Genomic DNA, 57,671 nt, shown 5'->3' with positions numbered 1-57,671 from the left:
CGGTGAACTGCGGCTCGTTAACAGAAACGTTTTTAATCGCTGTCAGCGTTTTGCCTTCTTCATAGTTTACAACCTTATCAACCATCAGAAACGGATAACGGTGTGGAAGAAGAGCCTGGATCTCGGTGATATTCAGCGTTTTGTTCTCGCTAGTCAAAACTGCATTCCTGTCTAAAAAGTGAACAAAGCACCGCGGCGATCTGAGAAATTGCGAAACGTCTGTCAACGTCGCCCCCGTCCCACGGCGCAGAAACATTCAAAAACGGTTACTTACCTTCTTCTTCGAGTTTTTTCTCTACAGATTTCAGGCGCTTATTCATATCTTCAATTTTCAGTACCCGTGCGGCTGTTTTACGCCACTCCCGGTTCGTCTGAAGCGGGATGCCGGAAGAATACACACCCGGTTCAGTAATTGGGCGCATGACCATCCCCATCCCGGTGACAGTCACCCCATCCGTGATTTCCATGTGGCCATTGAACACACTGGCCCCGCCGATGAAGCAGTGTTTACCGACTTTCAGGCTGCCAGCCATCACAGTCGCACCTGCAATAGCAGTGTTTTCGCCGATGGTGACGTTATGCGCGATCTGGCACTGATTATCAATAATAACACCATCAGCAATGATGGTATCTTCAAGGGCCCCCCGGTCGATTGTGGTACAAGCCCCGATCTCAACCCGGTCGCCCACGCGAACCGCGCCCAACTGCGGGATTTTCACCCAGCGGCCTTTATCATTGGCATAACCGAAACCATCTGCGCCAATCACGGTACCCGACTGAACCAGACAGTCATCGCCCAGAACCACGTTGTGGTAAATACTGACATTGGCCCACAGTTTGGTACGGTGACCAATCTGAGCATTTTTCCCGATGAAACACCCCGGACCAATCTGAACATTGTCGCCCAACACAACACCCGACTCAATCACGGCGTTGTGGCCCACAGCCACACCCTGGCCAACCACAGCATCAGAAGCAATGTAAGCAGAAGGGGCAATCTCTGTCGCGCTGGCCGGTGTGCTGTCCAGAATCTGTGCAACTTTGGCGTAAGACAGATAAGGGTCTTGAACAATCAAGGCATTACCACCGAAGAACTCAGCGTCTTCGGCTTTCAGCATGACCGCTGTCGCCTGACAATCTTTCAAATGCTGGCGATATTTACTGCTGGAAAGGAAAGTGATCTGACCGGGAGCTGCCTGTCCCAGTCCTGCGATTGCGGTGACTTCCGCGTCTGCGTCACCGCGCAGCTCCGCACCTAATTTCTCTGCTAATGCAGCAAGCGTCAATGCAGCCATTGTTTACCTTATTCTTTCGTTTTTATACGTCACTGCACCTTATTATCTGCGGTGGACGAGACAATGCAAAGTGTAAGCGCAGGAACGTTTATAATTTGAACAATGTTCACATAATACTGTCATTTTGGGTCCCGGCAGACCCTACCAGATGCGCCAGCGAGTTTTGGCCCGCTGGCGCAACGATTGAGTCTCACCTGTGACAGTGCGTAGACGGGATTACTTCACCGCAGACAGTACTTTTGTAGACAGATCATCTTTTGGATTGGCAAACAGGATTGCCTGACCATCAACGATCATGTCATATCCTTCGCGTTTTGCCACATCCTGAATCGCTGTACGCAGTTTTTGCGCCAGCTTCTGCTGTTCCTCAGCACCACGACGGGCCTGATCTTCCTGCAATGCCCGTGCTTTTTGTTTGAACTGGCCATCCAGCGTCTGCAGCTCGTTCTGCAGCTTGCCTCTGTCACTGGCGCTCATCAATTCACCGTCGCGCTTGAGTTTATCCAGCTTCGACTTGATGTTCGTTTCCAGTGTGCGCAGTTCAGTGATACGGCCCTGAAACTCGTTCCGCAGCTTGTCTTTCACATTGTAACGCTGAGCCAGTTGCGCCATCGCCTGTGCCGTTGCGACATAGCCAACTTTCTCTGCTGCCGCAGCAGTATGAGCGTACATGGAAGATGACATCACCATCAGGCCAAAGCCGGCTGCTTTAATCCACTGTTTCAAAAGCTCTCTCCTTCAAGGGTTAGAATGTGCGTCCGATGGTAAATGTGAAGAATTCCTCGTCATCGCCATCGTATTTCTTAAGTGGTTTCGCCACCGAGAAGACCAGCGGTCCCATCGGCGACATCCACTGCAGTGCAGCACCATAGGAAGCCCGGATCAGGAAAGGATCGGAGTAATCATACAAAAACTCACCGTCTTCACCGGTCAAATCGTATTCGGTGTCCCACACATTACCAGCATCAATAAACAAGCTGGTTCGAATCTGGTTTCTGGCTTCATCCGAAGCAAATGGGGTCGGTACGATCAGCTCCATACTCGCCAGAGCGACCGCATTACCCCCTGCTGCATCGTCCGATCCGGTCGCACAGCTATTATTACCGCCGATACTACTACCTGTGTCACACCCCCCGACGTACACCGCTTTCGGGCCGACGGTATTCGACCGGAAACCACGCAGGGTCGAAAAACCACCCGCATAGAAATTTTCATAGAACGGCAACAGCTGATCACTGCCGTTATCTGTTGTCCCGTAACCATTACCATAGCCCAGACGACCGCGGAGCAACAAAGTAAAGTCCTGATCCTCAGTCAGCGGGAAGTACTGACGTACGTCATACTGAGCTTTGAAGTATTGGGCATCAGAACCCGGAATCGTCATCCGGAATGTTGCCCGCTGATGATTACCGGCGGTCGGGAAGAAGCCCCGGTTCAGGTTGTTGCGCGTCCAGGAAACCGACCAGTCAAAATCATCCAGTTCGATGGAAGTATTGGCTTCGTCAAAGTCATGAATACGCTTGAATTTTTCAATCTGGTAATACTCTTCGGTATTCGAGATTTTATTGTGGTCGTAACCGACGCCGAATTCAAAGAAGTTCAGTTCGTCATAAGGGAAACCCCAGGTCAGACTGGCGCCGTAACTCTGGTTGGTATAGTCCGAAATGTTCGCGTCTGAAGCTTCGAATTCGTTGTAGTAAACCTTTCCGCCCAGGCTGATGCCATCCAGCGTGAAGTACGGGTCGCGGTATTCGACACTGACGTTCTTCTGGTAATCATTCATCATGGCGCTGATGCCGAACCGGTTCCCGGTCCCCAGGAAGTTATCCTGCTGGATCCCGGCCTGGAAAGACACACCGGATTCCGTACCATAGCCCACACCAAAGTTGATATTACCGGCGTTGGCTTCTTTTACCTTGTACTGAACATCTACCTGATCTTCAGTACCCGGCACACGAACAGTCTGCACATCGACCGTTTCAAAGAATCCGGTCCGGTTCAGACGTTCCTTGCCTCGCTCAATCGATTTCGAGTTCAGCCAGCTGCCTTCCATCTGCCGCATTTCACGACGCAGCACTTCATCTTTCGTCGAGGTATTCCCCGAGAACGAGATATTACGAACATAGATCCGCTTACCCGGTTCGACATTTACCAGCAGAGAAACTTGCTGATTCTCATCATCAAATTCCGGAATCGTGTTGACCTGCGGGTAGGCATAGCCCAGTTCACCCAGACGACGTTTGATCGACTCTTCCAGCGCAGTAACTTTGGCGCCATTGTAAATATCGCCGTCTTTAAAGGTCACCAAACCCGCCAGCTCGCCTTGCTCACCGACCAGATTTCCGCGGAATTTCACCCCTTTGACGGTGTATTGCTGACCTTCGTCAATATTCAACGTGATGTACACGCCTTTCTTGTCGGGTGAGATCGAGACATGCGTTGATTGCAGCTTGTATTTCAGGTAGCCATTATTAAGGTATTGGGAGCGAAGTGTTTCCAGATCCCCGGCCAGAACCTGCTTCTGATACTTCTCATCCGCCAGAAAGTTCCACCAAGGCACATCAGCCTGCAGGTTGAATTTGTCCCGCAGTTCTTCGTTACTGAACACGGTATTGCCAATGAAGTTGATCTGCTGAATTTTTGCAGAAACCCCTTCAGTGAAGACGAACTTCAGGTCAGCACGGTTTCGTGGTAACGGTGTGACGACCGCTTTCACACTGGCATTGTACTTTCCGACACTGTAATAAAAGTCTTCCAGACCTTTTTCAATCTTGCTCAGTGTCGTCCGGTCCAGCGCTTCACCCACACGAATTTTCGACGCGTTCAGGTTCTCCTGAAGCTGCTCGTCTTTAATGGCTTTATTGCCTGAAAACGTAATGCTGGCAATGGTCGGACGTTCAATCACTTTCACGACCAGTGCATTGTTGTCCCGGAAAACCTGAATATCTTCAAAGTTACCCGAAGCGAACAATGCCTGAATCATATCCGCAACATCTCGTTCATCGACAGTGTCGCCAACTCTGACCGGCGTTTTCAGCAACGCCGCACCTAACGCGACGCGCTGTAGTCCCTCAAAGCGGATATCGTCCACCACAAATTCTTCCGCATGTGCCACACTGCTGCCAAGCAAGAGGGATGCGACTAACAGTTTCTTCATCGCCATTACTGTTCTGATTATTCCTTGCTAAATACGCACTTATTAAAGGCGGGTAAAATCATTGAGAAGCGCGACAGCCATCAAAACGACCAAAATCGCAGAACCCAGACGATAGCCAATCTCCTGAATACGCTCCGAAACCGGACGACGGGTCACTGCTTCGATTGCGAAGAACAGCAGATGACCACCATCCAGTACCGGCAGCGGCAACAGGTTCACAATCCCCAGGTTGACGCTGATCAAGGCCAGAAACCCTAAAAAGTACACAATGCCATAGTCAGCCGTTGTACCTGCGCCTTTCGCGATAGAAATCGGCCCGCTCAGGTTTTTCAGTGCCACATCACCGGTCACCAGCTTGGTCACCATGTCGAAGGTCAGTGTCACCAGTTGCCAGGTTTTCTCCGTTGCCTGGCCAATTGCTTCAAAAGGTCCGTACTTCAGCTGAAAACGCTGATCAGCCGGCCAGGCTTCCACAACAGGTGCAAATCCGGCATAGCCCACCAGCTCTCCGCTGGACAGTTCTTTTGTTTTCGGTGTCAGCGACACCTCAATCTGCTCTCCTGCCCGATTGAGCTGAACCTTCAGCGCAACCTCAGGGTTGGAACGAATGATATCAACCACCTGCTCCCAGCTCACAATCGGTTGGTCATTGATGGATACAATCGTGTCACCCACAGCAAAACCAGCCTTCTGGGCTGCACCCTTATCCACCAGTTGGCCTATCTCCAAAGTGATCGGCGGTGAAAACGGCGTGATCCCCAAAGTTGTGAGTATACGCTCACTTTCCGGATCAAACGACCAGTCCCGTAAGTCCAACCGCAAGGTTTCTTCATAGGACTCATCCGGCGGAACAACGGTCAGGGTCATGACATCATCCCCGATATGACCAATCATCGCCATATTGACCGATTCCCAGTCCGGTGTTTTGATACCGGAAACCGACTTAAGTTCCATGCCGGATTCAATCCCTGCCTGTGCGGCGATGGACTGCGGTGCAACTTCGCCAATCATAGGTTTTACAGCAGGGACGCCAATCAGATACACAACCCAGTATGCAAAAATAGCGAACACAAAGTTGGCAATCGGTCCGGCAGCAACAATCGCACTGCGCTGCCAGAGTGCTTTATTATTAAATGCCTGATGACGACGTTCCTCAGGAACGGTATCCACCCGCTCGTCGAGCATTTTCACGTAGCCACCCAGCGGAATCATCGCCAGCGTAAATTCTGTACCCTGCTTATCGACTCGACGCCATAAGGCCTTGCCGAAACCGATGGAAAAACGTTCCACATACACGCCGCAACGGCGCGCAACCCAGAAATGTCCGAATTCATGTACCGCGATCAGAATGCCCAATGCAACCAGAAAGGCACCCAAATTCCACAAAATTCCCATCATTTCGCTACCTTCTGAATCACTTGCTGTGCCAGCTGGCGTGCTGCGGCATCTAATGCGAGCACACAATCCAGGCTATGCGGTTCTGTCATATCGGCCTGGGCCAAAACCTGCTCGTTTACACGGGCAATGTCGGTAAAACGGATTTCTCCTGCCAAAAACGCCGCCACAGCCATTTCGTTTGCGGCATTCAGTGTTGTTGTCGCAGCCTGGCCACTGTAACACGCATCAATCGCCAACTGCAGACATGGGTAACGCGACATATCCGGCTCGATGAATGTAAACTCACCCACCTTGGTAAAGTCAAGCGGCGAGACACGGGTACCCACGCGCTCAGGGTAAGCCATCGCATATGCGATTGGCGTCTGCATATCAGGTAATCCCATCTGAGCCAACACGGAACCATCTTTATACTGCACCATGGAATGAATCACAGACTGCGGGTGAATCAGTACCTCAAGCTGCGAACGAGAAGCATTGAACAACCAGCGCGCCTCAATATATTCCAGCCCCTTATTCATCATAGTGGCCGAATCCACAGAAATCTTCGGTCCCATGGACCAGTTTGGATGAGCAATGGCCATTTCCGGCGTCACCTCATCCAGTTCACGTACATCAGTGTAACGGAAAGGGCCACCTGAACCGGTTAACAAAATCTTACTGACACCGGCTTTCGTCAGATCACACCGGCCCGGTTTTTGCTGCACGTCTAAGGGTAGACACTGAAAAATCGCATTATGTTCACTATCAACCGGTAATATTTCCGCACCATATTTCTCAACGGCATCAATAAACAGCTGGCCCGACATCACCAGCGCTTCTTTATTCGCCAGCAAAATGCGTTTTCCGGCTTTCACTGCCGCCATGGTAGGTAACAGTCCGGCTGCGCCGACGATGGCAGCCATCACAGTATCCACTTCTTCCAATGCCGCAACATGGCACAGCCCGGCTTCACCAGAGAGGACCTGTGTTTTCACACCTTCAGCCGACAGTCGCTGGGTCAGGTCTTTGGCTGCCGACTCACAAGCCATTACTGCATACTTCGGCTGCCACTGGCAGCACAGGGCAAACATTTTCCGACTGTCGCTGCCAGCCGCCAGCGCCACAATGTCAAATTGTTCAGGATTTGTTGCCGCGACAGATAAGGTGCTGGAGCCAATCGACCCTGTCGCTCCCAGAATGGTTAACTTACGCATAGTTTCACTACTTCACGAAGACCGCTCAAATCAGCAGTCATCCAAATATTGCTTGTCTACTTGATGCGACGAATCTCAGACTCTCGAATCAAGTAAACTATCAAAATCAAAACGGGGGAAGTGGTTACCCGCTTCCCCCGAATCAGGCATCAAATCAGCCAGAGATAGAGCAATGCAAACACCGGCAATGCGGCCGTCAGGCTGTCTATTCGGTCAAGAATACCACCATGGCCCGGTAAGATCTGTCCGCTGTCTTTAATTCCTGAAACACGCTTGAACATACTTTCCACTAAATCGCCAAAGACAGAAGCAATCACAGTCAGGACGACGGTCGCCAGCAGCGCACCAGCACCATGGAAAGGAATGCCCAGCACTTCGGCAGCGCCCCAGGCAACAATCACGGCCAGCAACACCCCCCCCGCCAGACCTTCCAGCGTCTTATTCGGGCTGACTTTCGGCGCCATTTTACGACGGCCAAAGCGTTTCCCCGCAAAGTATGCGCCACTGTCAGCCGCCCAAACCATCAGGCACACCAGCATCACTAATTTAGCACCATAAAAAGGCGCTTCAGCATAGTTCACCGCACGCAGCATCAGGACACCCCAGAAGAATGGGATCAGGGTCAGCAGACCAAAACAGTATCGGAGTGGGGTTGAGCGCGTCCAGAAACCGGACTTTTCTGGATAGGTCACCACCAGAAGGCAAGCCAGCAGCCACCAGACGCCTCCCACGGTCAGCATGGTGTGATGGGATGTTGTCAAAGCCCCCAACGCCATGGCATCTGTGGGCAACACAAAACAGGAAGCCAGCAGGATCAATGCCGGTGGTACCATCGCCAACACGCGGGAGCGCGTATTCACAAACTGGGTCCACTCCCAGAAACCGGCCAGTGTAATCCCGGCTAGTGCCAGCATAAATCCCGAAAAAGGTAACAGGAAGATTCCGGCAATCACAATCGGAGCCAGAACCAATGCAGTCAAAATTCGTTGCTTAAGCAAGCTTGTTCCTCTCGTTATAATTTATCTTTGTCGCTTCTCAGCAATATCTTGCTTGGTCGCAATCCAACAAGCTACGAGCTTGTCATCAGAATGGCAGCGGGATTCCAGTTTCCGCCACCTGATTTCCGTTACTGGCGATTCAATAACAGTTTGATTTGTTCGCCTGTACAGCCAAAGCGGCGTTCCCGATCCATAAACCAGGCAATGGCTTCGGAAAATGTATCTTCATCGAAATCCGGCCAGAGCAGCGGGGTAAAGTACAATTCGGCGTAGGCAGTTTGCCACAGCATAAAGTTGCTGATGCGGCATTCACCACTGGTTCGAATGAGCAGGTCGACATCGGGCAGGCCATGGGTCGATAAGCGATCGGCCAGCATGTCTTCAGTGATAGCGTCAGGCGTCAGTCCCTGCTCCGCCACGTCACGGGCGAGCGACTGCGCAGCCTGAATAATGTCCCATTGTCCGCCATAATTGGCAGCCACGTTCAGGACCATTCCGGTATTGTTCGCGGTCAGCGATTCTGCAGCATGGATTTTATCTTGCAGACGCTGGCTAAAACGGCTGGTATCGCCAATGATTTTCAGGCGAATGTTATTCTTGTGCAGACGCTTAACTTCGCGGCCCAGTACCGTCAGAAAAAGCTCCATCAATAAAGAGACTTCATCTTCCGGACGACGCCAGTTTTCGCTACTGAATGCAAACAGGGTCACAACCTGAATGCCAAGACGACTTGCAGCAGAGACAGTTTTACGTACGGCTTCCACACCGGCTTTATGGCCAAACACCCGCGCCTTGCCCTTCGCTTTGGCCCAGCGTCCATTCCCATCCATGATGATGGCAACGTGCTTAGGCAGCTTCTGAGCATACCACTCAGTGTTGGTTGTAGGCTCTGCCATACATTTCCCTCAACAAAAAAGCGCCGTGCTGCACGCACAGCGCTTCAGAGCTTACTTGTTGTTCTGAAGTCAGGCGAACCTTAAACTTCCATCAACTCTTTTTCTTTCGCTTCCAGAATGGCATCGATTTTCTTCACCGCCGCATCCGTCAGCTTCTGGATGTCGTCTTGTGCACGACGGTCATCATCTTCTGAAATTTCTTTATCTTTCAGCAACGCTTTCACGTCTGCGTTCGCATCACGACGGATGTTACGGACAGCAACTCGGCCTTGCTCAGCTTCTGCACGAACAACCTTCACCAGATCTTTACGACGCTCTTCGGTCAGCGGTGGCAGTGGTACACGAATCACAGTACCCGCAGAAGATGGGTTCAGACCCAGGTCAGACATCATGATTGCTTTTTCAATTTTAGGCGTCAGCTCTTTGTCAAAGACAGTGATCGCCAGGGTACGTGCATCTTCAGCAATCACGTTCGCTACCTGACGCAGCGGCGTGTTCGAACCGTAGTATTCCACCTGAATACCGTCCAGCAAACTTGGATGTGCACGACCAGTACGCACTTTTGCCAGTTGAGTTTTCAGTGCTTCAACACTTTTTTCCATGCGCGTTTGCGCATCAGTTTTAATCTCGTTAATCACGTTTGTACCCTTGAATAGTCGGTCTTAGTGGAGAATGTGATTTTCCCCACCCTATCAATCTATTGCAGCCTTATTCGCTGTGTGCGATCAAGGTGCCTTCAACTTCACCCATGACAACTTTACGCAGTGCGCCCGGCTTGTTCATGTTAAAGACACGAATTGGCATGCCGTGGTCACGCGCCAGAGTGAATGCCGCAAGATCCATTACTTTCAGTTCTTTTTCCAGAACGTCTTGATAACTTAGCTTATCATAAAGAACTGCTTCTGGATTTTTTACTGGGTCTTCGCTGTAAACACCGTCGACTTTTGTGGCTTTCAGCACAACATCGGCTTCAATCTCAATGCCACGCAGACAGGCAGCAGAGTCAGTCGTGAAGAAAGGATTCCCGGTACCAGCCGAGAAAATCACAACACGACCCTGACGAAGCTGGCTGATCGCTTCAGCCCAGTTATAGCTGTCACAGACGCCATTCAATGGAATCGCTGACATCACTTTCGCGTTCACATAGGCACGGTGCAGCGAGTCACGCATGGCCAGGCCATTCATCACTGTTGCCAGCATACCCATGTGATCGCCCACAACTCGGTTCATACCCGCAGCAGCCAGACCTGCACCACGGAAAAGGTTACCACCACCGATAACCAGACCCACCTGTACGCCCAGTTCTACCAGTTCTTTGATTTCCTGAGCCATGCGATCCAGAACATGGGCATCAATACCAAAACCTTCGTCACCCTGCAGCGCTTCGCCACTCAGTTTCAGCAGGATCCGTTGATAAATCGGTTTAGGATTCGTGGTCATTTATTGTACCTTCCAGGCTTACGATAGAGAGATGGAGTTGTAAAAAGACCGCAGCCTTGGCCACGGTCTTCTATAAGCAATGTGCGAAAGATTAACCTTTCTGCGCCAGAGCAACTTCTTCAGCGAAGCTCAGGCCTTCTGCTTTCTCGATACCTTCACCAACTTCCAGGCGAATAAAGGTAGAAACAGAAGCACCGCTTTCTTTCAGGAAATCACCAACAGATTTCTTCGGTTCCATGATGAAAGGCTGACCAGTCAGAGACACTTCGCCAGTGAACTTCTTCATGCGGCCTTCAACCATCTTCTCAGCGATTTCTTGAGGCTTGCCTTCGTTCATCGCGATTTCAACCTGAACTTCACGCTCTTTTGCAACAACGTCAGCAGGTACATCTTCTGGGTTCACGTACTCTGGACGTGAAGCCGCAACGTGCATTGCGATGTGCTTCAGGGTTTCGTCTTCGCCGTTACCTGCAACAACAACACCGATGCGGTCGCCATGACGGTAAGAAGCTACTTTGTCGCCTTCGATGTAAGCAACACGACGGATAGAGATGTTCTCACCGATTTTCGCAACCAGTGCAACACGCTTCTCTTCGAACTGAGCTTGCAGCTCAGCGACATCTGCTTTGCTTGCCAGTGCAGCATCTGCAACTTCGTTTGCGAAAGCCAGGAAATTACCGTCTTTAGCAACGAAGTCAGTCTGGCAGTTTACTTCGACCAGAGCAGCGACGCCGTCAGTGTTCTTGATGATGATAGAACCTTCAGCAGCAATGTTACCTGCTTTTTTAGCCGCTTTCGCAGCACCGCTCTTACGCATGTTCTCGATGGCCAGCTCGATGTCTGCATTCGCTTCAACCAGAGCTTTTTTACATTCCATCATGCCTGCGCCAGTACGCTCACGCAGTTCTTTAACCAGGGCAGCTGTAACTGTTGCCATTGTTATATCCTCAGTTTTTAAATCTTGGTGTAAAAATCAGGGGCCTGTGAGCGGCCCCTGTTAACCATACTTAGTTTACACAAGGTAACTTAAGATGCTCAAAGGAGCGGACTGATTACTCAGCTTCTACGAAACCGTCTTGCTCAGCCTGGACAACGATGTCCTGGTTGCGAGCTTCAGTAACAGTCGTTGCAACAGCACCTGTGTACAGCTGGATTGCGCGGATTGCGTCATCGTTACCTGGGATAACGAAATCAACGCCGTCTGGGTTAGAGTTAGTATCTACGATAGAGAATACTGGGATACCCAGGTTGTTCGCTTCTTTGATTGCGATGTGCTCGTGATCAGCATCAATAACGAACATTGCGTCTGGCAGACCGCCCATGTTCTTGATACCGCCCAGAGATTTCTCCAGTTTTTCCATTTCACGAGTACGCATCAGCGCTTCTTTCTTAGTCAGCTTGTCAAAAGTACCGTCAGTAGACTGAGTTTCCAGGTCTTTCAGACGCTTGATTGACTGGCGAACAGTTTTCCAGTTAGTCAGCATACCGCCCAACCAACGGTTGTTCACGTAGTACTGATCACAGCTGATTGCAGCTTCTTTGATAGATTCGCTGGCTGCACGCTTCGTACCAACGAACAGGATTTTACCCTTGCGAGCAGCGATCTTGTTGATCTCAGCCAGCGCGTCGTTGAACATTGGTACAGTTTTCTCAAGGTTGATGATGTGCACACGGTTACGAGCACCGAAGATGAATGGCTTCATCTTAGGGTTCCAGTAACGGGTTTGGTGACCAAAGTGAACACCAGCCTTCAGCATGTCGCGCATTGATACAGTTGCCATTGAATATTCCTCAATTGGGGTTAGGCGTCCACATATCCCATGCTACCGACCCTGGACTGATAACAGTCGGCTTCATCAAAAGCCTTGGGCACCCCGGAGCACGTGTCGATATGTGTGAGTGATTAATAAAATAACGTTTTTTATGCAACCTGACAGACGGGTCGATTTTCATCAACGCACATTCTGGCAAATTACGGCGCGCTTTATACCATATTTTGGCTGTTAAAATCCAGCTTAAATCTCCCCGGAAGCCGAAGCCAGTTTCCATCCGGGGCGTGCGCTGATACCATAGAAAGCATAGAGACTGATAAGGTTGAGAAGTTTGCATGAGCATTAAAATCAAAACGGCTGAAGAAATCGAAAAAATGCGTGTGGCGGGCCGTCTGGCTGCCGAAGTGCTGGAAATGATTGAGCCACATGTCAAACCCGGGGTATCCACAGAAGAACTGGATCGGATTTGTCATCAGTACATTACCGACACTCAGGGCGCGATCCCGGCACCGCTGAACTATCACGGTTTCCCAAAATCCATCTGTACCTCCATTAACCATGTGGTCTGTCATGGCATTCCAAGTGAATCCGACATTCTGAAAGATGGCGATATCATCAATATTGACATCACAGTGATCAAAGATGGTTACCATGGTGATACTTCGAAGATGTTCGAAGTCGGTGAAGTCTCTCTGGAAGACAAACGCCTGTGTCGCGTGGCTCAAGAAAGCCTGTATCAAGCCATGAAGAAAGTGAAGCCAGGCGCTAAACTGGGTGACATCGGCACCACGATTCAGAAGTTCGTGAAGAATGGCAACAGTCGCTTCAGCATTGTCCGCGACTACTGCGGTCACGGCATTGGTGACGAGTTCCACGAAGAGCCGCAGGTTGTTCATTACAAGAACGCAGACCGCACCGTCCTGAAAGCCGGCATGTGCTTCACCATCGAGCCGATGATCAACGCGGGTAAATTCGGTTGTGAGCTGGATGAGAACGACGGCTGGACTGTCTATACCGTCGACGGCAAAAAATCAGCGCAGTGGGAACATACGCTGCTGGTGACTGAGGATGGCTGTGAAGTCCTGACTCTGCGTCAAGAAGAGTCTTTGCCGCGTGTGATGAAAAACGCCTGATTCGCCTCCGTCACTTTCAGCAATGATAAATACCTCAAAGCCAGCATTCTGCTGGCTTTTTTGTTCCTGTGTTTCAAGCTAGAGTAAAAGAAAATCCGACCGAGAGCATGGACTGCAATGACACACGCAAACCCAGAGACCGCCAGCGGCGAAAACATCAACCAACTGCGTTTATCCCTCAAACAAGAGCTGGAGCAGTTGAACGAGCAACAGCAACTGCTGTTCGCCCAGCATGTGCCCGTTACCGAACTGGTGGCCAGCCGTTCCGACTGCATGGACAGACTGTTACGTCATCTGTGGCCGGTGTTTGGTTTGGACCAGCGGGACGATCTGGCACTGGTTGCCGTCGGCGGCTATGGTCGCGGGGAACTGCATCCTTTGTCGGATGTCGACATTCTGCTGCTGAGTGCAACACCACTGGATACCCAGACCGGGAAACAGGTCAGCGAGTTCCTCACCCTGCTCTGGGATCTGAAGCTGGAAGTGGGTCACAGCGTCCGCACCATTGAAGAATGCATCAATATTGGTCTGGAAGATCTGACCGTCGCCACCAACTTGCAGGAAGCCCGCTGGCTGTGCGGCAGCGAAGACAGCTTTCAGCAACTGCAGGAGCAGGTCAACTCCGGCAAGTTCTGGCCCAGCGAAGTGTTTTACCGCGCTAAAGTGGAAGAGCAGCGCGTGCGTCATGCCCGCTATCATGACACCACCTACAATCTGGAGCCCGATATTAAATCCAGCCCGGGCGGATTACGCGATATTCATACGCTGAGCTGGGTGGCGCGCCGCCATTTCGGGGCAACCAACCTGCTGGAGATGAGCCGGTTCGGATTTCTGACCGATGCGGAATACCGGGAGCTCTATGAGTGTCAGGCGTCATTATGGCGGATTCGGTTTGCGCTGCACTGTGAACTGAAACGATACGATAACCGCCTGACCTTTGAACACCAGGCGTCCGTCGCTCAGAAGCTGGGCTATACCGGTGAAGGCAACAAACCGGTCGAAATGATGATGAAAGAGTTCTACCGGACCCTGCGCCGGGTTGCCGAACTCAACAAAATGCTGCTCCAGCTCTTCGATCAGGCCATTCTGAAAAACGGACAGGAACAAGCGACTGTCGATCTCGACGAGGATTTCCGGCTGGCGGGCCATCTGATTGAAGCCCGCAAACCGGCGCTGTTTCAGGCAAGGCCGGAGACCATTCTGGACATGTTCCTGCACATCGCCCGGAATTCAGAAATTGATGGGATTGCAGCCCCCACCCTGCGCCAGCTCCGGACGGCACGGCGTCGTTTGAATCGTTTCCTGGTCGATATCCCGGAAGCCAGAGAAAAATTCATGGAACTGGCCCGCCAGCCCAACGCCCTGAATAAAGCCTTCCGTCTGATGCACCGCCATGGCGTGCTGGCAGCCTATCTGCCGCAATGGAGCCAGATTGTCGGTCAGATGCAGTTCGATCTCTTCCACGTCTATACCGTCGATGAACACAGTGTGCGGCTGCTGAAACATCTGAATAAATTCAGCGATCCAGTCAACCGGGAAGTCCACCCAATCTGCTGCGAGGTCTACCCGAGAATTCAGAAAAAAGAGCTGCTGATCCTGGCGGCAATTTTCCATGATATCGCCAAAGGGCGTGGCGGGGATCATTCCGAACTGGGTGCGGATGACGCCTATCAGTTCTGTATCAATCACGGTTTATCCCGCCCGGAAGCGAATCTGGTGACCTGGCTGGTGAAAAATCACCTGCTGATGTCCGTGACCGCACAGCGTCGCGATATTTATGATCCGGATGTGATCACCGAATTTGCCAAAATTGTTCGGGATGAGGAACGGCTCGATTATCTGATCTGCCTGACCGTCGCAGACATCTGCGCCACCAATCAGGAACTGTGGAACAGCTGGAAACGGACTTTACTGGCAGAGCTTTACTATTCGACCCAAAAAGCACTGCGCCGCGGACTGGAGAATCCACCAGATGTTCGTGAACGCATCCGCCACAATCAGCAAATGGCCTCTGCTGTGTTACGAAGTCAGGGATTTACCCAACGTGAAGTCGAGGTCCTGTGGCAGCGGTTTAAGGCGGATTATTTCCTGCGCCACACCCACCAGCAGATCGCCTGGCATGCAGAAGCCTTGCTGCAACATCACGATCCGGACACCCCGCTGATCCTGATCAGCAAAAAGCCCACCCGCGGGGGAACCGAGGTGTTCGTCTACAGCAAGGATAAAGCCAGGCTGTTTGCGATTGTGGTTGCTGAGCTGGACAAGAAAAATCTCAGTGTGCATGACGCCCAGATCATGACCAGCAAAGACGGCTACACGCTGGACACCTTCATGGTGCTCGATCCCAATGGCGATCCACTGACAGAAAACCGTCATGCCATGGTCCGGGCGGATCTGATCCAGGCGCTGGAAACGATGTCTTCAGAACGACGCAATAAACGGCCTCCCCGTAAACTGCGGCATTTCCATGTCAAAACTCAAGTGGACTTCCTGCCCACCAAAACCGGGAAAAAGACCATGATGGAACTGGTCGCACTGGATATGCCAGGCCTGCTGGCCCGGATCGGATCCGTTTTTGCCGAACAGAATGTCAGTTTGCAGGCCGCCAAAATCACCACCATCGGCGAGCGGGCAGAAGACTTTTTCATTCTGGTGAATGAATTGGGTCAGCAACTGACTGAAGCACAGGAGCAAACCCTGAAATCGGCGCTGATTGAGCGGATTGACGACGCAGCCTGAATTGATAAATGCATCAGCCGTCATCAAAAGGTGACGGTTGTATCTTTTCATTGACGCAGATTCTGCGCTGGATTCAAGACTTCGGCCAGACGAATTGCTAGAGTAGCAAAGTATTGCCTCTATCAACGCGCGGTTGATCTGCCATTAGCCACATTTTGTTGTATCGAGTGCATCCGCTTATCAGACCACCATCTATGAGGCCGCCATGTATCCGAATTTGACCAGTCTGGGGATTGAGCACCCTGAGCGTATTGAGAGCTACAGCCTGCGCCAGGAAGCTGCGAACGATATTCTGAAAATTTACTTCGCCAAACAAAAGGGCGAGCTGTTTGCCAAAAGCATAAAACTGAAATTTCCCCGTCACAAAAAATCTGTGGTGGTGAACAGTGGCAACCGCGAAGCGAAAGAAATTTCCGAAATCAACCGGAATCTGACGTTTGTGACTGAAGAGCTGGATAAGATCACCCGGAAGCGGCATCAGGATGTGGATATCAAGAAAAAGATCCTGTCGGACTTAAGGCATCTGGAGCAAGTGGTCACACACAAGATCGCCGAAATTGAAGCGGATTTGGAAAAGCTGAAATAACCTTGATACAAAAATGCCACTGTTCATACAGCGGCATTTTTGTTAACTCACTTGCTTCATGAAGGTTTTGAGCCAGGGCAACGCTGCTTCAGTGGCATCGAAATTCACACAGGCATCGATGTCCAGTCGCGCAGTCACCGGCTTCGCCTGCAATTCCTGCAACAAGGCATCAAACTGACGGCCGCCCCCGCAATATCTGTCCTCCCCGTAGCTTGAGTCCCCCATTGCAATGACGCCATAGTTCAGCGCAGGCATCAGCGGAAACTGATCATTCAGCGCTGTAAACAGAGGCAGCAGGTTTTCCGGAATCTCACCCTGTCCAGTCGTTGAAGTGACCACCAGCGCAACATCATCCCGGTAAGCCAGAAAGTCATCGAGATTCGGCTCAACAAAGAGTTCAGCCTGATGACCATTGGCTTTGAGTTCGCTGACAATTTCCTCTGCGACTTCTTCTGCTCCGCCAAACACAGAGCCCACAAACACACCAATATTCGCCATCCCAGTCACACCTCACTCCTTGCTTGAGTTTCAATTATCTGCGTTTACTTTGGCGCGAGTCCGGCACAGATGCAAATCGGAAAAACAATTGCGGGATCGGGCTGTCAATTTTCTTCCGGCACTTGTGCAAGCAGTGACAACGGCCAGTCAAATGCGTCCATGACCCGCAGCCAGCTGTCATCAACACGAGCCCGGATCCTCAATGGCTGGCCAGAAACCGGGTGGTTAAATTCCAGTACAGAGGCATGTAACATCAGCCGGTGGCAGTCGTAATGCTCCCGGAACATCCGGTTGTGGCGCCCATCTCCGTGGTTCACATCACCAATGATATGATGGCTGAGGTGGTGCATATGCCGGCGCAACTGATGTTTCCGGCCGGTTTCAGGCTTCATTTCCACCAGCGAGTAACGGCTGGTTGTATAGCGCCCGACGGGGATCTGAGTTTCAACCGTGGCCAGCGGGCAATACGCAGTCACGGCCTCTTGCGGCGCTTTATCCTGATCCGTTCGTTTGTCATCCAGCTTATCCAGCTCTTCTTTCAACGGATAATCCAGCACAGCAGCTTCTTTCACCCAGCCTCGCACCACGGCATGATAGGTTTTCTTCACTTCCCGTCCGGCAAACTTCGGCATCATTTCTGCTGCCATCTCGCTGGAGAGCGCAAACAGCAGCACACCGGACGTGGGCCGATCAAGGCGATGTAAAGGGAAGACATGCTGTCCGCCTAGCTGATCTCTGAGCGTTTGCATGACAAAGCGAGTTTCATGGCGATCCAGCCAGGAGCGATGAACCAGCATGCCCGCCGGTTTGTTCACGGCAACCAGCACGTCATCCTGATACAAAATCTCTAACACAGGGGCTGTTTCTGTCATGCGTTCGCGCCTCCTAACCAATCGTCCAGCGCACTGATTGCCGGTAAAACAGCGTCCAGTCCCGGCTCCTGGCGCGCTGCTTCTTCCACATAAGGATAAATGCAGAATGCCGTCGGCAATGGCAGGCGTTCAGACAAAACATGATACATATTCGGCAGGAAGATCCATTGCAGCCACTCAGCACAAGTCAGCATATCGACCGCAAACGGCATGGTGCTCGACAGCGCTGCTTCACTGGGTGGTTCAGTCTGCCACAGTCCCTGTTCGTGCAGCTGCAGTTCAAGTGCTGCCAGTAAGCCGGCAGTTTTCTCATAAGGATCCAATGCAGTACTCCTGAATCTAGATGGGCGCAAAGCGTGGTCCGTGACCGGACACAGGCGGGCAAGGATACCATCTTCGGCCTCAACTCCCTATAATGCGCCCCAGATGCCGAAAAAATCGAGGAACCTGCTTCATGCCCAAGGATAAATTTCACACCCTGACCCAGTTACTGGATAACGCGGGCTGCCAGTACAGAATTTTTGATCTGGGCCGCCGGGTGTGCGAGATCGACCGCGATACCTTCAAGGCCGTTGAAGATAACCGCCAGCCTTATCCATGGCCGTTACAGCAGCATGCCCATTTATCGATCTCATTCTGGCAGGCGGGGAACCCGCCGTGGATCTGGTTTCTGAAACTACCGCTCGATGAGCGCGGGTTGCTGAAGCAGGCTGCTGTCGGTGATTTCATCAAGTATGTGATTGAAGCCATGGGTGCAACGCTGAATGCCGTCCCCACGGAAGAAGAGCAGCAGAAACTGGCGGCTAACCCGTACACCTTCAAACCCAAAGACGACAAGATGGCGATTTTCCACGCACATCTGCGTCATCAGCTGGCCTTACCTGCCAGCCAGTATTACGAGCATGCGCAGCTCTATCTGAGTGGTCAGTTAGCGTGGGATCAGTGGCAGGGCGTTGGCCTGCAGGGTCTGGCTGATGTCTGTGCCCGGATGAAACAGGAAAATAATGCGACGCTCTTACGCAAAGCCCTGAATCATCTGCCGGTGACCCCGCTCTATGCCCTGCTGGGCTGTCTGGAACACTGCACGCTGCCTGATACGCTGGCTGCTCGACTGGCTGAACGCATTGAGCAGGAGCTGGCCGCTGAAGCAAGTGATATTTTTCTGCTGACGGCTCTGGTTCGCGCTTTGTCCGGTGCTGATGCTGCCATCCTGAACCCGGTGATTCGTGTGATACTGAATCAACCGCAACTCTGCCACCCTGAAATGCTGATCGCCATTGCGGGCCGTTGCTGGACAGGACTGGCCAACACTGACGCAGCCAGCCTGTACCTGCTCCGTCTGGCGCAAACCCAGGATCAGACTCTGTTCAACCAGCTGTTTGCCGATCTGGTGATGCTGCCAGCACTGCGAGGTGTGATGCTGCAAGTCCTGCACAGCCCGGCGAACCCCGAGCTGACAGAAGCCATTACCCGCTTACAGCAGGCCGCACGCGGACAATAACCCGCCGACTCAAAAGGATGATTTCAAAGGATGAATAATTTACTCGGCATTCTGGCAATTGCCATTCTGGGCTGGCTGTTCTGGCAACAACGCCGTCAAAGTGAGATCGCGCAGCAGTACATCGGCCTGCGATGCAAGCAATTGGGTCTTCAGGTGCTGAGTGTGGCCCGGGGTTCACACCGATTCAAAGATGAACAAGGCCGCTGGCGCTGGCAAACGGTGTATCTGTTTGAGTTTTCGGCGAATGGTGCCGATGCTTATCAAGGGTATGCCACCTTTAAAGGAATGCGTCCGGTACAGTTTGACGTCCCACCCCATCACATGCCGGATTAGTCCGGCTTGTAGAGCGAGAACATTTCATCAAGGCAGAAAAAAGAACGGGCGCAACTTTCGTTGCGCCCTTAGGTCTTACTTGCAGCAATCCAGCTACTGAGTGGCTCCCTGCCTCATTCCGTTGATGTGCCGGAATCCGTCGGCGTTCATCCTTTTGGCGTTCTTCCTGAACGTGTCCGTGATCTCCTGATCCGTTACTTCATCCTGAAATAACTCTCTTCGACCTTCCTGGCGGTGTCCTTCCTTTCGTACTGAAAGTGTCCTTCACTCTTCCTGAGCAGCCCCATCCTGGTGACTGCAACCGGCAATCCTGCCTTGTCCTGAACCATCCTTAGCGCAAGAGCTTTCCTCGCTCTCACTATCGTCCCTAACCGACCCTGCTCCCTGGCCGTTATCCTGTTCCAAACTGTCAATTCCTTCGACACTTCTAAGACTACGACAAAAATGAGACGAACACAGCAGGGCAAAGCAACATCAAACGTCCCTCAAAATACCGCACACCCAAAACAAAACTTAACCAACTGTTTTATAGACGTTATTTTGTGTTCCATGCGTTGAAAGATGAATCGTGACACTCATTTTTCTCACGCATTTGTAAGCGATCTCGCACAAGCAGTCTGGTAAATTCCGAAGTTTTTTTATGATTGGTCAATTTACCGGTGGATATTGCCCATGCTCAACATTGAAATCATCTGCGCACACATGAGACAACCCGTGATGTTGCGTGACAAAAGTCACACCAGCTCACGCAGCGAATCAGTGCATTTATCGGGAACATCGAGAAGGAAGGAGATACAAAAAGAATGGGCGCAACTTGCGTTGCGCCCTTAGGTCTTACCTGCAACATCCTGCTGCGACGGTGCTCCCTGCATCATTCCTTTGTAAGCTGAATCCTTCAGCACTTCCCTTATTGAACTTCTTCCTGAAGTGTTCCTTGGTCTCCTGACCCGTGAATCCATCCTGAATTCACTCTCAACAGCCTTCCTGGCGGGGTCCCTGACTTCATCCTGAAGCATCATCCCTGGTCATCCTGACGGCAAACATCCGGTTTGCACTGATTGCTTCCCGCAATCTCCGAACCTTCCCTGAGTATTTTCATCCTGAAAATACAATCTCATCCTGAGACAGCCAACTCCATGGCTCCAGTTCCTGTTCCGTGTCAGCTCCCTGCGACAGAGTTAAGATTACGCGAAATCCTGTTCAGAACAAGCGATTGCCAGCGCCGAAATTTATTATTGCGAACAATGTCAGAAAAGAATAACAAACCTAACCATTTGAATTTCATTGATTTTAATAATGAACTTTCAGTTTCTTCTCTACAATGATTTCTGAATCTCCTACACATTTGTAAGCGATCTCTCACAAAGCCCTCAGACGAATTGACCAGAGTTCCCCACTATACTTAAGACATACACCAATCGGGGGATGCTCATATGGAAACGTTTAACCATGATTTACCAAGCCTTTTCAATCAATTAGGATTGAATTCATCCAAGGATTCAATTGAAGGTTTTATTCGGGAACATCACCTGCAGCAAAATGAAAACATTGCCCAGGCCGATTTCTGGGCGCCGGCACAGCGCCGTTTTCTGAAAGAATCGATCGCAGAAGATGCCGATTGGTGCGAAGTGATTGATCAATTGGATGCCTTGCTACGAAAATAACCCGTCCATTTACTTTAGGAAGAATGATGTCCTCTGCTATCACTGATGCGCTGGAGCGCGCCATCCAATCTCTGATCTCTGAAGGTAAGGAGCCCAGCGTTGCGCTGGTGAAAGCCCGCCTGCGAGAGCCGCTGCCCATACCTGTCATTATTCAGGCGCTAAAAAGCTGGAAACAGCATGCGCAGTTACCTGACATTCCTCAGGCCAAAGCCAAGCCACTCAACGACCAAGCGCGCATTGCTCAGCTGGAATCGCAGGTGGCTGAACTGACTGAGAGACTGGCAGCCTTAGAGCAACGGATAGCGAGCTAATCCGCCTGAGCTGCACGATGTCAAAACGCCTGCGGATGACCGCAGGCGTTTTTTATGAGGACTGATAATCCCAGGACAAATTGGACACCAGACGACAAGGGTCGCACTTAAAATGGAAGATGCCATGTAACGGTTCTTCCTGCCGCCAGGGCTGACCACATTTCGGACAAGGCCGGTGACTTTCTTCTGCCAGACTCGCGCCGCCTACCCGATACTGATAATAGTAAGTCGGGATTTGCGTCAGATACTCAATCCGGCCTCGCAAATCCCAGCCCCGACGGAATAAATCGCTGTCAGCATCCCGAATTTCCCGCAGAGCTGCATGTTCTGCCTGGCACCCTCCGGCCATCTGAATTTCATCGCAGGCCTGCCATTCGGTCTGCCATTTCACCACAGCCTTGTGATCCCCGTTAAAGGTGGCCGGGATTCGATATAAAGGGATCGGCAGCAAGGTCTCACCACTTCGCAGTGGCGAACAGGTATGAACATAAGTGGTATACAGCACCTGCCACGTCGGCGTTTCTGCCGCCGTGGCTTCCGAGTTGATATCCCGGCCAAGTACTTTGACTTTCGGAGCCAGCAGGCTGGCCTGTGTCAGACGACTCATACAACTTTTGACCTGCGGACTGTAAAACTGGCTGTGCAGGCTTTCTTTTTCCGGACACACCGCCCTCACCTTGAACACCGCCTCATCCATCACAATCGGAAATTCGCGCCCCAGTACCTGACCGTTGTAACGAAGCGCATCCATCAGTCCGTTGATGGCCTGTTCCACAGCTGAGATCGTGGTATTGTCAAAACATTCAAATTGCAACTCAATGACATACATGGTTTATCGGACCCTGACCACTGGCTCAAGCTGACGAATGAAACTGGCCACATCTTCCGCCAAGATCTGATGATTCGCCTTGCCCAGCGTTTCCAGCACGACATTCCCACTCAGGTTACAGATTGAAATCACCTGATCTTCTGCATCCATCACGCCGATAAACACCGTCGGCTTCAGCTTTAACCGCCGCTGCGTCACCAGATGCCCCAAAATATTTTCCTGCAGACGCTCCAGATCCGCGGCGCTGAATACCTGCAACAGGTCAAACTCCAGATCGGCAAAGCGGGCTGTCATATCGCCGCCATAAAAGCTGCCGTAAAACGCCGTAATGTCTGAATGCAGGCGAAGTTCAATGCCACTCTCAACCGCAGCCAGACTACCCATCGACTCCTGTGCGACAGGCTGCCAGTACACCGTGTTACCATTGTCGCTGTCCACACAGGGGGACGTCAGGCCGATTAAATCGCTGCTGCAGGGTAAACTGGCCCGCTCTTCAGACCAGGCATTCATAAAACGGGAGGAAAAATCGGCCAATGCGGCCGTAACAGGATGATTCATTCGCAACCTCAAGCAAGATTCAGTAAACTTTGCCTATTCTAATCCAAGTGTGTGTGTCCAGGACAATATGAGCAAATACAAAGACGCGAAAGAACTCACCGGTTTAACTCTTGGCCAAAAAAGTGAGTATAAGGATCAGTACGATCCATCCCTGCTGCAGGCGGTCCCCCGCCAGCTCAATCGCGATGATCTGGCCCTGGGTGATGACCTGCCGTTTACCGGATACGACATCTGGACCCTGTATGAGCTGTCCTGGCTCAACAGCAAAGGGCTGCCCCAGGTCGCGATCGGTGAAGTGCGCCTGCCCGCCAGCAGTCCGAACCTGATCGAATCCAAATCCTTCAAGCTCTATCTGAACAGTCTGAACAATACCCGGATTGACAGCTGGCAAGCCGTGGCGGACATGCTGCAAAAAGACCTGTCCGCCAGTGCAGGCGCCGATGTCGATGTGACCATTCAGCCCCTGAGCGATTTCACCGATCAGCCGATTGTTGATTTTGGCGGTGACTGTATTGATGATCAGGACATTGAGATCATGGATTTTGATTTCAATCCGAACCTGCTGGAAAACGCCGCAGAGGGCGCTGAAATTCACGAGATCCTGCACAGCCATTTGCTGAAATCCAACTGTCTGATCACCAACCAGCCAGACTGGGGCAGTGTGCGTATCGCCTATCAGGGCAAGCAGATGAACCGCGAGAAATTGCTGCGTTATCTGGTGTCTTTCCGTAACCATAACGAGTTCCATGAGCAATGTGTGGAGCGCATCTTCACCGACATCATGCGATTCTGTCAGCCGACACTGCTGACCGTTTATGCCCGGTATACCCGCCGCGGTGGTCTGGATATTAACCCGTACCGGACCAATCAGGGAAAAACGCCAAGCAATAACGATCGTCTGGCGCGTCAGTAATGACTCACAAGTCCGGCAAATCGCTTTAGTTTGCTGGACTTGAGCACCTGAGCCAGTAATATGAGGGCCGTGTTTCCTGATGGATAAGTGCTCTATGAACTGTCGTTACTGGCTCTTCAGCATTCTTCTCTGCATTCTGACAGCCCTGCCTGCTCAGGCAAAAATTTACGCAACACCACTCCTGGCGGATGCTGATCTGCTGCTGGAAACCAGCCCTGAAAAAGCACTGGAAATCACCAACCGTTATTTGACACAGCGCCGGATGAGCACGCCGGTAGATGCCTCACGCGTCCATGTCAGTGAAGAAACAGATCACTCCATTCGCACGCCCTTAAGCACAATCAACGCCCTGCAAATCAAAGCCAGAGCATTATCACTCCTGAACCGGCAGCCCGAATCCATTCAAACCATCCGGGAAGCCGAGTCATTAGCAATTGAGAATAAATTCAGTTACACCCTGCTGGAAACACAGTTTATTCAGGCCGATATCCTTTGGCAGGGCCTCAGGGATGCTGCCACAGCAACCAACCAGCTCAACAAGATTGATCAGATCCTCGCCGGAGACGAGAAACTGCAAAGCAGTGAACAGGTGAAAGTACTGCAATATCACCTGCTGATGCTGCGGGCGGATATGGAATCAGTCCAAGGCGACGAACGCAAAGCCGAAAAAATGTTTATCCGGGCTAAACGGGATTTATCAGAAATTGCCGATATTAAAACGGAAATCAATTTCCTGCTGAACCATGGCCGGCATTACTTGCGCCATCAACATTATGATCTCGCGCTGGACCGTCTCCTGAGCGCCTACTGGCTGGCTCAGGAGCAGGAAGATCACGGTAAAATGGCGCTGGCGAACCTTGAGCTGGCCACCTTGTACGAAGAACGCAAAGTCTTTGATAAAGCGTTGGAACATGCCACCCAGGCAGGCGAATTTTTTGAGCATTTTAACCGTACCTTACCCCTGGCCAGAACACTGGCCCTGATTGCCAGTATTTATGAGCAACAAGGGCGATATAATCTGGCATTGGTGCACTATTTCAACGCGCTGGATCAGGAAAACCTGCTCCGTATGCAGCCGCGTTCTTCCCGGTTACGCCTGAGCATCGCCAGAGTGTATCTCAAGCTGTATAACTATCCGAAAACCGAACAGTATCTGCATCACGCCCGCCAACTGGCGCAGGAAAATGATGATGAAGTCACCCTGATTCAGTCTCAATTGTTGCTGGGTCAGTTAGAACTCGCCGAAGAAAAAAACGAACAGGCCATTACCACCCTGCAGTCAGCATTACTGGCGGCCAGCCGCTTACCAAAACCACAACCTGTCTTGCAAATGCAGGGAGAAGCCAGCCTGTCGACGGCATTTGAAAAGCAAAAAGATTATTACAACGCCCTGCTCAGCCAACGTCGTTATGAACAGTTGCATGCTTCGATACAGGAATCTCAAGTCCAAAGTAATGCAGAGGTCTTCCGCCAGCAGCAGCGGATCATGGCACGCTCACTGAAACTGGAAGAACTGGAACGGCAACAGTTCACTCAGGAAAAAGCCCTGTATCAGCAAAAAAATATGACGACCGTCTTGCTGATCGGCCTGCTGATGGCGCTTTTTCTGCTCTGGTACCGAAACCGGGCGGCGCGCCAGTGGCGTGAACGTCTGACGTTGCTCCGTGATGAGTTCTATACCCATCCGCGCAGTGGCCTCCGCAATTTGCGCATGCTCAATGACAGGCTGTCGAGTTCACTGGAGCAAAGCAGTGCTCACTTTGAACAATGGCATCTAGGTGAAATCATCAATGAGCCGCTGAGCGACCGATTGCGCTTTGCCTTATTTGAAGTCCCCCTGCTGAAGCATGTCTACCTTCAGCATGGTTATCAGCAAGGGCTGGAACTGGAACGACAGTTCGGGGATTACCTGAAAGCACAAATTTGTGAGCCTGCCCGGCTGTACCATTTTTCAGATGCGATGTTCTTATATATTGAACCCAACTCGCGGCTGGAAAGTGCTCCCCGACAGTTGGCTGATTCCGTTCAGCAGTTGGTGGATAACTTTATGCGGGAAAAAAAGCTCGACAGCCGGGTGCGGATCGGGATGGCGGAATACCCCTTTTTACCTCGCGCCTATACTGCGATTAATGCGCAGGAGCTGATTGATATTCTGCTGATGGCGACTCAGGCTGCCCGGCAAATCAGCAAGCGTGAATCCGGCAGTCAGTGGGTGCACCTGAGTGCCATTGATGCCGCCCCGGCAGCCAGCTTCGCCGGCGATAATATTCGTCGGGCCTGCATTCAGGGGATGGACAAAGGTCTAGTCAAAGTTCAGACATCAAGCTGTCAGGAATATGACTGGAGCAAGCACCTCTGAGGAAAAAAACAGCGCTGTTGCTGTTGATTAGGTACACAAAGATCACGAAACTGTATAAAAAGACCTCGAGCATTTGTGCTTCAGAAAACAAGGCGTTAATAATGTTCAACCCGGCTGGAAAATTTTGCTAACATCCGGGATTGCTCGGCCTGTCAGGACTGAGCTGAAGGATGTTCAGATAAGGTAATCATTGGTCAACGTGGCAACGAATGTTGATGCAGCTTCTGAAATGAGTAGTTTGAAGCTGTGTTTGGATCAGGCTCAATTGTCATACCGCGACGCGTCTCTGAAGTCACGTCGTGAGATTGTGATTTTAAAACGCCTGATCATCAGAATGGCTGTCGCCTGTCGGGGACTGGATGCCGATCTGGATAAGCAGCTGGAAACCCTCCGTGCCGATCTGGAGCAAAACAAAGATATCAGCAAGATTGTGCCGCATCTTGCGCAGGTCGAACGACTGTTACTTCGGCAACCTCCGACAGATACCACGATGACACGTCTGTCCGATCTGATCCGACAGAGCTCAGAAAGTCTGAAACGCATTCCCGCCCTTCCGGTTCAGCTCAAACGTGATCTTCATGATTTGCTTGCCCAGTCTCCCGAGAGCCTCAATCAGAGTCATTATCAGATCACAGAACTGTTCAGTCTGTATGATCGCGCACTGAAATTACTGACGGTGCCTGTGAGTGTTGATCGCACATCCAGAGCCCGTAACGATGATCTGCTCCGCAAGCTCTGCAGCGAACTTCAGCAACTCATCACAGAGCTGGATGCTGAAGGAGAAGCCGGGGAGCAACTCATGGCCATCCGACATCAGTTACTTGAGGGGGTTGAACCCCTCGCGCTGGTTGAGCATGCTCTGGATATATTGCGGCTGGCAATGGATAATTTTGTTCATGAACGGCGTTATTCCCAGAAGTTTCTGGATGTCCTCAGCGGCGAGCTCGCAGCGCTGGAACAAACCACCCGGCAAGCAAGCGAGCAAGGACAAACTCTCAGTCAGCACCGCAGTGAATTAACGACTGAACTGAGCCAGTTGTCGGATCGCTTTCATTTCGGGCTGGCACAGCATGCCAATCTGGAACAGTGGCGTAGCGCTGCCCAGCACCTGGATATCTCTCTCAAACAGCTGGTTGAGCGACAGCGTGCACTGGAGAGCCGTGATTTAACGCTGGTCGAGCAACTTCAGTACCATCAGAGTCGGGCGGAGCAACTCTATGAGCAAACCCGGGATCAACAGCGTCAGATCGAAGATCTCCAGCGCCGGATTTTTCTCGACCCGCTCACCCGCGTCTATAACCGGGCCGCCTTTCAGGATCGGCTTGAGCATGAGTATCGCCGCTGGATCCGTTATCAGCATCCCTTGTGCCTTGCCGTCTTGAATTTGGACCATTTTGACGATCTCAATGAACGCTATGGCTTTGTCGCCGGGGATAAAGTCCTGAAAATTATTGCGCGAACACTGAGACAGCATCTGCGGGATACTGATTTTGTTGCACGAGTTCAAAATGATGAGTTCATGCTGATTTTGCCGGATGTGCATGAAACGGAGCGTCAGCGTCGCCTGACGGAAATCCGGGAAGCGATCAGCCAGCTCCCTTTCCGGTTCCGCGACAAAAATGTCACCGTCACAGCCTCTGTCGGCGCAACGCTGTTTGATGACAGTGACCATCCAGGCACGGTCATTGAACGCAGTCAGAAAGCTCTCAATAGCGCGAAGCATGCCGGACGCAACCATCTGATCTGGATCGCTTAGCAACTGATTCCACACTCAACACCGACCAAATCAAAAGTCTAACCCACTGCTACACAACTGCTTTTTTTTATCTCGTCTCTAGTCAAACCCCCATTGCCTGTGTATGTTGAATAATACGGGCAAGCAATAATGCCCGGCCTTTTCACCTGCCATCCCGGCCCTGAATGGGATTCGGGCAGAGGAAAAGCGCTGACATGCAGGTCATTGGTTACCTGCATTTATCTCCAGGGAGGTAAGCATGATTACACATATCAGTCCGGTTGGTGCCATGACTCTGCTGTCGCAACTGGAAGTCGACAGCCTGAAAGCCACAGCGGCCAGCGATCTGTACCGCTTATACCGCAATTGTTCTCTGGCCGTGCTGAACTCGGGCAGTAACAGTGATGATTCCAGCGCCCTGCTGGAAAAGAACAAAGCTTTTGATATTAATGTTCTGCGAAGAGAGCGGGGCATCAAACTCGAACTCAAAGATCCCCCCGAACATGCCTTCGTCGATGGAAAAATCATCCGCGGGATCCAGGAACACCTGTTTTCGGTCTTAAGGGATATTATCTACGTGAACGTCCACGTACAGCAGCGCAACGATCTCAATCTGACCAGTGCGCCGCACATCACGAATTTTATATTCAGTATTCTTCGTAACGCCCAGACCGTTCGCTCACGCGAAGACCCGAATATCGTGGTGTGCTGGGGCGGCCATTCCATTAATCCAGAAGAGTATCAGTACACCCGGGATGTCGGCCATCAACTGGGACTACGTGAAATGAACATCTGTACCGGATGTGGTCCGGGTGCGATGGAAGGCCCAATGAAAGGTGCAGCAATCGGCCACGCCCAGCAGCGCTATGGTAAAAGCCGGTTCATCGGGCTGACTGAACCCTCGATCATTGCGGCTGAGCCACCCAATCCAATTGTGAATGAGCTGGTGATCATGCCAGACATCGAAAAACGTCTGGAAGCTTTTGTTCGGGTCGGCCACGGGATCATTATTTTCCCCGGCGGCGCAGGGACTGCAGAAGAACTGCTCTATATCATCGGGATTCTGATGCATCCGGAAAATCAGGATCAGCCTTTACCTGTGGTCCTCACCGGGCCAAAAAGCAGTGAACCGTATTTCAGAACACTGGACAGTTTCATTCGCGATACGCTGGGTGAAGAAGCAACCAAACGGTATGAAATCATCATTGATGATCCGGCCAGAGTCGCGCGTATTATGAAAGCGGCGATGCCGAGCACCAAAGCATACCGGCAGGAAACCGGCGATGCCTATTGCTACAACTGGTCGCTGAAAATTCCGCCGGAGTTTCAGTTGCCCTTCGAGCCCACACATGATGCGATGAGCAGCCTGGACCTTCATTACAATCAGCGACCGGAGCAACTGGCAGCCAATCTGCGCCGGGCATTTTCGGGCATTGTCGCCGGGAATGTGAAAGAAGAAGGCATCCGGGAAATTGAACGCAAGGGCCCATTCCTGATCAACGGCGATCCGTCACTGATGAAGCGAATGGATAAGTTGCTGAAAAGTTTCGTCGCTCAGCAGCGTATGAAACTGCCGGGCAGCGAGTATATTCCCTGCTACCGTATCCTCGCCCACCCCGACATGGTGAAATAATTTGCAATGACACGTAGAATACAGGGCCAATTGGTCCTGTATTCTGCGTTGAAAGCTATGTCTATTCACCTTGTCGTCATCGATGCCCTCAATTTAATCCGCCGCGTGCATGCAGCCCAGCCGGATGAAACAGAGATTGCCAATACCAGTAAGGTCTGCTGTCAGGCACTAAGCAAAATCATTGCGATGAGCAAGCCCACACATATTGTTGCGGTATTTGACCATCAAGGCGAAGACCGGGGCTGGCGGGCTGAACTGCTGCCCAATTACAAAGAAGGCCGGAAACCCATGCCTGAAGCTTTGCAGGCCGGTATGGAACAAATTCAGGATGACTTCATGACTCTGGGTGTGGACTCTTTGCTCTCTGATGGCGACGAAGCCGATGATCTGATTGCCACACTGGCGCTCAAAGTCGCGGACCACGGAGGCCAGGTGACCATTGTTTCGACCGACAAAGGCTATTGCCAGCTGTTACGACCAACAGTGATGATCCGGGATTACTTCCAGCAACGCTGGCTGGACAGCCCCTTTATTGAAAAAGAATTTGGCGTGCGACCGGAGCAACTCCCGGATTACTGGGGATTGGCAGGAATCAGTTCCAGTAAGATTCCGGGCGTACCGGGTATAGGTCCGAAAGCGGCCTGTGAATTACTGAGTGTGTTTCCGGATCTGGAGCATATTTTGTCGGCAGAAGAACTGCCGGAGAAATGGCGGAAGAAAATCGAACCCGCGAAAGCCAGTGCCGTTGCCAGCAAAGCCGTTGCCCGACTGAAAACCAATCTGGAACTGGGATTTAATCTGCAGGACATCCGATATCAGGCAGCGGGATAAACCCCGCCACCTGTCTCCGGAATCATGACTGCGGGCTGCGGTTGTCCAGCGCTTGAATATGGACCGTAATTTCTTCACGGTCATGGTACAGATGCTTGGCCTGCAGACGGAATTTCAGACCATTCTGGATCAGAAAGACTTTCAGGTTTTCAATATCCTGCAGCACTTCATCATAACGGCCTTTCATCGGCAGCTTCAGGTTGAAAATCGTTTCCTTGGCCCAGCCTTTAATCAGCCACTGTCCCATCAGGTGTGCGACCCGCGCAGGTTTCTCGACCATATCGCAGATCAGCCAGGTCACATTTTTACGCGGCGGCTCAAACTTAAAGCCGTCAGCCATGTGGTGTTTCACCTGTCCGGTATCCATCAGGCTCTGCGCCATCTGGCCGTTATCCACGGCATGAACAAACATGGAACGTTTCACTAACTGATAGGTCCAGCCACCCGGGCAAGCGCCTAAATCCACACCCCACATGCCAGAGGCCAGTCGCACATCCCATTCTTCTCGCGGAATAAAGACATGAAAGGCTTCTTCCAGTTTCAGGGTTGAACGGCTTGGCGCATCCGCCGGGAACTTCAGACGCGGGATCCCCATAAAGAACTGCGAGTTATTGTTGCTGTAAGAATAACCCATCAAACAATGGCCCGGCGCCGTGAAGCACAAATGCAACACCGGCTTTTTCGGATTGTCTTTCTGATACAGGACACCGGTTTTACGCATCGCCTGACGCAGCGGCACAGTAAACTTACGGCAGAACTTCAGCAGCTCTTTCGCTTCATTGGTATCCGGTGTCTCGACCCGCAGATCACCGCAGCGCGGTAAATCTTCCGCCACGGCAAGAATCGGACTGATCCTGTCCTCTGCCGGCAAATCTTCCAGATGTGCCGTCACCGCCAGCATCTGACGTGCAAAAATCAGCTGTGAAAATGGTTGTAACTGAATAAATTTGTCCGCATCGCCCGGCTGGTAAAACTCAAACAGCACGTAACCAGTATTTTTTCTGGCGCGCGGAAAGCCGAACAGTTCCAGTGCATTGGCTTTATCCTGCACTTCACCGGCACATTCATTTTCAAAGCCCTGACGGCAGTACAACAAAACCTGATTCACCACGAGTCCTCATTGAGAGCGCCAGGCAGCCACTGCAAGTGACAGCCAGGCAAGAATAAAACACAGTCCCCCCAGTGGTGTTACGGGACCAAACCACTTAATGCCTGTTAACGCCAGTGCATAAAGGCTACCGCTGAACAGACAAATGCCCGCAGCAAATAACAGGGCCGCGTATGATAGCGCTTTTGCAGAAAAATTGCGTGCCCAAATCCCGCACCCGAACAGCGCGAGGCTGTGCCAGAGCTGATAGTCGACGCCGGTTTTAAAAACATCCAGTAAATTCGGAGTCAGTTGTCCTTTCAGGCCATGGGCCGCAAAAGCTCCCAGACCAACACCAATCGCACCGCTGACAGCGGCAAAAAGAATCATGCTGCGGCTTTGCATTCAACCTATCCTTTTGTTTTTAAACTGGTGAAACACATTGATTGATAAAATCTGCCAGTAACGCAACAGCCAGCTGTCGGTTCCCGGCTTCCGTATAACCGGATGCTTTACGCGGTTTGAAGCTGTGATCGCCATCCGGCACAAAGGCCAAACGCACGGTATCGGCATAGGTCCAGCCTTCCACCTCGCTGCGGGTACCAAAAGTGTCCCGTTCCCCCTGCAGAATCAGCGTCGGTACCGCAATCGTCTTCAGGTGATCCCCCCGGAAATTCTCCGGTTTACCCGGTGGATGAAACGGAAAGCCCAGACAGGCAACGCCTTGCACCCATGCCTGACAATTGCTGACCTCTGGTGCGCTTTCCGCCTCATCTGTGACCAGCAAACTCGCCATCCGCCCGCCCATCGATTTGCCGCCAATCACCAGCGGGCCTTCTTCTGCAAACCGCATCAGATGACGCTGGAAATCCAGCAGCAATTTTGGCTGACGATCCGGCGGACGCTTTTTACCGTCCTCCCGACGTTTAACCATATAAGGGAAATCGAAACGCACCACGCGGATCCCTTTCGCCGTTAACCCTTGGGCAATTGCCGACATAAATTCATGATCCATGCCGGCACCCGCACCATGTGCAAATAAGAAAGTAGCGTCAAACTGGCCATTTTCCGGTGTATCAATACGGTATTCCACGCGCTTTCTCAACCTGTTGTATTGCGAGAGACTGCGACAGGCAAGCCGCAGCTATCCCTGTCTAAGATTGGGCGATATCTTAACACTTTCGCGGAATGAACATCCAAAATTGCCCGCCAGCCCGGAAACTTATTACAGCAAAATGGTGAGAGAAAATTATCCGTGCGCTACAGCGAGGGTAACATCAGGATGTGTAAGCGACAGCGCACAGGTGGGAGTGGGCAAACGGAGGCCTCAGTGCCCGGAAAGACACTGAGACTCAGGCTTAGGTTTAAGCCATTTCTTCAACCGGCATCTCTGGCTGGCGCAGCGGGCCGTCTTCCTGTTCTTTGCGGGCTTTTTCCAGAACCCAGTCGCGGAAAATCTGAATACGGCCGGTTTCGGCCTGCTTTTCCTGGCACACCAGATAAAAAGCATTTTTGCTCATCAGCACTTCTTCAAACGGACTGACCAGGCGGCCGGCTTCCAGCTCAGGTTGTGCCAGCACATTATTTGCCAGCGCGATTCCCTGACTGTGGATCGCAGCCTGCAGCACCATGGTGGAATGGCTGAAAATCGGGCCCTGATTGACATTGGTGCCGGGAATCTCAAATTCACGGACGTAATTCTTCCACTCTTTCCGGGAACTGTCATGCAGCAGCGTGTGATACTGCAGATCATGCAGGCTGTCGAGGGGTTTCGGCCCGGTCAGCAGCATGGGGGAACAAACCGGGACAAGAAACTCCTGATACAACTTATCGCAACGTAATCCCGGCCAGTTGCCACGCCCGTAATAAATGGCCACATCCACATCATCCGTCAGTGAACCTTCGTCTAAATCAACCGCTTTAATTCTGACATCAACATCCGGATGTAACTGATTGAAATCGGACAACCGCGGAACCAGCCATTGGATCGCAAAACTCGGAGATAAACTAATGGTCAGTGCACCTTTTGAACCGCGTTCCAAAACTTTATCTGTCGCATCCGAAATCGCACTGAAGATATCTTTCAGATCAAGAAAATAGCTTTGCCCTTCTTCCGTCAGCAATAAAGAGCGGTTCCGGCGACGAAATAATTTCAAGCCCAGAAATTCCTCCAGCGCCTTGATTTGATGACTCACAGCAGCCTGAGTCACAAAGAGTTCTTCTGCAGCGCGGGTAAAGCTCAGGTGGCGGGCGGCGGCTTCGAATACTTTCAGCGAATTAAGGGGTGGAAGTCGTCTCGACATAATGTCCTGCCATACTGGTTGCATTAGTTTTTTTTATCTAGGTCATTATAATTTGTCGATTGTCCCAGTACCACAGAAACCCTAAGATTGGCGCCGCAATCTCAGGATAAACTGTGTAATTGAGGCCTAGGTCCTCCTTTCTGGTGTCTGTTCCAGAGATTGCATGTTGTGTTTGCATATTGCCCGGCCTCTGCTGGGCGGGTAGCCGAGTGCTACCAATTTACTTCCTGTTTTTTGACCTGTCTGTCAAAACTTTTTGATGGCACTGCGCCCCAACGCGGTGCCATTTTTTTAGAAATTCTCCCCTTCTGCGCTTGCCTCTGTGACGGATAATAAGGAAGATCCCCCCATCCACCAGAACATGAGCCCATGTATGACCACCCCATTTGATATTCAGTCGATTCGTTCGCAATTTCCGGCCTTGGTTGATGCAGCACACCCCATCACTTTTCTGGACAGCGCTGCCACCACACAAAAGCCACTGGCGATGATTCAGTCTCTTGACAGTATTTACCGTCAGCACAGTGCCAATGTTCACCGGGGCAGCCATCAGCTCACTGCCAACCTGACCCAACGATTCGAACAGGCACGCGACACGGTCAGAGATCTGCTGAATGCCCGGGATCGAAAAGAAATCATCTGGACACGCGGTGCAACAGAGGCCTTGAATCTGGTTGCCCAATCCTGGGCACGCAGTACCTTGCAACCCGGCGATGAGATTCTGGTCAGCGAACTGGAACACCACGCCAATATCGTGCCCTGGCAGATGGTCGCGGAGCAGACCGGCGCCATCGTAGTCAAAATTCCCATGACATCAGACTGTACGCTGGATATGGACGCCTTCCATCAGCGTCTGTCCGCAAAAACACGGATTGTCGCGGTTGCCCACATGACCAATGTCACCGGCACCCGGAACCCGATTGAAAGCATCATTGCTGCGGCGCATGCCCGTGGGGCGATCGCCGTCATTGATGGTGCGCAGGGAATCGTGCATGAAGCCGTGGATGTTCAGGCGCTGGATGCCGATTTCTATGTCTTTTCCGGCCACAAGCTCTTTGGCCCCTCAGGCATCGGAGTGCTCTATGGCAAACAGGCCCTGCTTGAAGCCATGCCCCCCTGGCACGGCGGCGGCAAAATGGTCGAAAAAGTTTCCTTTGAAGGCACCCTGTACACCGGATTACCGGGCAAGTTTGAGGCTGGCACACCGAATATCGCCAGCACCATCGCGCTGGCAGAAAGCATTCACTGGCTGAACGGCATCGACCGTCAGGGTGCCGAGCAACATATCCACGCACTCCGCCAGAAAGCACTGGATGGGATCAAAGACATCGACGGCCTGAGAGTCATCGGCCTGCAGCCAGAGGCCAGCCTGTTTTCCTTTGTGGTGGACGGCATTCATCATCATGATATCGCCACCCTGCTGGATGAGCAGGGCGTAACGCTGCGCGCCGGGAATCACTGTGCTCACCCGATGCTGGATGCGCTGGGACTGACTGGTACTTTGCGGGTCTCTCTGGCTCTCTATAATACCGAAGAAGATATTGAGCGCTTCGTGGCTGCGCTGCATAAAGCCTGTGATTTGTTGTAAAAAAGAGAAAGATCATGACCTCAGTTTCGTTCCCTTCTCACCCGTTTGGCAGCTCGATTTCTGCTGATGACATTCAGGAAAAAATGGCGCAGGCCAACAGTTGGGAAGACAAATACCGGCTGGTTATCCAGTGGGGTAAACAGTTACCGGCCTTGCCGGATGCACTCAAGCAGGATGAAGTGAAAGTCAGTGGCTGTGAAAGCCAGGTCTGGCTGGTACAGCGTTGTGATGCCGGGGTGTACCATTTTGCCGCGGATTCTGATGCCCGGATTGTCAAAGGCCTGATCTGTCTGGTGCTAGCCGCCTACGAAGGCAAAACGGCAGGACAGATTCAGCAATTCGACATGGAAGCTTACTTTGAACGCTTAGGGTTACTGGGACACCTGAGCCCGTCACGCAGTAACGGACTCAAGGCGATTATTGAAGCGATTCAAACCTTCGCCAGTCGATAGTTCCCGACCCGGCGAAGGGGATGATTACTGGCGGTGTTTTTCAATCAGTTTTTGCAGAATGCGGGAAGCGGCCACAAAACCAAAGGTGGCCGTCACCATGGTCGCAGCCCCGAATCCGGTCGCACAATCCATCCGTTTCGGCCCTTCTGCGGTCGCTTTCGCTTCGCAGACGCTGCCATCGGCCTGCGGATATTTGAGTTGTTCGGTTGAAAACACGCAGTCAATGCCAAACTTCCGGGCCGGATTTTTACTGAAGTTGTAAAAACGGCGCAGCATATTGCGGATTTTCGCCGCCAGCGGATCCTGAATCGTCTTCGCCAGATCAGCAATCTGGATCTGGGTCGGATCGACCTGCCCACCGGCTCCCCCCGTAGTCACCACTTTAATTTTATGGCGCTTACAGTAGGCCAGCAATGCGGCTTTCGGCTTCACGCTGTCGATAGCATCCAGCACGTAGTCAAACTGCGGACCGATATACTCAGGAATATTCTCCGGTGTGATGAAATCATCAATCAGATTGACGCGGCAGTCCGGGTTGATCAGCGCAATGCGTTCGGCCATGACCTCAATCTTGCTGCGCCCGACCGTACCGGACATGGCGTGGATCTGACGGTTGATGTTGGTGACACAAACATCGTCCATATCGATTAAAGTCAGTTCACCAACGCCGGAGCGGGCCAGCGCTTCAGCTGCCCAGGAACCCACGCCGCCGATGCCAATCACACAGACATGCGCAGCTCTCAGGATTTCCACTTCCTGATGACCATACAAGCGGCGGGTGCCGCCAAAACGTTGGTTATAGTGATCGGATGCCGGGGTATCGAGTTGTCGCATAGCGGTCTGTCTGTATTGAGAATGAGCGCGTTTTTATACGCGCTCTCCTGTCAGTTGTCCAGTCCCTGAGCCTGAGTCTCAGCCCCCTGGACGGGCGTCTCCCGGAAGCGCATCTCTCCCTGAACAGGCGTCGCAACCGTTGTGCTGGCAGCAGCCCGCGCTTCCGTCAGTGCTGCATCGGTCTGCGGCGTCAGCCCCAGCTTCCACACCCGGCCAAAATGCTTGTAGTGCCCGGCATCGATGCCTGCCTGTGCGCCCATGCCATGGTAAAGATCCAGATGATTTCGCTTCACGGCACCGCCGGTGTCCAGCGCCATCAGCAAGGTCAGCACATGCTTACCGTTCCAGTTGCCTTCCTCGTCCAGCTGCGGCACTTCGGCCAGCAACACACTGCCCATGGGCAGGAAGTCGCGATCCGCAGCAACCGAAGCCATCGGCAGTAATGGAATTCCGGCAGTGCCCAGCACATCCAGATCATCACGCGGACTGAAGAACACATAAGATGGGTTCTGCTCGAGCAATTCACGAACTGTGGCATCATCCTGCTGCGCCACCCATTCCGCGATTGCTTTCAGCGACATCTTTTCCCGAGGCACTTCCCCGCGCTCAATCAGAATCCGGCCAATACTCACATAAGGATGGCCGTTCTTGCCACCGTAAGCAAAGTACTGCAGCTGGTCGTTGTCTTCGAAATGCACAAATCCACTGCCCTGGACTTCCATCATGAAGACATCCAGTTTAGAAGCGGAGTAACCCAGCTCCAATCCTTGGCCGGCCAAAGCACCACCGTAGATCTCGGCCCGTGTCGGACATTGCTTTCCACACTCCGGCATCGCATACACAGGATATTGAAAGATTTCATCTCTTTCGTGGCGCAGCTCGATGACTGGTGAGAAATAGCCGGTAAACATGACGTTGCCGGAACTGTCTCCGCCGCCCATCTGTGCAGTCGTCAGCCCGAACTGCGGCAACAGCGTCGGATCCCCGCCAGCTTCAGCCCAGTTTGTTACCTGCTGATACAAATTTTGATAGCGCAGCATCATCGAAGGAGACCGGCTCAGTACTTTTTCAGCCTGCGCCTCAAACCGGGTGTAATCCCTGGGTTTATCCGATACCACTGTTTCAACGGGGTTCAGGACTTGGTCAAACTCGCCATCCAGATATTGCTGGCCCCGGTCCACAGGTCGGGCACAAGCCACCAGCCCCAGTACACAGGAGGCGAGCGTCAGTTTTTGAATCAGGGAAAATTGTTGAAACACAGATCAGCCTTCATGATATTGACAAAAAAATAAAAGATTATCCTGCGATAAACCAGAACATTTCCGGACACAGGAAAAAGTCATCTTCATACCAATCAAAGTATGTCAATGATCAGAAATAGCGCAGGAAAAATGGTTGAGAACAAGGCAGATTTTTTCGATCAGTCGTGATTCTACAATCAAAAAATCTAACGCCATTATCTAGCATTTGAACAAGCGAGGATGACCAGTGATTAACTGCGATTGGTAAAGCCCAAGATACGCGAGCCGACTTCAACGCACAATCTTAGGGCTTTTTATCATAACCAATGTCAAAGTCTTGTTTTGATTGTCACGAAAGTTTAATAATAAGCACTGATTGTCATATAACTGTCACAGTCTGTCGGTTTAATAAAAACGTCACACAAACGACATCATTCAGTTTGGTAACCTATACTTTCGGGTTACGGACAACCATTTCGATCAGCAATGCGAGCACCTTTTACAGTGATTTTCTCAGGATGAGACACAGACTGGCTGCAAAATAATCATGGAATCGGCAGTCAATCGTACGAGTGAATCGCTTTGGAACGTGACGTCTCAGGAAGGACTGGCATGAACAAGCAATTTAAAATTGGAAAAGAAACCTTACTCAATCCAAACGCTGTTGAATATCAGTGGATACGAAATCTGGACAGCGACGGTAATTCAACACAGCAAATCAACACCGTGATTCAGCGCTGTCTGGGCGGCAGTCCCCAGACAGCGGATACATTCAGAAAAGTGGCACTGAACAAAATCCCTGTTCATCAGCTGTTTGCCCGGCTAAAGGAAGAAGAGTAACCGGGAAAGGCGCATGATTCAGGACCCTTGTTTCAATGGCTGACCAAGGGTCTGTGTGGCATTTTGTTTGAGCTCAGGATTCACTCTGGCCGCCTGACGGGCAAACGTTGACACATAATGGGCGGGCTTCTGACGAATAAACTGCCCTTCCTCAAACGTATACTGATACGTTTCGCCGCCCATCTGATAACTCAGACGGCTGCCGTCCCAACCATAAGTCGTGCTGATCAGACGTCCGGAAACATAGACGCCATTCTGACGCACTTCGAACTTGTCCGCGGCATAAGGCGCAACATCCTGTTCCACCCAGATGCCAAAAATACTGGGCTCAGGCGAGGCTGTAAACAGTTCACCTTTTGCCGCACCCACCGCAAGAAAACCACTCAGTGCCAGACCCGTCCCAAGAATGGTCAGCATGGTGGCGGTTTGCCATTTCGTGTATTTATTAAATGCCATGAGCAGCATCACTAACTATCCCCACGTCCTACAACTATACGCTTATCGGGCGTCCACAGAATCTGCCGACTAAGTGCAGAATGTCAGAACGGGATCTCGACTCAATAAATGAAAATCTGCCAGACTCACTCGAATGCGCTTCATACTTGCCGTGTAGTGTATAAACAGGCAATATGCTGACATATTTACTCATCAGGGTTGATGAACCCATATCACGGAAAATAGAGTGAAATTCAGAAGTACAGCCTTGGTCAAAGGCTTTCGCCAATCCGCACCTTATGTGAATGCGCACCGGGGAAAAACACTGGTGATTATGCTCGGTGGCGAAGCCATTGCGGATCAAAATTTTCGAAGTATTGTGAATGATATCGCCCTGCTGAATTGCCTGGGGTTGCGCATCGTTCTGGTGTATGGTGCCCGCCCGCAAATCTCTCAGTTACTGGAACTCCACGGCTATGGGACGCCATATCATAAAGGCGTTCGTATTACCGATGAGCGAGCCCTGGAAATTGCCAAGCAAGCCGCTGGACAACTGCATCTGGACATTACGGCCCGGTTTTCCATGGGCCTGAACAATACTCCCATGGCCGGTTCGCAAATCAATGTGGTCAGCGGCAACTTTGTGGTCGCACAACCGCTGGGCGTTGACGACGGGATTGATTACTGCCACAGCGGCCGGATCCGCAGAATTGATGTGGAAGGCATCCGGCGCCAGCTGGATCAGCACAGTGTCGTGTTGCTGGGCCCCATTGCCAGTTCAGTGACCGGTGAGTGTTTCAACCTGACTTCCGAAGAAGTCGCCACTCAGGTCGCCATTCGGCTGGAAGCCGATAAGCTGATTGGTTTTTGCTCGCATCAAGGGGTGCGGAATGAAGACAATGAGATTGTGTCTGAGATGCTGCCCGTTGAGGCAGAAGCCGTTCTGCAGCGCCTGACAGCACAGAAGAAGTCCGATTCCGGTACTGCCCGTTTCCTGCGGGGAGCCATCACCGCCTGCCGCGCGGGTGTGCCCCGGAGTCACCTGATCAGCTATAAAGATGATGGCGCGCTGATTCAGGAGCTCTTTTCTTTTGATGGCATCGGCACGCAAGTTGTCATGGCGAGTGCTGAGAAAGTTCGCGGTGCCCACATTGACGATATCGGCGGCATTCTGGCCCTGATCCGTCCGCTGGAACAGGAAGGAATTCTGGTTCGGCGTTCCCGTGAACAACTGGAGCAAGAGATCAAACTCTTCACCGTGATCGAGCGGGACGGCCTGATCATCGGGTGCGCCGCCATGTATCCCTTCCCGGAAGAACACATGGGGGAAATGGCCTGCGTCGCGGTTCATCCGGATTACCGGGATGGCGATCGGGGAGCGATGCTGCTGAACCGGATCCGGCATCAGGCGCGTTCTCAGGGGCTCAGACAACTCTTTGTCCTGACCACACGCAGCCTGCACTGGTTTCGGGAGCATGGTTTTATGGAGATTGATGTGTCTGAATTACCGATGGCAAAACAGGCACTCTATAACCTGCAACGCCGTTCGAAAATTCTGACCCTGACGCTATAAAGGTTGTCGGTCCGGTCATACTCCCTGCAACCGCGCAACGCCAGCCCGCTTCGGCTGGCGTTTGTTTACGCCTGACTTATACCAACCAAAGTAAGTCAGTGATCAGAAATAGCGTAGGAAAAATGTTTGAGAACAAGGCGGATTTTTTAGATAAGTAGTTATTCTACAATCAAAAAATCTAACGCAGTGATCGAGCATTTGAACAAGCTAGGATGACCAATGATTGACTGCGATTGGTATTAACCCGGCTTCCAGACCACTGGCCCGCTGTATGCAGCGCTGAATACCACGTTGGATAATATCGGGCTGCGCATAGAGATAAAGCCGGGATTTCGCCCGCGTCACACCGGTATAGATCAGCTCCCGGGTGAGAATCGGACTGAAATCCGGCGGCAGAATCATCAGGGTTTCCGCGAACTCAGAACCCTGAGATTTGTGAATCGTCATCGCGTACACCAATTCATGCTCGGGCAAACGGCTGGGCAGAAAACTCCGGATACTGCCATCTGGCATATCGAAATAGACCCGTAACGCCGGTCGTCCCCGTACATCCTTCCCTCCGGCCGGGTCCGGCATCGCAATCCCGATATCCCCGTTATACAGGCCAAGACCATGATCGTTTCGGGTGATCATCACCGGACGTCCGACGTACCAGGTTTCTTCTCCCGGCGCGATCAGGCCATCTCTGACCAACTGACGCTCAATACGCTGATTCAGCCCTTTCACGCCAAAGTCCCCTTCCCGTAAGGCACACAGCAGCCGCACATTTGCGAACGCCTGCAGGACCTCCGCTGGCGGCTGCCCCTCATCAATCGCTTCCAGATACGCGCGATAAAACACCGACATCTGTTTGATCAGACGCTGATAATGCTCCGCACTCAGCGGATACTGATGGATATCGGTAAAGCCCTGCTGCCAGACCGCAGCCAGGCGGTCAGGTTGTCCGCTGTTGATTGCCTTCGCCAGTTGTCCGATCCCGGAGAGCGCATGAAAACGGTAACTCTTTTGCAGCACACACAAACAGTCAGCCACCGGGCTGGGCGCAGTCGCCTGTCCGGCTGGAAGTGCGTACCCTGTCATCTCGCTCAGTTGCCGGGCCTGTGCCAGACTGTATCCCTGCCGGGCAAACGCACAGATATCTCCCAGCACCGCGCCAGCTTCCACCGAGGCCAGCTGATCTTTATCTCCCAGCAGGATCAGCTTGGTCTGCGGAGGCAGCGCTTCCAGCAATCGTGCCATCATCGGCAGATCCACCATGGAGGCTTCATCCACCACCAGCACATCAGCGTGCAGCGGGTTCCCGGCATGATGACGAAAAGCCGCGCGGCCCGGAATCGCGCCCAGCAGACGGTGTAAGGTACTGGCCTGTGTCGGGATCTCAGCCTGAACCGCCGGAGACACTGGCAGCGACTGAACCGCTTTACCAATGGATTCTGTCAGCCGGGCAGCTGCTTTTCCGGTCGGCGCCACCAGAACGATATGCGGCACCAGCGCTGGATCGATATGCTCGGCATCAGGCTGATGCTGCAACACCAGTGCAGCCAGCAGTTTGGCAACTGTGGTGGTTTTACCGGTTCCGGGTCCGCCGGAAATCACCGCAAACTGACGGCTCAGTGCAGTGGCAGCTGCGACTTTCTGCCAGTTCAGACAAACCGCATCCGGAATCAGTCCCGCCAGCGGCGCCAGCTCAGAAAATCGCTGGGCGCTGCTCAGCACCTGGTCAATCTCAGCCCAGTCGAGCGCATCCGGGGCAACGATATCCAGCTGATCACACACCAGTGTTCGCCGCTGCGACGGCGTATCAGCCGCCGTTTTTCTCAGCGCAACCAAAGCCTGAAACAAGGCCGCATCATTGCGGCAGAAAAGTTCGTTGAGGATCCCTATCTGCTGCACCGCTTCCGAAGCGGACACCCCCTGACCGGCAGACGCCAGCAAACGCATCGCAACCGTCTGTTCATCCTGCCAGTACCGATGCAGATAAAGCCGATCTTCCCGGAGCACCAGCGGCGTCGGCTCCGAGCCATCAGACACAGCCACCGAACGGATCAGCGCCTCTGGCCAGAGTTCAGGCTGATGCCAGACTTCCGGCAACAGAGACAGCAATGGCGCAGCATTCGCCTGAGACAGCCCGAGCAAGGGGCCTTTCTGCGCCGATAAGGGCAGACAGACATGGCCGCGTCCCAGCTCCTGGCTGACCCAAACGGCAGCCAGTGCCAGTAAGGGCATCGTGTCCTGTGTTTCCTGTCCGTCCACAGAGTCACAAATAAACTTGGCAAACTGAACATCCAGCGCGCGGAGCACTCCCCGTTGCACCAGCCCATCGAGTGCGCTCAGCATGCCGGCAGATTCAGTGAGCGGATTTGTCATCAGCAGGGTCATCAGGCGGTTTCTCCCGTCTTCATTTTTCCGTCGATCAGCATTTCCAGTTCCGTCAGCAGCGCCAGACTCGGGCGGGCGTGAAAAATACCGCTGTTCTCTTCACTGCGCACCCCGCGCAGAAACAGGTAATACACGCCGCCAAAATGCTGTTCATAATCATAATTTGCCTGACGGCTTTTCAGGAAGCGGTGCAGCGCGAGCGCATACAACTGATACTGAAGATCGTATCTGTGCTCACGCATCGCCGTGGTCAGTGCTTCACCGCGGTAGTCATCGTGGCTGTCGCCCAGCCAGTTCGATTTCCAGTCCAGCACGTAGTATTTTCCCTGATGCTCAAACACCAGATCGATAAAGCCTTTCAGCATGCCACTGACCGTCGCAAAGCCCAGTTCCCCGGCTTTGGCCGACAGGGTGTCGTGCCGGGCCAGTGTTTTATTCAGTAATGCAGACGACAGCAACTGAATCGGCAGCATGAATTCCATTTCAACCAGACGCTGTGCCGGTGTCAGCGCAGACAAGCGAAGGTGTTCGCCATCCAGCGCACAGTTCAGCACCTGAGCCAGCAGATCCTGTAAAACCGGCAACCAGTCGGCGTCGTAGTTTTCCTGTCGCAGCAGTTCGAGAATCACCGCTTGAGTGGCCTCGCTGTCCGGGGCTTCGGTAAATTCAATCTGCTCGAACAGGGTATGCAGGAAAGTGCCGGGACGCGCCCCTTTCGGAAAGGTAAAAATGCTGCGCGCCGGTTCGCTATGCGCTGGCTCGCCTTCATCCTCCCGCTGACTGTCCTGCGCTGAATCCGTATCAAAGCCTGGCAGTTCGCTGGTGGCATCCAGCGCCGTATGCCCCTGTTTCACCAGAGATGAATAGCTGGTGATCCACCAGCGATGTTCGACCGGATGTTCAAAAACAGATGCCACCGGGTCGGGCTGTTCGTCCGCCACCGGCTCCCAGAGATGCTCTGGCCGTGTCGGGGGTTCAGCGACACAGATATCCTCACTTTCCGCCAGCTGATTGAGTGCAGTGGCCAGTTCTGCCAGTCCGCCCTGCTGCCCGTTCTGAACCAGATGCCCGATGGCAGACAGATGCAGACCAGTCGGCTCTTTGGTGCTGCGACCATTGCGCAGCGGTGCCATGCCGACATAACAGCCATAAACCGCACGGGTTAGTGCCACATAAATCAAACGTAAATCTTCTGCCAGCCGCTCCTGTTCCGCCAGTGCCAGACTGGCTTCCGCACCGCTGACATCCAGCACAGCCTGCTGTGATTCCGCATCATGAAACAGGGCTGTTTCGGTACTGCGGTAACTGCAGACAAAAGGCAGGAACACCAGATCGTATTCCAGCCCTTTGGATTTATGGATGGTGACGATTTGCACCAGATTGCTGTCGGATTCCAATCGAAGCTGCTGTTCATCACTGTTGCCATTGGGCGTTTCAATATGTTCTGCCAGCCAGCGGATCAGCGCCTGATCACTGTCCAGGGTCTGGCTGGCCTGTTGCAGCAGTTCGCCGAGGTGCAGCACATCGGTCAGCCTGCGCTCGCCGCCGTTTTCTCCCAGCAGCCGCTCGGCAATCTGACGCCGGGTCAGGACATGACGCAGCATCGGCAGCACCCCTCGCCGCAGCCACAGGGTCCGGTAATCCCGGAATTCTGCAATCCAGCGTTCCCACTCATCTTCTTCATTGTTCAGCCGATCCAGTTGCCGGGCACTGAGCGCAAACAAAGGCGTCGCTACCGCAGCACGCAATGTGCTTTCCTGCTCCGGGTGCTGCACGGCGATCAGCAGACGAAACAGATCGGTCGCTTCCTGGCTGGCAAACACACTGTCACGATTCGACAGATAAACACTCGGGATGCCTTGCGAGGCCAGTGCCTCGCGCACCCGCGCTGCTTCTGCGCTGGTCCGGACCAGTACGGCAATATCTCCGGCAGCGACCGGATGAGCCGTTTTGCCGCTCACCAGCATTGCATCGCCTTGCGCGGCCTGTGTCAGAATTGTCTGGATCTGCGCTGCGGTTGCCTCTGCCATCACAGACAGATAATCGCCCTTGCTGACGGGTGCATCCGCTGACTGATGCCAGAAACAGAGCGCGGGTTGCCGCTCGCCATGCAGCAGCCAGTGACGCCCGGCGGCTTTAGGACTGGGCTGAACCGGTAAAAATGCAATGTCGCTGTCGTACACAAAGGGGCTGTCGGGCAGCTCAAACACCCGGTTGGCTGCCGAAACCATGCCTGCGGTCGAGCGCCAGTTGGTTCCCAGTGTGTAATGTGCGCTGACCTGCCGCCGAGCGCGGATATAAGTGAAAATATCCGCCCCCCGGAAGGCATAAATCGCCTGTTTGGGATCCCCGATCATAAAGAGCCCGGAACAGGATGCCGCCGGAGCCTCAGGTTCAGCCGGTGGCATATAGACCGTGCTGAAAATCTGATACTGCAAGGGATCCGTATCCTGAAACTCATCAATCATGGCAACCGGGTACAAATGTCGAATCCGGGCTGCCAGCGCTCCCTGACCGGATTCTGCATCGGTTTGCAGCGCTGCGGCAAGCTGGGTCAGCAGATCATCAAACGACAACCAGCCTTTGCGTTTTTTCGCCTCGGTCAGCAATTCCCGGCAAGCCTGAATCGCATGGGCCAGCACGGGTTCCCGCACACTGGGCGGTGATGCCAGCAGCTCGTGAATCGCGGTAAAAACCGGATGCTCAGGCACCCCGCCTTTGGGCGTTTTCTCAGCCAGTACCGCCTGATCAAACTTTTCAAGCGCTTTGGGCAGGCTGTAGTCCATCGTCGGCTGCTCCGCCCACTGCCCGACCTCATCCAGCGCTTTCGGAAGGCTGGTTTTGGTATAACTGCGCTTGTTCACCCCTGAGTTCTGGATCAGAGCAAGAAAATCTGCGGCATGGGTCTGCCAGCCTTGCTTCACGGCTTCAATCCGTTGCAGGTTCTGCTGATGCAGCTGTGCCAGATCGCCCGACAAAGGGGGCGCCTTTAATGTGATTGGAGCGCCGGATAAAAAGGGATTGATTTCTTTCAGCAACGCATCAGGCGCCGGCCAGCAACGGCGGATTTCATTGGCCAGTTCACGGGTTAACGGGTAAAAATTTCGCCGCCAGTAGTCCGCTGCGACCTGTGCCCGCAACTGGCTTTCTTCCGTGATGAATTCGTTGGTGAACAGACTGCCGGACTCAAATGCATTCTGAGTCAGCATCCGCTGACAAAAGCCATGAATGGTGAATATTGCCGCTTCATCCATCTGACGTTCGGCCTGTAATAAAATCGCCGCTGATCGGGCATGATCCGGCAGATCAGCGAGTAAGTGCTTCAGAACAGGATCATCACTCGCGCCCCGGCTGAATGCTAGACGAGCCTCGTGGATCCGGCGGCGGATCCGATCCCGTAACTCCGCGGTGGCCGCTTCGGTAAACGTCACCACCAGAATCTGATCCACGGTGAGCGGGTGCGGAAAAGCGGCGTCATGCTGGCCATGCCCCAGCAGTAAACGCAGATACAGACTGGCGATGGTAAATGTTTTTCCTGTACCCGCAGAGGCTTCAATTAAGCGTGTCCCGTGCAGCGGAAAATGCATCGGCTCCAGCGGCTGAGGTACGATAACCGGATTTTCTGTATTTGGGGTCGCTGTCATTTCATCAACCTGTCTCTGAACTTGCCCGCTACGCTCGTCTAATGGACTTCGTTGTAAAGCCATACAATGTCGACCTGACCAGCATAAATGTTGGAATTAATGTATTTATTACCGATGATTTTGTGATCACGAACCGGTTCATCTTCGGATCGCCACATTTACTTCTGACTCATCTATCACTATGGGAGGTGTTTCACATTTTCAGCCAAGCGCTTTCTGTAGTATCGCTGCCAAGAAATTTGGTCTACCTCTGGACCTTGTGGCCGACCGGTGAACACCCTACACCTCATAATGATTTTGCCGGCGGCCACCTCGCTCTCTGACCCTTTCAGCTCCGGCTAATCCACTTTTTCCAGTCGCTGTAACACTGGTTGCAAAACACGCTGTGCCCAGTGCATCGATTCCTCCGCCAGACTTTCAGACCACACCGGCCAGACCCGGGCGATATAGGCGTTACTGCCTTCACCACTGAACAGATAGCTATCCTGAAATGCTGCGGCCATCTTGGTGTACGCTTTTGCCTGACTGTCTTCATCGGTCAGCCAGTTGCCCTGCTTGTCCTGAAGGGCCTCCAGCCCAGCCAGTGCTGTTCTTGGAAAATACGGGAACGGATAAGACTGTCCGGCCAGATAACCATCCGTCAGAACCGACAGATGCTCCCGGGCTTCCGCCGGAGAAACCGGCCTGATCCGATAGTGGGTGTCGATGCCCAGCAGATGCGTCGGGGCTTCACTGCGCTGTGCCGCCAAAGCCAGATGTTCAATCCAGGCTTGCAGCAGATCCTGTGCCCGGATTTTCCCCGGCCTGAAGTGAACCAGACCGTCCTGTGTCAGGTGGCGCAGCCATCCCTGCAACTGCACCGGTCCGGAGGCAAGGGTCAGCGAGAGATCAATTTCCGCATCCTCAAGCGGATTGGCCAGCAGCGCCGATACCTGTTCTGCCAGCGGCAGGATCTGCTGTTTTTCCTCTTCCAGCGTCAGTTCTCCGAAAGCCGCAATCGGAAGTGCACCCGCAGCATGCTGCCAGGCCTGAAAACGGGCCAGAGCATCCGGCTGGCGGTGCTGCGACAACAAAGTCGTCAGTAAATTTTCACGCAACTGATACCGTTGCAGTCCGTCCAGCGCAAACGGCTCTTCATCGGTCATCGCCCCTTCCGATGCTTCAAAATAGACTTTCAGCCGGCGATTGAAAAAGTACTGCGCCGGTAAACGCCAGAAACGCTGTAACTCAGCCAGCTCCATCACAGGCAATTGGCTGGAGGACCCTTCAGAAGCCTCAAGGGAAAAAGCTGCCAGCGGCTCAGTCAGGAAGGTTTCCTGCCGGATCGGTTCGCGCCGGGCGGCAGGCAACCATTCCGAAGCATAGCTGGCCTGCGCCCCCAAAAACGCCTGCGGACTGAATGGTGTCAGCGGGTGATGGCGAGTCAGCCACTGCACCAGCCGTTGCCCGGATTCATCCGGCGATAACGCTTCATCACCGGCCACACAGAATCCCTGCTGACAATAATCCAGTAACTCACTGAGCAGCACGGATGGCATTTTCTCACTGTTGTCCTGAATCGAGCGTCCCACATAACTGATGTAAAGCTGCTGCTGTGCAGACAGAATCGCTTCCAGAAACAGATATCTGTCGTCATCCCGGCGAGATCGGTCTCCGGCGCGCTGACGACCCATCATGAGATCAAACCCTTCCGGGGCGATGGTGCGCGGATACACGCCGTCATTCATCCCCAGCAGACACACTACCTGAAAAGGAATCGAACGCATGGGCATCAGCGTACAGAAGTTAATCTGACCCGCGAGGAAGCGCTGACTGACCCGCTCACCACTGAGTTTTTCATTCAGATAGTCGCGCATGATGGCAGGCGTCAGCGGCTCGCCGTATCCGGCATCCCCCAGCTGTAGCTCCAGCTGTTGCAACTTTTCCCGGATCAGACGCAGCACCAGTTCCCCTTCGGTATCAACCTCGAAAAAGTCATCCAGCAGCTGATTCAGAACGGCAAACCAATCGCGGGCGGCATGTGACTGATTCAACACCCGACGGTAACGGATCAACTGGTCCACAAACACGCTGAGTTGCCCGGCCAACTCAGCCTCCATCCCCTGAACTTCATCGTACGCCAGCATGCCCTGATAGAGTCCGGCCTGCTGTGGCATAGCATAGCCCAGCAGCATCCGCTGCAAGCCAAACAGCCAGGTATTCTGCTGTTGTGACGGCAACGCAAACTCAGGCGCGGTATTGCTGTCCAGCCCCCAGCGAATCCCGGCTTCCTCAATCCAGCGTTTGACCTGGACAAAGCGGGTACTGTCCAGTCCGAACCGGCGCATGATGGCCGGGACTTCCAGCATTTCAGTCAGCTCAGAGGCCTGACAACGGCTGTTGGGCAGATCCAGCAAACGCAGGAACGCCAGCAGAACCGGGTTTTCCTGATCCGCACTGCGATCCGAGATCGAGAAAGGCAGGTAACGATCCGGCGGGGCATTGCCGAACACGGCCTGAATATAAGGGCTGTACGCATTGATGTCCGGCACCATGACCACCATATCCCGAGGCGACAACGCCGGATTGGCATCCAGCATCGCCAGCAGGTTGTCATGCAGCACTTCCACCTCCCGCATGGGTGAATGGCAAACCTGCACCGAAAGCGAACGATCCGCCGGACTCAGCGCCATCTTGTGCTGACTGTCCGCCAGCAGCTGATCCTTCACCCGGTCATCCAGATTGAGAATATCGGACTGAATGGCATGCAGCAGGCTGTCCGGCGTCACATCAACAAAGGCGTCGACTTCAAACGCTTCCAGTTCAGAAAGCAGAAACAGGTTATCCCGGCCAAGTTTGCCCAGAGACGCCAGCAAGGTATTCCCCACGGCGGCGTCCTGCAGGGTCTCGTCGGTGACATTGTCTTCCAGCGTGCCTTTCAGCACCCCCACTTCACCGGCTACCTCACTGTGTTCCTGCTGCCAGATCACCTGCTGACGCTGCCGTGCCGCCAGACGCGCAAGATACTTTCGATCTCGCACATCGCCCCAGTAATGGCGGCAGGGATTGGTAAACATCAGATGGACGTCAATGTGTTTGCCAAGCGCCGCCAAGGCATCCATATACCGGGGCGGTAAGGCAGAGATTCCGAAGACGAATAAGCGTTTGGGCAGTGAATCCGGCAAGGAAGTACCTGAACGGGCGTAGCCTGCCAGCGTCTCTATGAATTGTTCATAAAGGTTTGCCCGGTGATACGGTGACTGTCCCTGCCCCAGAATATGGTCATACAGCGCCTGCCAGAGGATCGGCTGCCAGGGATGTTCTGCCGTCAGTTCCGGATCCACTACCCCGGATTCCCAGGCCTGAATCCACTCCGGGCGGTACACCAGATACTGGTCAAAAATATCGGCAATTTTGGCCGACAGCTGATAGCGGCGCTGCTGATCATCATCCGATTCCAGATAGCGTTTTAAGGGCAGGAATTCAGGTTTGTCCAACTGGCCGGGCAACACGCTCATCAGGGCCCAGGTCATGGCTTCTTTGTTGAAGGCGCTTCGCGCAGGCACATCCGGCAAGACTTTGGTGAACATATCCCAGATAAAGGTAGCCGGCAGCGGGAATGCAATATTGGCAGCCACGCCCAGTGACTGTGCCAGCTCCAGTTTCAGCCATTGCGACATGCCCGGACTCTGGACCAGTATCTGTTCCGGTATGAAAGGGTTCGACAAAGGATCACGACGAACCAGCTCAACAAGCAGCGATTTCAGCAGGTCCAGCTGATTGGAATGGTAGACAGTAAACACGCATCAGGCTCGCTTTCAGACAAGAATGACACGATTGTCTATCAAGGATGGCAGGGTGTAAACAGCGGCGCCTGTGACGGACGCCGCCCTTTAGGTTCAGCCCGTTACATGCGGACGCCAAAGCCCGGTCAGCGCTGAACAATAAAACGTCAGATACCGCACAATCACATATCCGACCACCACAGTGGCGATAAAGAGCTCAGCCAGCGCGAGTGTTTCGATCTGCCCTGCATAGTCCGATAAAACCGGCTGAGTGCTCATCCATTGCGCGGTTTTATACAAGGCAGTTGCCCCGATCACCATCGGAAACGTAAAAGCGGCATAGGCGGGCGTGAAGGGCAGCCGCAGCAAGCGGACAAAAGCCAGATAGATAACCATTGTCATCAGCAGACCGATACTTGCCAGCAAAGCAACCATAAGGACAGACGGTTGTGCAGTCACCGTCAGATACCCCGCCAGCGACAGACTCGCAGGCGCGGCCAGAATCGCAATGGTTGGTTTTGCCGCATCCGGCACCTCGTGACAGAAAATCAGACGATAGAGCATCACGGGCAGCATCAGGGCATAAGCACTCAGCCCGAACACCAGCAGCCCATGTGCCAGCGGCGACATGATGCCCCCAGGAAAGGCCACATCCGCCACAATGATCCCGACAGGCGGCACGAACCAGCTCGGCACCATGTGATGAAGCGAAAACCCGGACAAGCGATGATAAATAAAACAAACCAGAAAAATCAGATGCATGACCACAGCACCCAGCCAGATGATCTGACCGGTCAACGGCATGAACGGCCCCATCGCATGAGAAATCACCATCAGGGCCATCGAGAAGGTCGGCACAACACTTCCGACGACCGGGTGCTTAAGATCCTGCCATAGCAGGTTCGGATGCAGCACAAACTTCACGGCCAGTCCCAGCAAGAGGACCGCCGCAATCATGGCACCACCAAGTTGTGCGAGCCCGTGAAAGGGCAACGCGTTTTCCCAGCACCAGCCCAGACTGGCAATCGCCAGTGCCAGACCAGCCATCGGCGTCGGTACTGCTGCAATCTTTTGTTTCCAAACCTGACCCATGGCTTCACTCCTCATGTCAGAGCACTATTAATTTTTCTGTTGATAAAGCCAGTGTACTGAAGCAGGATGGTTTAGAATAATTGAATAAATTGAAACTCAGGTTAAATTTTACTGAACACATGTCGAGGTCTGATGAATATTGCCCTGAAGCAGCTCAGAGTGTTTGTTGCTGTCGCACAGGAAAAGACGGTCACCGCTGCGGCGGAGCGGCTTTTCCTCACCAAGCCTGCAGTCAGCATGGCGCTTGCCGAACTGGAAAAACAACTCGGCCAGCCGTTGTTTGATCGCCATCACAACCGGCTCACGCTTAACAGTGAAGGCCGGCGTCTGTTGCCGCTCGCCGATGAACTGCTGCATCGCACGCAGAGTATTGCGCAACTGTTTCAGCGCCGCGGTCCGCTGACCGGGCACCTTGCCATCGGATCCAGCGATACCGTCGGCAATCAGCTCACCCCTTTCCTGCTCAGGGATTTCAGAACGCAAACTGCGCATACCGATCAGTCACTGCTGATCGGCAATACGGCAGGGATCGTCGAAAAGTTATGTGATTTTGAGCTGGATATCGGACTGGTCGAAGGGCGGATTTCTGAAAAACACCTGATCAGCCAGCCCTGGCTTCAGGATGAGATGGTGATCATCTGCCATCCCGAACATCCTTTACTGAACCAGCCTGCGCTGACTTTTTCTGATCTGTCCGGCACGGACTGGGTGCTGCGGGAAAGCGGCTCGGGTACGCGGGACTACTTTCTGAATCATCTTGCGCCCGAACTGCAAAGCTGGCAACTGGCTTTCGAACTCAATACCACCGAATCGATTCTCAACAGTGTCGCCGCCGGTCTGGGCATGACCTGCCTGTCCCGCCGCGCCACGGCCCACGCAGTCAGGGACTGTCGCGTGGCGGAGCTTCCCCTGCACCTGCCCAAACCGCGCCAATACTGGCTTGCATATCACAAAGACAAATACAGCAGCCCGTTGCTGGCCGCCTTCATTGATTTCTGTCTGCGCTGGCGGCCGGGTTCAGACCCGATTGTCCCCGCCACTGAACGCAATGATCTGACTGATCTGACATAAAGGCCGGCCGGACTCCTGCTGCCAATCGTTAAACGCAGCCTGTGCTGCCGCCAGCGACCGTTGTGTGTTCCGGCCTCCCTCCATCATGCCTGTGCTGCGCAGGTAAGCTTCAACATCCTGACTGAGAATAAAAGTATCTTTGCCCATCACTCGCAATGTATAGGGTCCGGTATTGCCGCCCAAGCGCTTTCCTTTGGTTTTCAGATATTTCCACAGACCAATGATATCTTCCGATGGCCAGTCTGCCACCATGACGGCAAACGATCCGAATTCCCTGGCCGCACGGTGAATCATGTAAGTATTTTCGGGAATCGTCATGACCTTGCCAAGATGACGAATAATGGCCGGGTCCGTCGCTTTTCGCTCCCACATTTCGTTCGGCACCAGCAGCAGTTTTTCAATATCAAACCCAAAAAATACGGATTCAAAACCCGCCCATTTCTGACGCACCACTTTCCAGCTCATACCCGACTGAAACACCTTCTGCGTAAAAGCGGCCAGCCAGCGATCATCCGGAATAGCACTCAGGTCTGTCGGGGATAAGGGGTGATTTAACAAACTTTCCAAAGCAACTTCACCGCCTTTGCGATCGGCAGCACGGGCATAAATTTGATCAAATTTTTCTCTCATGCTCACAAGAACTCCTATTCTCCGGAAACAGCACTGGACTCTGCACCTATCCTACTGTATAAAAAACCAGTTAATCAATATTCGGAGAGGGTGACCATGGCAGTTATCGTCAAATACGTAGTTGAGCGCAACGGAGAAGAGAAGATGACTTTTACCTCTAAATCTGAAGCTGATGCCTACGATAAAATGTTGGATATGGCAGACGAGCTGTTTACTGTGCTCAGTGAAAGCAAGCTGCTTGAAGACGAAGCCAAACAGGAAGAACTGGCACTTTTCCTGGCTCAGGAACGTGAAAAAGTACTGGTTGCGCTGGGCGCCAAAAAAGCCAAGCCGGCAACCAAGAAAAAGCCGGCGAAGCCTGAAGCCGTTCAGGATGAAGCAGACAGCGAAGCTGCCTGACAGATTCCCAGCTGACGTGCATTGAAGAAACCTCCTGTGGGAGGTTTTTTTGCGCTATATTTTTATGCAAAAATACTGAGTTTCTATAGGGATAAAGCGCTATTTTCACCATTTCTCAGTCAATTTCCGGTGAATGACAGATTTCCCCTTCAATATCCGGTTCAGTCTCTTTATGATGGGATATCAGAATTTTTGAATCATCAAACAGACTGTTGAAGATCCGCAGTCGTTTTCCCTTTTGATATGGAGACCATTTCACCATGGCCACATTTTCTTTAGCCTTGGGTACCGCGACCAAAAACCGCGACGGCAAAATCATTGAATCTTTTTTCCCTACGCCATTACTGAACCCGGCGCAAGCGCTGGTTGACGCGATAGCAACCCTCGTTGAATACAAAGGCGGAAATCAGGCGATTGAGATCACGGCATCTCAGGCTGCTGATCTGGCCCGCGCTTTTGCGTCCCATGATGAGCAAGCCAGTGCCCGTTTTGCGGAAAAGGCAGCACAATCTTCACAGCCGCTGGTTCTGGTGATTCTGGCAACCGATGACGCGCCTGCTTCTGTGGCTGAAGGTTTCCTGAAGCTTCAGCTGATCTCTCACCGTCTGGTTCAGCCGCACGGACTGGTTCTGGATGGCATTTTCGGTCTGCTGCACAATATCGCATGGACCAGTCAGGGCCCGATCGATCTGCCTGAGCTGGCGGAGCGTCAAATGGAAGCCCGCCTGAATGGTGAAGTGCTGAGCGTCGACTGTGTCGATAAATTCCCGAAAATGGTGGATTACATTGTGCCTGCGGGTGTCCGCATCGCCGATACATCGCGCGTGCGTCTGGGCGCTCATGTGGGTGAAGGCACCACAGTCATGCACGAAGGTTTCATCAACTTCAACGCAGGTACCACGGGTGTGAGCATGGTCGAAGGCCGTATCTCGGCTGGTGTTGTGGTTGGGAACGGTTCTGATATCGGTGGTGGCGCCTCCATTATGGGTACCCTGAGTGGCGGTGGTAAAGTCGTGATTTCTATCGGTGAAAACAGCCTGCTGGGTGCTAACGCCGGTCTGGGCTTCCCGCTGGGTGACCGTTGTACCATTGAGTCCGGTTTGTATGTGACAGCAGGCACCAAAGTGACCATGCTGGATGCAGACGGTAATGTGGTTGAAACCGTGAAAGCGCGTGATCTGGCCGGTAAAGCGGACCTGCTGTTCCGTCGTAACTCAGTGAGTGGTGCGATTGAGTGTCTGACCAACAAAACAGCCGTGGAACTGAACAGCGAGCTGCACAGCAATAACTAATTGCGGATTCACTGTCTGTCATTCAAAAGGCTGCTTCAAGCAGCCTTTTTGTTTCACACTCATTTCACTAAAACCCGCGCTCAGCCAGCCCTAACTGACTGGGATCCTGACGGCATTCATCGGGGTAAGCCGGGTTAATCGCTGTCGTAACTGTTTTTTTGCCACTGCAGTATTCATATCGCCCCTGCAGATAACCCGCCCGGTATTTTTCATAGTCAGATTCAGACATCACTCCCAGCCGGTCCAGCCGCTTTTTATTCCATTCCTGATAGCCATATTCGCCATGATAGGCCCCAAGTTCCTGCCACTCTCCTTGCTGGGATAACTGCGCTTCATACTGGCTAACACAAGCGGCTACCATCAGGACAGCCGTCATACAGAAAAGCTGACGCATACGACCTCCTCAGCCAACGTAATCTGTGTCTTAAGTATGGAAGATTCTCTGATTCCTGAGAGAGTTTCGCATTCAAGGGAATTGTTCTGGTCCCTAATTCAGTTCCAGCGCGGCCTGCCGGCCCGATTCACTCCGAACCCCCAGATGAACGAACACCATGCCCAACACAGAAGCCCCCAGTAAAACGCCTCCCAGATGCCAGGGCTGATGAATCCCAAACTGCAGCAGGAAATGGCTGACCAGTGACGCGACAACCATCTGGCAGGCACCGGATAACGCTGACACCGTGCCGGCCTTGTCACTGTATGGGATCAGTAACATCGACTGCGCACAAGGAAAAGCAATGCCGTTGGTCACCGCCAGCATAAAATGCGCGACCGACATCCAAACCGGATCAACTGGCGCCAGCACGTATAACGCCGCTGAGATCAACTGCATGCATGGTGCCAATTGCAGCATTCTTGCCGTCCCGAGTTTTGGCCTGAGCCGTTGGCACAATAAGCCGCCAAAGAGCAGGCCACATGCAGGTATCATCGCCCAGAGTGCATACTGATCCGAACTCAGCCCTATCTGAACCTGCATGATGTAAGGCATCAGAGAGATCGCCAGAATCACCATGGCAAAATTAATCCAGCCAATCCCGGCAAAGGTCATGAAATGACGTTCGCGAAATAAAGACAGATAGTTTCCGGCGAGCTTTTTCATCGAGGGTGCCTGAACAGATTTGCTCAGGGTTTCCCGAAAACTGAACATAAGCAGCAGCCAAATCAGAGCAATATAAACAACCAGTCCGATAAATGCAGACAGCCAGCCCAGGTGGTGATTGATCATCCCGCCGATCACCGGGGCCATAATCGGCGTGAAAGCGGCGACAATCGCCAGCCAGGTCATTGCCTTCGCCAGATTGTGTTTTTGGTAACTGTCACGAATGGTCGCTCTGGCCAGCACGGAAACACTGCCCGCACCACAACCCTGAATAAAACGGCCGATCAATAACCCGGAAAAAGAATCCGACAGGAAAAGAACAACGCTAACGCCGATAAGCGCTATGAAGACACCGGTCAGTAAGACCGGTCGGCGGCCAAAGACATCGGACAAGGGGCCATAGACAAGCTGAGAGGGACCAAATCCAAGTAGATAAATGGCGACCAGCAATTGCGTCTGATCGGAAGAAATTGCCAGGTCATGTCCAATCCAGGGCAATAAGGGAAACACCAAACCAAGACTCAGTTGACCAATACTGACGATTAAGCAGGCAAATAACAGGGGTTTCCAATTGAATGCTGGCATAGATTCCTCTACTTCGATAACAACACCGATATTATGCCTGTTATCAATGCAGGAATAAGCCACCATTGGCTACAGGAGCTATGTCCTGTCAGGAAAGAATAGCCGTCAGTAGTATGTCGGCTATTCCTCCATCAAACCTCAGAATTCGGTTTCCTGAGCTTTGCGAATGATATAGCGGAAGGGATTTCGGAAAGAAAACTTGCTGCCCTGTGTCTCTACACGGCCTTGCTTCATCGCAACAATCACTTCCCGTTGAACACGCACCAAGGAGAAGAAACGAACGACCATAAAAACAATAAACACAGGCATGACGATCTGCGCCATCGGGGCTGATTTTAAGATCAGATCATTCCCCAGCCAAACGGCCAGCATCCCCAGCATTAAATAGAGGGAGTGTGGCTTCAGTGTGATCGTCACGGTGTCTGCGGCTTCTTTCCGCTCGTAGAAAAAACTCATAGCTTTCAATCGATATCATCCCGGTAAAAGAGTAGCTCACCCTCTCACAGCACAGAATCGAAGGCAAGTTTCTGCATCAGCAAATTGTAACCAGCTGAGAATACTCGTTCATCTGAGCTTTCAAAGCGAAAAGGAATGGATTGGGTAGTCGTCCAACTAAAGGAAAGGGCATGAAGTTCAAACGGGAAAAGCCCCAATCTTTCGACGGGGACGCCTAGTCTGAGGCTTCTAAGAAGTGGCGGACGGCTGAGGTCGCACACGAT

At 52.7% G+C, this 57,671-nt stretch carries 52 protein-coding genes and 1 pseudogene (1 of these 53 running past the window's edge); 19 read left to right on the top strand and 34 right to left on the bottom strand.

What is annotated here, in order from left to right; translation table 11 throughout:
- The 12 genes from fabZ to rpsB all read right to left on the bottom strand — a co-directional run.
- Positions 1–157, bottom strand: partial view of a 3-hydroxyacyl-ACP dehydratase FabZ gene (fabZ, locus tag Q4579_RS16385; RefSeq protein WP_211646134.1) — the 5' end (the start) only. It extends 299 nt beyond the left edge of the window; 157 of the gene's 456 nt are visible here — the first part of the coding sequence; its start codon is at positions 155–157; the stop codon falls past the left edge of the window.
- A gap of 109 nt (positions 158–266) precedes the next feature.
- The gene (gene lpxD, locus Q4579_RS16380) at positions 267–1,295 is read right to left on the bottom strand and encodes a UDP-3-O-(3-hydroxymyristoyl)glucosamine N-acyltransferase (protein WP_303565657.1); all 1,029 of its coding nucleotides are present in this window, start codon (positions 1,293–1,295) and stop codon (positions 267–269) included.
- A 216-nt stretch (positions 1,296–1,511) separates the two neighbouring features.
- Positions 1,512–2,021 carry an OmpH family outer membrane protein gene (locus Q4579_RS16375; RefSeq protein ID WP_211646136.1) on the bottom strand — a complete coding sequence of 170 codons (510 nt, stop codon included), beginning with the start codon at positions 2,019–2,021 and terminating at the stop codon, positions 1,512–1,514.
- A 19-nt stretch (positions 2,022–2,040) separates the two neighbouring features.
- Positions 2,041–4,458 carry an outer membrane protein assembly factor BamA gene (bamA, locus tag Q4579_RS16370; RefSeq protein WP_303565655.1) on the bottom strand — a complete coding sequence of 806 codons (2,418 nt, stop codon included), beginning with the start codon at positions 4,456–4,458 and terminating at the stop codon, positions 2,041–2,043.
- Between the two features lie 36 nt (positions 4,459–4,494).
- Complete coding sequence (gene rseP / locus Q4579_RS16365; protein ID WP_303565654.1) at positions 4,495–5,850, bottom strand: sigma E protease regulator RseP; 1,356 nt, start codon at positions 5,848–5,850, stop codon at positions 4,495–4,497.
- A complete protein-coding gene (ispC, locus tag Q4579_RS16360; RefSeq protein ID WP_303565653.1) occupies positions 5,847–7,043 on the bottom strand; it encodes a 1-deoxy-D-xylulose-5-phosphate reductoisomerase in 1,197 nt (398 codons plus the stop codon). Before ispC ends, rseP begins: the two co-directional genes overlap by 4 nt.
- Positions 7,044–7,192: 149 nt before the next feature.
- The gene (locus tag Q4579_RS16355) at positions 7,193–8,041 is read right to left on the bottom strand and encodes a phosphatidate cytidylyltransferase (protein WP_303565651.1); all 849 of its coding nucleotides are present in this window, start codon (positions 8,039–8,041) and stop codon (positions 7,193–7,195) included.
- 128 nt (positions 8,042–8,169) lie between these two features.
- The gene (locus Q4579_RS16350; protein WP_303565650.1) at positions 8,170–8,937 is read right to left on the bottom strand and encodes an isoprenyl transferase; all 768 of its coding nucleotides are present in this window, start codon (positions 8,935–8,937) and stop codon (positions 8,170–8,172) included.
- 80 nt (positions 8,938–9,017) lie between these two features.
- Positions 9,018–9,575, bottom strand: coding sequence for a ribosome recycling factor (frr, locus tag Q4579_RS16345; RefSeq protein WP_036755937.1), 558 nt, complete (start codon positions 9,573–9,575; stop codon positions 9,018–9,020).
- 70 nt (positions 9,576–9,645) lie between these two features.
- The gene (gene pyrH / locus Q4579_RS16340; RefSeq protein ID WP_211646142.1) at positions 9,646–10,377 is read right to left on the bottom strand and encodes a UMP kinase; all 732 of its coding nucleotides are present in this window, start codon (positions 10,375–10,377) and stop codon (positions 9,646–9,648) included.
- Positions 10,378–10,468: 91 nt separating this feature from the next.
- Positions 10,469–11,314, bottom strand: coding sequence for a translation elongation factor Ts (tsf, locus tag Q4579_RS16335; protein WP_303565649.1), 846 nt, complete (start codon positions 11,312–11,314; stop codon positions 10,469–10,471).
- A 115-nt stretch (positions 11,315–11,429) separates the two neighbouring features.
- On the bottom strand, positions 11,430–12,158 hold the full coding sequence (gene rpsB, locus Q4579_RS16330) for a 30S ribosomal protein S2 (protein WP_211646144.1): 729 nt from the start codon (positions 12,156–12,158) through the stop codon (positions 11,430–11,432).
- A gap of 326 nt (positions 12,159–12,484) precedes the next feature.
- Here rpsB and map point away from each other — a divergent pair, with 326 nt between their 5' ends.
- From map to Q4579_RS16315, 3 genes are all read left to right on the top strand, one after another.
- Positions 12,485–13,282, top strand: coding sequence for a type I methionyl aminopeptidase (map, locus tag Q4579_RS16325; protein WP_303565647.1), 798 nt, complete (start codon positions 12,485–12,487; stop codon positions 13,280–13,282).
- A 117-nt stretch (positions 13,283–13,399) separates the two neighbouring features.
- Complete coding sequence (gene glnD / locus Q4579_RS16320; RefSeq protein ID WP_303565645.1) at positions 13,400–16,021, top strand: bifunctional uridylyltransferase/uridylyl-removing protein GlnD; 2,622 nt, start codon at positions 13,400–13,402, stop codon at positions 16,019–16,021.
- 205 nt (positions 16,022–16,226) lie between these two features.
- Entirely contained in the window at positions 16,227–16,607 is a 381-nt protein-coding gene (locus Q4579_RS16315) for a DUF3461 family protein (RefSeq protein ID WP_303565644.1), read from the top strand.
- Positions 16,608–16,649: 42 nt separating this feature from the next.
- On the opposite strand, the gene Q4579_RS16310 is transcribed toward Q4579_RS16315, so the two are convergent.
- The 3 genes from Q4579_RS16310 to Q4579_RS16300 all read right to left on the bottom strand — a co-directional run bounded on the left by Q4579_RS16310 (position 16,650) and on the right by Q4579_RS16300 (position 18,300).
- Positions 16,650–17,105, bottom strand: coding sequence for a flavodoxin (locus Q4579_RS16310; protein WP_303565707.1), 456 nt, complete (start codon positions 17,103–17,105; stop codon positions 16,650–16,652).
- A 104-nt stretch (positions 17,106–17,209) separates the two neighbouring features.
- A complete protein-coding gene (gene truC, locus Q4579_RS16305) occupies positions 17,210–17,977 on the bottom strand; it encodes a tRNA pseudouridine(65) synthase TruC (protein WP_303565643.1) in 768 nt (255 codons plus the stop codon).
- The gene (locus Q4579_RS16300) at positions 17,974–18,300 is read right to left on the bottom strand and encodes a YqcC family protein (protein ID WP_303565642.1); all 327 of its coding nucleotides are present in this window, start codon (positions 18,298–18,300) and stop codon (positions 17,974–17,976) included. Before Q4579_RS16300 ends, truC begins: the two co-directional genes overlap by 4 nt.
- Positions 18,301–18,431: 131 nt before the next feature.
- Here Q4579_RS16300 and Q4579_RS16295 point away from each other — a divergent pair, with 131 nt between their 5' ends.
- On the top strand, positions 18,432–19,478 hold the full coding sequence (locus Q4579_RS16295; protein ID WP_303565641.1) for a DUF3549 family protein: 1,047 nt from the start codon (positions 18,432–18,434) through the stop codon (positions 19,476–19,478).
- A gap of 30 nt (positions 19,479–19,508) precedes the next feature.
- Positions 19,509–19,811 carry a DUF3301 domain-containing protein gene (locus tag Q4579_RS16290; protein WP_303565640.1) on the top strand — a complete coding sequence of 101 codons (303 nt, stop codon included), beginning with the start codon at positions 19,509–19,511 and terminating at the stop codon, positions 19,809–19,811.
- An 827-nt stretch (positions 19,812–20,638) separates the two neighbouring features.
- On the opposite strand, the gene Q4579_RS16285 is transcribed toward Q4579_RS16290, so the two are convergent.
- Complete coding sequence (locus tag Q4579_RS16285) at positions 20,639–20,830, bottom strand: hypothetical protein (protein WP_303565637.1); 192 nt, start codon at positions 20,828–20,830, stop codon at positions 20,639–20,641.
- Positions 20,831–21,244: 414 nt separating this feature from the next.
- Here Q4579_RS16285 and Q4579_RS16280 point away from each other — a divergent pair, with 414 nt between their 5' ends.
- Together Q4579_RS16280 and Q4579_RS16275 are read left to right on the top strand one after the other, a co-directional pair.
- Positions 21,245–21,475 carry a DUF2789 domain-containing protein gene (locus Q4579_RS16280; RefSeq protein WP_211646153.1) on the top strand — a complete coding sequence of 77 codons (231 nt, stop codon included), beginning with the start codon at positions 21,245–21,247 and terminating at the stop codon, positions 21,473–21,475.
- Positions 21,476–21,501: 26 nt separating this feature from the next.
- On the top strand, positions 21,502–21,786 hold the full coding sequence (locus tag Q4579_RS16275) for a hypothetical protein (protein ID WP_303565636.1): 285 nt from the start codon (positions 21,502–21,504) through the stop codon (positions 21,784–21,786).
- A gap of 52 nt (positions 21,787–21,838) precedes the next feature.
- Here Q4579_RS16275 and Q4579_RS16270 read toward each other — a convergent pair whose 3' ends face one another.
- Together Q4579_RS16270 and syd are read right to left on the bottom strand one after the other, a co-directional pair.
- Complete coding sequence (locus Q4579_RS16270; RefSeq protein WP_303565634.1) at positions 21,839–22,615, bottom strand: Zn-ribbon-containing protein; 777 nt, start codon at positions 22,613–22,615, stop codon at positions 21,839–21,841.
- Positions 22,616–22,618: 3 nt separating this feature from the next.
- Complete coding sequence (gene syd / locus Q4579_RS16265) at positions 22,619–23,173, bottom strand: SecY-interacting protein (RefSeq protein WP_303565632.1); 555 nt, start codon at positions 23,171–23,173, stop codon at positions 22,619–22,621.
- Between the two features lie 67 nt (positions 23,174–23,240).
- Between syd and queF the strand changes: the two genes are divergently transcribed.
- The 5 genes from queF (at position 23,241) to xni (ending at position 30,644) form a co-directional block, all read left to right on the top strand.
- On the top strand, positions 23,241–24,086 hold the full coding sequence (queF, locus tag Q4579_RS16260) for an NADPH-dependent 7-cyano-7-deazaguanine reductase QueF (protein WP_303565630.1): 846 nt from the start codon (positions 23,241–23,243) through the stop codon (positions 24,084–24,086).
- A gap of 94 nt (positions 24,087–24,180) precedes the next feature.
- Positions 24,181–26,445, top strand: coding sequence for a GGDEF domain-containing protein (locus Q4579_RS16255; protein WP_303565628.1), 2,265 nt, complete (start codon positions 24,181–24,183; stop codon positions 26,443–26,445).
- Between the two features lie 199 nt (positions 26,446–26,644).
- On the top strand, positions 26,645–28,201 hold the full coding sequence (locus tag Q4579_RS16250) for a diguanylate cyclase (RefSeq protein ID WP_368502000.1): 1,557 nt from the start codon (positions 26,645–26,647) through the stop codon (positions 28,199–28,201).
- Positions 28,202–28,439: 238 nt separating this feature from the next.
- Positions 28,440–29,813 (top strand): nucleotide 5'-monophosphate nucleosidase PpnN, encoded by a 1,374-nt coding sequence (gene ppnN, locus Q4579_RS16245; protein WP_303565625.1) that lies wholly within the window; start codon positions 28,440–28,442, stop codon positions 29,811–29,813.
- Between the two features lie 57 nt (positions 29,814–29,870).
- Positions 29,871–30,644, top strand: coding sequence for a flap endonuclease Xni (gene xni, locus Q4579_RS16240; RefSeq protein ID WP_303565624.1), 774 nt, complete (start codon positions 29,871–29,873; stop codon positions 30,642–30,644).
- A 22-nt stretch (positions 30,645–30,666) separates the two neighbouring features.
- On the opposite strand, the gene rlmM is transcribed toward xni, so the two are convergent.
- The 4 genes from rlmM to Q4579_RS16220 form a co-directional block, all read right to left on the bottom strand.
- A complete protein-coding gene (gene rlmM, locus Q4579_RS16235) occupies positions 30,667–31,752 on the bottom strand; it encodes a 23S rRNA (cytidine(2498)-2'-O)-methyltransferase RlmM (RefSeq protein ID WP_303565623.1) in 1,086 nt (361 codons plus the stop codon).
- A gap of 9 nt (positions 31,753–31,761) precedes the next feature.
- On the bottom strand, positions 31,762–32,136 hold the full coding sequence (locus Q4579_RS16230; RefSeq protein ID WP_303565622.1) for a DUF423 domain-containing protein: 375 nt from the start codon (positions 32,134–32,136) through the stop codon (positions 31,762–31,764).
- A gap of 19 nt (positions 32,137–32,155) precedes the next feature.
- Positions 32,156–32,824: an alpha/beta family hydrolase gene (locus Q4579_RS16225; protein ID WP_303565621.1), complete on the bottom strand. Its 669-nt coding sequence runs from the start codon at positions 32,822–32,824 to the stop codon at positions 32,156–32,158.
- 271 nt (positions 32,825–33,095) lie between these two features.
- On the bottom strand, positions 33,096–34,034 hold the full coding sequence (locus Q4579_RS16220; protein WP_211646165.1) for a transcriptional regulator GcvA: 939 nt from the start codon (positions 34,032–34,034) through the stop codon (positions 33,096–33,098).
- 373 nt (positions 34,035–34,407) lie between these two features.
- Here Q4579_RS16220 and csdA point away from each other — a divergent pair, with 373 nt between their 5' ends.
- Together csdA and csdE are read left to right on the top strand one after the other, a co-directional pair.
- Positions 34,408–35,622 carry a cysteine desulfurase CsdA gene (csdA, locus tag Q4579_RS16215; RefSeq protein ID WP_303565620.1) on the top strand — a complete coding sequence of 405 codons (1,215 nt, stop codon included), beginning with the start codon at positions 34,408–34,410 and terminating at the stop codon, positions 35,620–35,622.
- 14 nt (positions 35,623–35,636) lie between these two features.
- Positions 35,637–36,074: a cysteine desulfurase sulfur acceptor subunit CsdE gene (csdE, locus tag Q4579_RS16210; RefSeq protein WP_303565618.1), complete on the top strand. Its 438-nt coding sequence runs from the start codon at positions 35,637–35,639 to the stop codon at positions 36,072–36,074.
- A 24-nt stretch (positions 36,075–36,098) separates the two neighbouring features.
- On the opposite strand, the gene tcdA is transcribed toward csdE, so the two are convergent.
- Both tcdA and mltA read right to left on the bottom strand, forming a co-directional pair.
- A complete protein-coding gene (tcdA, locus tag Q4579_RS16205; RefSeq protein ID WP_211646168.1) occupies positions 36,099–36,908 on the bottom strand; it encodes a tRNA cyclic N6-threonylcarbamoyladenosine(37) synthase TcdA in 810 nt (269 codons plus the stop codon).
- 161 nt (positions 36,909–37,069) lie between these two features.
- Positions 37,070–38,149, bottom strand: a pseudogene (gene mltA / locus Q4579_RS16200) (murein transglycosylase A); the annotation flags it as partial.
- A 612-nt stretch (positions 38,150–38,761) separates the two neighbouring features.
- Between mltA and Q4579_RS16195 the strand changes: the two are divergent.
- The gene (locus Q4579_RS16195) at positions 38,762–38,989 is read left to right on the top strand and encodes a hypothetical protein (RefSeq protein WP_211646169.1); all 228 of its coding nucleotides are present in this window, start codon (positions 38,762–38,764) and stop codon (positions 38,987–38,989) included.
- Between the two features lie 18 nt (positions 38,990–39,007).
- On the opposite strand, the gene Q4579_RS16190 is transcribed toward Q4579_RS16195, so the two are convergent.
- Positions 39,008–39,445 carry a DUF2850 domain-containing protein gene (locus Q4579_RS16190; protein WP_303565617.1) on the bottom strand — a complete coding sequence of 146 codons (438 nt, stop codon included), beginning with the start codon at positions 39,443–39,445 and terminating at the stop codon, positions 39,008–39,010.
- A 226-nt stretch (positions 39,446–39,671) separates the two neighbouring features.
- Here Q4579_RS16190 and argA point away from each other — a divergent pair, with 226 nt between their 5' ends.
- Positions 39,672–40,997 carry an amino-acid N-acetyltransferase gene (gene argA, locus Q4579_RS16185; protein ID WP_303565616.1) on the top strand — a complete coding sequence of 442 codons (1,326 nt, stop codon included), beginning with the start codon at positions 39,672–39,674 and terminating at the stop codon, positions 40,995–40,997.
- A 207-nt stretch (positions 40,998–41,204) separates the two neighbouring features.
- On the opposite strand, the gene recD is transcribed toward argA, so the two are convergent.
- From recD to Q4579_RS16165, 4 genes are all read right to left on the bottom strand, one after another.
- Positions 41,205–43,334: an exodeoxyribonuclease V subunit alpha gene (recD, locus tag Q4579_RS16180; protein WP_303565706.1), complete on the bottom strand. Its 2,130-nt coding sequence runs from the start codon at positions 43,332–43,334 to the stop codon at positions 41,205–41,207.
- Between the two features lie 41 nt (positions 43,335–43,375).
- On the bottom strand, positions 43,376–47,020 hold the full coding sequence (gene recB / locus Q4579_RS16175) for an exodeoxyribonuclease V subunit beta (RefSeq protein ID WP_303565615.1): 3,645 nt from the start codon (positions 47,018–47,020) through the stop codon (positions 43,376–43,378).
- A 338-nt stretch (positions 47,021–47,358) separates the two neighbouring features.
- Positions 47,359–50,802 carry an exodeoxyribonuclease V subunit gamma gene (recC, locus tag Q4579_RS16170; RefSeq protein ID WP_303565614.1) on the bottom strand — a complete coding sequence of 1,148 codons (3,444 nt, stop codon included), beginning with the start codon at positions 50,800–50,802 and terminating at the stop codon, positions 47,359–47,361.
- Positions 50,803–50,898: 96 nt separating this feature from the next.
- Positions 50,899–51,876, bottom strand: coding sequence for a TDT family transporter (locus Q4579_RS16165; RefSeq protein WP_303565613.1), 978 nt, complete (start codon positions 51,874–51,876; stop codon positions 50,899–50,901).
- A gap of 132 nt (positions 51,877–52,008) precedes the next feature.
- Between Q4579_RS16165 and Q4579_RS16160 the strand changes: the two genes are divergently transcribed.
- Positions 52,009–52,947 carry a LysR substrate-binding domain-containing protein gene (locus Q4579_RS16160; protein ID WP_303565611.1) on the top strand — a complete coding sequence of 313 codons (939 nt, stop codon included), beginning with the start codon at positions 52,009–52,011 and terminating at the stop codon, positions 52,945–52,947.
- Here Q4579_RS16160 and Q4579_RS16155 read toward each other — a convergent pair.
- Positions 52,894–53,577, bottom strand: coding sequence for a DNA-3-methyladenine glycosylase I (locus Q4579_RS16155; protein WP_303565610.1), 684 nt, complete (start codon positions 53,575–53,577; stop codon positions 52,894–52,896). The genes Q4579_RS16160 and Q4579_RS16155 overlap by 54 nt on opposite strands.
- 96 nt (positions 53,578–53,673) lie before the next feature.
- Between Q4579_RS16155 and Q4579_RS16150 the strand changes: the two genes are divergently transcribed.
- Both Q4579_RS16150 and dapD read left to right on the top strand, forming a co-directional pair.
- On the top strand, positions 53,674–53,976 hold the full coding sequence (locus Q4579_RS16150) for a YebG family protein (RefSeq protein WP_303565609.1): 303 nt from the start codon (positions 53,674–53,676) through the stop codon (positions 53,974–53,976).
- Between the two features lie 260 nt (positions 53,977–54,236).
- Positions 54,237–55,268: a 2,3,4,5-tetrahydropyridine-2,6-dicarboxylate N-succinyltransferase gene (gene dapD, locus Q4579_RS16145; RefSeq protein WP_303565608.1), complete on the top strand. Its 1,032-nt coding sequence runs from the start codon at positions 54,237–54,239 to the stop codon at positions 55,266–55,268.
- Between the two features lie 67 nt (positions 55,269–55,335).
- Here the strand turns inward: dapD and Q4579_RS16140 are convergent, their stop codons facing one another.
- The 4 genes from Q4579_RS16140 to Q4579_RS16125 form a co-directional block, all read right to left on the bottom strand.
- Positions 55,336–55,662, bottom strand: coding sequence for a DUF2799 domain-containing protein (locus Q4579_RS16140; protein ID WP_303565607.1), 327 nt, complete (start codon positions 55,660–55,662; stop codon positions 55,336–55,338).
- Between the two features lie 93 nt (positions 55,663–55,755).
- Positions 55,756–56,952 (bottom strand): multidrug effflux MFS transporter, encoded by a 1,197-nt coding sequence (locus tag Q4579_RS16135; RefSeq protein ID WP_303565606.1) that lies wholly within the window; start codon positions 56,950–56,952, stop codon positions 55,756–55,758.
- A gap of 138 nt (positions 56,953–57,090) precedes the next feature.
- Positions 57,091–57,408 carry a hypothetical protein gene (locus tag Q4579_RS16130; protein ID WP_303565605.1) on the bottom strand — a complete coding sequence of 106 codons (318 nt, stop codon included), beginning with the start codon at positions 57,406–57,408 and terminating at the stop codon, positions 57,091–57,093.
- Between the two features lie 44 nt (positions 57,409–57,452).
- The coding region (locus Q4579_RS16125) for a hypothetical protein (RefSeq protein ID WP_303565604.1) at positions 57,453–57,671 on the bottom strand (219 nt) is incomplete at its 5' end.

The sequence above is a fragment of the Photobacterium sp. 1_MG-2023 genome (genome assembly GCF_030547945.1).
Classification (GTDB): Bacteria; Pseudomonadota; Gammaproteobacteria; order Enterobacterales; family Vibrionaceae; genus Photobacterium.
The sequence above is the reverse complement of the archived record's forward strand: the minus strand, read 5'-3'. Positions and strand labels throughout refer to the sequence as shown.

Excerpts from the sequence above, each read along its gene's own strand:
- lpxD (WP_303565657.1), bottom strand. The coding sequence starts at position 1,295 with ATGGCTGCATTGACGCTTGCTGCATTAGCAGAGAAATTAGGTGCGGAG.
- bamA (WP_303565655.1), bottom strand. The coding sequence starts at position 4,458 with ATGGCGATGAAGAAACTGTTAGTCGCATCCCTCTTGCTTGGCAGCAGT.
- rseP (WP_303565654.1), bottom strand. The coding sequence starts at position 5,850 with ATGATGGGAATTTTGTGGAATTTGGGTGCCTTTCTGGTTGCATTGGGC.
- ispC (WP_303565653.1), bottom strand. The coding sequence starts at position 7,043 with ATGCGTAAGTTAACCATTCTGGGAGCGACAGGGTCGATTGGCTCCAGC.
- Q4579_RS16350 (WP_303565650.1), bottom strand. The coding sequence starts at position 8,937 with ATGGCAGAGCCTACAACCAACACTGAGTGGTATGCTCAGAAGCTGCCT.
- pyrH (WP_211646142.1), bottom strand. The coding sequence starts at position 10,377 with ATGACCACGAATCCTAAACCGATTTATCAACGGATCCTGCTGAAACTG.
- tsf (WP_303565649.1), bottom strand. The coding sequence starts at position 11,314 with ATGGCAACAGTTACAGCTGCCCTGGTTAAAGAACTGCGTGAGCGTACT.
- rpsB (WP_211646144.1), bottom strand. The coding sequence starts at position 12,158 with ATGGCAACTGTATCAATGCGCGACATGCTGAAGGCTGGTGTTCACTTT.
- map (WP_303565647.1), top strand. The coding sequence starts at position 12,485 with ATGAGCATTAAAATCAAAACGGCTGAAGAAATCGAAAAAATGCGTGTG.
- glnD (WP_303565645.1), top strand. The coding sequence starts at position 13,400 with ATGACACACGCAAACCCAGAGACCGCCAGCGGCGAAAACATCAACCAA.
- Q4579_RS16315 (WP_303565644.1), top strand. The coding sequence starts at position 16,227 with ATGTATCCGAATTTGACCAGTCTGGGGATTGAGCACCCTGAGCGTATT.
- Q4579_RS16310 (WP_303565707.1), bottom strand. The coding sequence starts at position 17,105 with ATGGCGAATATTGGTGTGTTTGTGGGCTCTGTGTTTGGCGGAGCAGAA.
- truC (WP_303565643.1), bottom strand. The coding sequence starts at position 17,977 with ATGACAGAAACAGCCCCTGTGTTAGAGATTTTGTATCAGGATGACGTG.
- Q4579_RS16295 (WP_303565641.1), top strand. The coding sequence starts at position 18,432 with ATGCCCAAGGATAAATTTCACACCCTGACCCAGTTACTGGATAACGCG.
- Q4579_RS16290 (WP_303565640.1), top strand. The coding sequence starts at position 19,509 with ATGAATAATTTACTCGGCATTCTGGCAATTGCCATTCTGGGCTGGCTG.
- Q4579_RS16285 (WP_303565637.1), bottom strand. The coding sequence starts at position 20,830 with ATGATGCTTCAGGATGAAGTCAGGGACCCCGCCAGGAAGGCTGTTGAG.
- Q4579_RS16280 (WP_211646153.1), top strand. The coding sequence starts at position 21,245 with ATGGAAACGTTTAACCATGATTTACCAAGCCTTTTCAATCAATTAGGA.
- Q4579_RS16275 (WP_303565636.1), top strand. The coding sequence starts at position 21,502 with ATGTCCTCTGCTATCACTGATGCGCTGGAGCGCGCCATCCAATCTCTG.
- Q4579_RS16270 (WP_303565634.1), bottom strand. The coding sequence starts at position 22,615 with ATGTATGTCATTGAGTTGCAATTTGAATGTTTTGACAATACCACGATC.
- syd (WP_303565632.1), bottom strand. The coding sequence starts at position 23,173 with ATGAATCATCCTGTTACGGCCGCATTGGCCGATTTTTCCTCCCGTTTT.
- queF (WP_303565630.1), top strand. The coding sequence starts at position 23,241 with ATGAGCAAATACAAAGACGCGAAAGAACTCACCGGTTTAACTCTTGGC.
- Q4579_RS16255 (WP_303565628.1), top strand. The coding sequence starts at position 24,181 with ATGAACTGTCGTTACTGGCTCTTCAGCATTCTTCTCTGCATTCTGACA.
- ppnN (WP_303565625.1), top strand. The coding sequence starts at position 28,440 with ATGATTACACATATCAGTCCGGTTGGTGCCATGACTCTGCTGTCGCAA.
- xni (WP_303565624.1), top strand. The coding sequence starts at position 29,871 with ATGTCTATTCACCTTGTCGTCATCGATGCCCTCAATTTAATCCGCCGC.
- Q4579_RS16230 (WP_303565622.1), bottom strand. The coding sequence starts at position 32,136 with ATGCAAAGCCGCAGCATGATTCTTTTTGCCGCTGTCAGCGGTGCGATT.
- Q4579_RS16220 (WP_211646165.1), bottom strand. The coding sequence starts at position 34,034 with ATGTCGAGACGACTTCCACCCCTTAATTCGCTGAAAGTATTCGAAGCC.
- csdA (WP_303565620.1), top strand. The coding sequence starts at position 34,408 with ATGACCACCCCATTTGATATTCAGTCGATTCGTTCGCAATTTCCGGCC.
- csdE (WP_303565618.1), top strand. The coding sequence starts at position 35,637 with ATGACCTCAGTTTCGTTCCCTTCTCACCCGTTTGGCAGCTCGATTTCT.
- tcdA (WP_211646168.1), bottom strand. The coding sequence starts at position 36,908 with ATGCGACAACTCGATACCCCGGCATCCGATCACTATAACCAACGTTTT.
- Q4579_RS16195 (WP_211646169.1), top strand. The coding sequence starts at position 38,762 with ATGAACAAGCAATTTAAAATTGGAAAAGAAACCTTACTCAATCCAAAC.
- Q4579_RS16190 (WP_303565617.1), bottom strand. The coding sequence starts at position 39,445 with ATGGCATTTAATAAATACACGAAATGGCAAACCGCCACCATGCTGACC.
- recD (WP_303565706.1), bottom strand. The coding sequence starts at position 43,334 with ATGCTGAGCGCACTCGATGGGCTGGTGCAACGGGGAGTGCTCCGCGCG.
- recB (WP_303565615.1), bottom strand. The coding sequence starts at position 47,020 with ATGACAGCGACCCCAAATACAGAAAATCCGGTTATCGTACCTCAGCCG.
- Q4579_RS16165 (WP_303565613.1), bottom strand. The coding sequence starts at position 51,876 with ATGGGTCAGGTTTGGAAACAAAAGATTGCAGCAGTACCGACGCCGATG.
- Q4579_RS16160 (WP_303565611.1), top strand. The coding sequence starts at position 52,009 with ATGAATATTGCCCTGAAGCAGCTCAGAGTGTTTGTTGCTGTCGCACAG.
- Q4579_RS16155 (WP_303565610.1), bottom strand. The coding sequence starts at position 53,577 with ATGAGAGAAAAATTTGATCAAATTTATGCCCGTGCTGCCGATCGCAAA.
- Q4579_RS16150 (WP_303565609.1), top strand. The coding sequence starts at position 53,674 with ATGGCAGTTATCGTCAAATACGTAGTTGAGCGCAACGGAGAAGAGAAG.
- dapD (WP_303565608.1), top strand. The coding sequence starts at position 54,237 with ATGGCCACATTTTCTTTAGCCTTGGGTACCGCGACCAAAAACCGCGAC.
- Q4579_RS16140 (WP_303565607.1), bottom strand. The coding sequence starts at position 55,662 with ATGCGTCAGCTTTTCTGTATGACGGCTGTCCTGATGGTAGCCGCTTGT.
- Q4579_RS16135 (WP_303565606.1), bottom strand. The coding sequence starts at position 56,952 with ATGCCAGCATTCAATTGGAAACCCCTGTTATTTGCCTGCTTAATCGTC.
- Q4579_RS16130 (WP_303565605.1), bottom strand. The coding sequence starts at position 57,408 with ATGAGTTTTTTCTACGAGCGGAAAGAAGCCGCAGACACCGTGACGATC.